Annotated in this window: 51 protein-coding genes (1 of these 51 cut by a window edge); 22 read left to right on the top strand and 29 right to left on the bottom strand. The window is 65.9% G+C overall.

The window, feature by feature from the left end:
* The 3 genes from BT183_RS14950 to BT183_RS14940 all read left to right on the top strand — a co-directional run.
* Nucleotides 1-1,239, top strand: the 3' portion of a protein-coding gene (locus BT183_RS14950; RefSeq protein ID WP_072345026.1) for a Do family serine endopeptidase. Its footprint begins 321 nt before the window's first position; only the last 1,239 of its 1,560 coding nucleotides appear in the window; the start codon falls outside the window, past its left edge; it ends in the stop codon at nucleotides 1,237-1,239.
* Between the two features lie 164 nt (nucleotides 1,240-1,403).
* Entirely contained in the window at nucleotides 1,404-2,075 is a 672-nt protein-coding gene (locus tag BT183_RS14945) for a response regulator transcription factor (protein WP_072345023.1), read from the top strand.
* Nucleotides 2,068-3,483, top strand: coding sequence for a sensor histidine kinase (locus BT183_RS14940; protein ID WP_072345020.1), 1,416 nt, complete (start codon nucleotides 2,068-2,070; stop codon nucleotides 3,481-3,483). Before BT183_RS14945 ends, BT183_RS14940 begins: the two co-directional genes overlap by 8 nt.
* Nucleotides 3,484-3,544: 61 nt before the next feature.
* On the opposite strand, the gene BT183_RS14935 is transcribed toward BT183_RS14940, so the two are convergent.
* Nucleotides 3,545-4,600 (bottom strand): Ldh family oxidoreductase, encoded by a 1,056-nt coding sequence (locus BT183_RS14935; protein WP_072345016.1) that lies wholly within the window; start codon nucleotides 4,598-4,600, stop codon nucleotides 3,545-3,547.
* Nucleotides 4,601-4,761: 161 nt separating this feature from the next.
* Here BT183_RS14935 and BT183_RS14930 point away from each other — a divergent pair, with 161 nt between their 5' ends.
* Nucleotides 4,762-7,569 carry a bifunctional [glutamine synthetase] adenylyltransferase/[glutamine synthetase]-adenylyl-L-tyrosine phosphorylase gene (locus BT183_RS14930; protein WP_177282574.1) on the top strand — a complete coding sequence of 936 codons (2,808 nt, stop codon included), beginning with the start codon at nucleotides 4,762-4,764 and terminating at the stop codon, nucleotides 7,567-7,569.
* A gap of 2 nt (nucleotides 7,570-7,571) precedes the next feature.
* Here the strand turns inward: BT183_RS14930 and BT183_RS14925 are convergent, their stop codons facing one another.
* Entirely contained in the window at nucleotides 7,572-9,083 is a 1,512-nt protein-coding gene (locus BT183_RS14925; protein WP_072345011.1) for a sensor histidine kinase, read from the bottom strand.
* A gap of 178 nt (nucleotides 9,084-9,261) precedes the next feature.
* Nucleotides 9,262-11,901, bottom strand: coding sequence for an aminopeptidase N (gene pepN / locus BT183_RS14920; protein WP_072346227.1), 2,640 nt, complete (start codon nucleotides 11,899-11,901; stop codon nucleotides 9,262-9,264).
* Between the two features lie 252 nt (nucleotides 11,902-12,153).
* Here pepN and BT183_RS14915 point away from each other — a divergent pair, with 252 nt between their 5' ends.
* The 4 genes from BT183_RS14915 to BT183_RS14900 all read left to right on the top strand — a co-directional run bounded on the left by BT183_RS14915 (nucleotide 12,154) and on the right by BT183_RS14900 (nucleotide 17,889).
* Nucleotides 12,154-14,013: an ABC transporter ATP-binding protein gene (locus tag BT183_RS14915; protein ID WP_084603579.1), complete on the top strand. Its 1,860-nt coding sequence runs from the start codon at nucleotides 12,154-12,156 to the stop codon at nucleotides 14,011-14,013.
* Between the two features lie 188 nt (nucleotides 14,014-14,201).
* Nucleotides 14,202-16,085, top strand: a complete 1,884-nt coding sequence (locus tag BT183_RS14910; RefSeq protein ID WP_072345006.1) for an ABC transporter ATP-binding protein — start codon at nucleotides 14,202-14,204, stop codon at nucleotides 16,083-16,085.
* Nucleotides 16,086-16,165: 80 nt separating this feature from the next.
* A complete protein-coding gene (locus tag BT183_RS14905; RefSeq protein ID WP_072346225.1) occupies nucleotides 16,166-16,855 on the top strand; it encodes a D-lyxose/D-mannose family sugar isomerase in 690 nt (229 codons plus the stop codon).
* A gap of 116 nt (nucleotides 16,856-16,971) precedes the next feature.
* Nucleotides 16,972-17,889, top strand: coding sequence for a DMT family transporter (locus tag BT183_RS14900; RefSeq protein ID WP_072345004.1), 918 nt, complete (start codon nucleotides 16,972-16,974; stop codon nucleotides 17,887-17,889).
* Here BT183_RS14900 and BT183_RS14895 read toward each other — a convergent pair.
* From BT183_RS14895 to BT183_RS14880, 4 genes are read right to left on the bottom strand one after another with little or no spacing between them, the layout of a single operon-like run.
* Complete coding sequence (locus tag BT183_RS14895; RefSeq protein ID WP_072345001.1) at nucleotides 17,861-18,727, bottom strand: metal ABC transporter permease; 867 nt, start codon at nucleotides 18,725-18,727, stop codon at nucleotides 17,861-17,863. The genes BT183_RS14900 and BT183_RS14895 overlap by 29 nt on opposite strands.
* The gene (locus BT183_RS14890) at nucleotides 18,724-19,578 is read right to left on the bottom strand and encodes a metal ABC transporter permease (protein WP_072344999.1); all 855 of its coding nucleotides are present in this window, start codon (nucleotides 19,576-19,578) and stop codon (nucleotides 18,724-18,726) included. The genes BT183_RS14895 and BT183_RS14890 overlap by 4 nt, the downstream gene beginning before the upstream one ends.
* On the bottom strand, nucleotides 19,575-20,492 hold the full coding sequence (locus BT183_RS14885; protein WP_072344996.1) for a manganese/iron ABC transporter ATP-binding protein: 918 nt from the start codon (nucleotides 20,490-20,492) through the stop codon (nucleotides 19,575-19,577). The genes BT183_RS14890 and BT183_RS14885 overlap by 4 nt, the downstream gene beginning before the upstream one ends.
* Nucleotides 20,489-21,385 (bottom strand): metal ABC transporter substrate-binding protein, encoded by an 897-nt coding sequence (locus BT183_RS14880; RefSeq protein ID WP_072344993.1) that lies wholly within the window; start codon nucleotides 21,383-21,385, stop codon nucleotides 20,489-20,491. The genes BT183_RS14885 and BT183_RS14880 overlap by 4 nt, the downstream gene beginning before the upstream one ends.
* 258 nt (nucleotides 21,386-21,643) lie before the next feature.
* Between BT183_RS14880 and BT183_RS14875 the strand changes: the two genes are divergently transcribed.
* Entirely contained in the window at nucleotides 21,644-21,853 is a 210-nt protein-coding gene (locus tag BT183_RS14875) for a cold-shock protein (protein ID WP_072344991.1), read from the top strand.
* A gap of 113 nt (nucleotides 21,854-21,966) precedes the next feature.
* On the opposite strand, the gene BT183_RS14870 is transcribed toward BT183_RS14875, so the two are convergent.
* Complete coding sequence (locus tag BT183_RS14870; RefSeq protein ID WP_072344988.1) at nucleotides 21,967-22,599, bottom strand: outer membrane protein; 633 nt, start codon at nucleotides 22,597-22,599, stop codon at nucleotides 21,967-21,969.
* A gap of 361 nt (nucleotides 22,600-22,960) precedes the next feature.
* On the opposite strand from BT183_RS14870, the gene BT183_RS14865 reads away from it, so the two are divergent.
* Nucleotides 22,961-24,109, top strand: a complete 1,149-nt coding sequence (locus BT183_RS14865) for a serine hydrolase domain-containing protein (protein WP_072344985.1) — start codon at nucleotides 22,961-22,963, stop codon at nucleotides 24,107-24,109.
* A 24-nt stretch (nucleotides 24,110-24,133) separates the two neighbouring features.
* Here BT183_RS14865 and BT183_RS14860 read toward each other — a convergent pair whose 3' ends face one another.
* Entirely contained in the window at nucleotides 24,134-24,667 is a 534-nt protein-coding gene (locus BT183_RS14860; protein ID WP_072344983.1) for a LacI family DNA-binding transcriptional regulator, read from the bottom strand.
* Between the two features lie 158 nt (nucleotides 24,668-24,825).
* On the bottom strand, nucleotides 24,826-25,698 hold the full coding sequence (locus BT183_RS14855; RefSeq protein WP_072344980.1) for a DMT family transporter: 873 nt from the start codon (nucleotides 25,696-25,698) through the stop codon (nucleotides 24,826-24,828).
* Between the two features lie 26 nt (nucleotides 25,699-25,724).
* On the opposite strand from BT183_RS14855, the gene BT183_RS14850 reads away from it, so the two are divergent.
* Entirely contained in the window at nucleotides 25,725-26,411 is a 687-nt protein-coding gene (locus tag BT183_RS14850) for a PIG-L deacetylase family protein (protein ID WP_072344978.1), read from the top strand.
* Between the two features lie 18 nt (nucleotides 26,412-26,429).
* Here BT183_RS14850 and BT183_RS14845 read toward each other — a convergent pair whose 3' ends face one another.
* From BT183_RS14845 to BT183_RS14825, 5 genes are all read right to left on the bottom strand, one after another.
* Nucleotides 26,430-28,370 carry a glycoside hydrolase family 36 protein gene (locus tag BT183_RS14845; protein ID WP_072344975.1) on the bottom strand — a complete coding sequence of 647 codons (1,941 nt, stop codon included), beginning with the start codon at nucleotides 28,368-28,370 and terminating at the stop codon, nucleotides 26,430-26,432.
* Complete coding sequence (locus BT183_RS14840) at nucleotides 28,367-29,419, bottom strand: zinc-binding dehydrogenase (protein WP_072344972.1); 1,053 nt, start codon at nucleotides 29,417-29,419, stop codon at nucleotides 28,367-28,369. The genes BT183_RS14845 and BT183_RS14840 overlap by 4 nt, the downstream gene beginning before the upstream one ends.
* 173 nt (nucleotides 29,420-29,592) lie before the next feature.
* On the bottom strand, nucleotides 29,593-30,597 hold the full coding sequence (locus BT183_RS14835) for an ABC transporter ATP-binding protein (RefSeq protein WP_072344969.1): 1,005 nt from the start codon (nucleotides 30,595-30,597) through the stop codon (nucleotides 29,593-29,595).
* Nucleotides 30,597-31,604 carry an ABC transporter ATP-binding protein gene (locus BT183_RS14830; RefSeq protein WP_072344967.1) on the bottom strand — a complete coding sequence of 336 codons (1,008 nt, stop codon included), beginning with the start codon at nucleotides 31,602-31,604 and terminating at the stop codon, nucleotides 30,597-30,599. The genes BT183_RS14835 and BT183_RS14830 overlap by 1 nt, the downstream gene beginning before the upstream one ends.
* A gap of 325 nt (nucleotides 31,605-31,929) precedes the next feature.
* Nucleotides 31,930-32,682, bottom strand: coding sequence for a GntR family transcriptional regulator (locus BT183_RS14825; protein ID WP_143145834.1), 753 nt, complete (start codon nucleotides 32,680-32,682; stop codon nucleotides 31,930-31,932).
* 171 nt (nucleotides 32,683-32,853) lie between these two features.
* Here BT183_RS14825 and BT183_RS14820 point away from each other — a divergent pair, with 171 nt between their 5' ends.
* The 3 genes from BT183_RS14820 (at nucleotide 32,854) to BT183_RS14810 (ending at nucleotide 36,330) form a co-directional block, all read left to right on the top strand.
* Nucleotides 32,854-34,407, top strand: a complete 1,554-nt coding sequence (locus tag BT183_RS14820; RefSeq protein ID WP_244545354.1) for an ABC transporter substrate-binding protein — start codon at nucleotides 32,854-32,856, stop codon at nucleotides 34,405-34,407.
* Nucleotides 34,408-34,481: 74 nt separating this feature from the next.
* Complete coding sequence (locus BT183_RS14815) at nucleotides 34,482-35,429, top strand: ABC transporter permease (RefSeq protein WP_177282572.1); 948 nt, start codon at nucleotides 34,482-34,484, stop codon at nucleotides 35,427-35,429.
* A complete protein-coding gene (locus tag BT183_RS14810) occupies nucleotides 35,419-36,330 on the top strand; it encodes an ABC transporter permease (RefSeq protein ID WP_244545353.1) in 912 nt (303 codons plus the stop codon). Before BT183_RS14815 ends, BT183_RS14810 begins: the two co-directional genes overlap by 11 nt.
* Nucleotides 36,331-36,541: 211 nt before the next feature.
* Here the strand turns inward: BT183_RS14810 and BT183_RS14805 are convergent, their stop codons facing one another.
* From BT183_RS14805 to BT183_RS14795, 3 genes are all read right to left on the bottom strand, one after another.
* Complete coding sequence (locus BT183_RS14805) at nucleotides 36,542-37,717, bottom strand: mandelate racemase/muconate lactonizing enzyme family protein (protein WP_072344959.1); 1,176 nt, start codon at nucleotides 37,715-37,717, stop codon at nucleotides 36,542-36,544.
* Between the two features lie 119 nt (nucleotides 37,718-37,836).
* Nucleotides 37,837-39,324: a M81 family metallopeptidase gene (locus BT183_RS14800; protein ID WP_072344957.1), complete on the bottom strand. Its 1,488-nt coding sequence runs from the start codon at nucleotides 39,322-39,324 to the stop codon at nucleotides 37,837-37,839.
* A 28-nt stretch (nucleotides 39,325-39,352) separates the two neighbouring features.
* A complete protein-coding gene (locus BT183_RS14795; protein WP_072344954.1) occupies nucleotides 39,353-40,387 on the bottom strand; it encodes a succinylglutamate desuccinylase/aspartoacylase family protein in 1,035 nt (344 codons plus the stop codon).
* A 95-nt stretch (nucleotides 40,388-40,482) separates the two neighbouring features.
* Between BT183_RS14795 and BT183_RS14790 the strand changes: the two genes are divergently transcribed.
* Both BT183_RS14790 and dusA read left to right on the top strand, forming a co-directional pair.
* Nucleotides 40,483-41,661, top strand: coding sequence for a mandelate racemase/muconate lactonizing enzyme family protein (locus BT183_RS14790; protein ID WP_072344951.1), 1,179 nt, complete (start codon nucleotides 40,483-40,485; stop codon nucleotides 41,659-41,661).
* Between the two features lie 70 nt (nucleotides 41,662-41,731).
* Nucleotides 41,732-42,796: a tRNA dihydrouridine(20/20a) synthase DusA gene (dusA, locus tag BT183_RS14785; protein ID WP_072344948.1), complete on the top strand. Its 1,065-nt coding sequence runs from the start codon at nucleotides 41,732-41,734 to the stop codon at nucleotides 42,794-42,796.
* Here the strand turns inward: dusA and BT183_RS14780 are convergent.
* Complete coding sequence (locus BT183_RS14780) at nucleotides 42,757-43,443, bottom strand: retropepsin-like aspartic protease family protein (protein ID WP_177282570.1); 687 nt, start codon at nucleotides 43,441-43,443, stop codon at nucleotides 42,757-42,759. The genes dusA and BT183_RS14780 overlap by 40 nt on opposite strands.
* Before the next feature lie 83 nt (nucleotides 43,444-43,526).
* On the bottom strand, nucleotides 43,527-44,357 hold the full coding sequence (locus tag BT183_RS14775) for an adenosylcobinamide-GDP ribazoletransferase (RefSeq protein WP_084603577.1): 831 nt from the start codon (nucleotides 44,355-44,357) through the stop codon (nucleotides 43,527-43,529).
* 63 nt (nucleotides 44,358-44,420) lie between these two features.
* Here BT183_RS14775 and cobT point away from each other — a divergent pair, with 63 nt between their 5' ends.
* Nucleotides 44,421-45,455 (top strand): nicotinate-nucleotide--dimethylbenzimidazole phosphoribosyltransferase, encoded by a 1,035-nt coding sequence (gene cobT, locus BT183_RS14770; RefSeq protein WP_072344941.1) that lies wholly within the window; start codon nucleotides 44,421-44,423, stop codon nucleotides 45,453-45,455.
* Between the two features lie 29 nt (nucleotides 45,456-45,484).
* On the opposite strand, the gene BT183_RS21180 is transcribed toward cobT, so the two are convergent.
* The gene (locus tag BT183_RS21180) at nucleotides 45,485-47,014 is read right to left on the bottom strand and encodes a sensor histidine kinase (RefSeq protein ID WP_072344938.1); all 1,530 of its coding nucleotides are present in this window, start codon (nucleotides 47,012-47,014) and stop codon (nucleotides 45,485-45,487) included.
* A 12-nt stretch (nucleotides 47,015-47,026) separates the two neighbouring features.
* Between BT183_RS21180 and BT183_RS14760 the strand changes: the two genes are divergently transcribed.
* Both BT183_RS14760 and BT183_RS14755 read left to right on the top strand, forming a co-directional pair.
* Entirely contained in the window at nucleotides 47,027-47,707 is a 681-nt protein-coding gene (locus BT183_RS14760) for a thermonuclease family protein (protein ID WP_084603576.1), read from the top strand.
* A 96-nt stretch (nucleotides 47,708-47,803) separates the two neighbouring features.
* Nucleotides 47,804-48,283 (top strand): Lrp/AsnC family transcriptional regulator, encoded by a 480-nt coding sequence (locus tag BT183_RS14755; RefSeq protein WP_072344932.1) that lies wholly within the window; start codon nucleotides 47,804-47,806, stop codon nucleotides 48,281-48,283.
* A gap of 23 nt (nucleotides 48,284-48,306) precedes the next feature.
* On the opposite strand, the gene BT183_RS14750 is transcribed toward BT183_RS14755, so the two are convergent.
* Both BT183_RS14750 and BT183_RS14745 read right to left on the bottom strand, forming a co-directional pair.
* Nucleotides 48,307-48,789, bottom strand: a complete 483-nt coding sequence (locus BT183_RS14750; protein ID WP_072344929.1) for an SRPBCC domain-containing protein — start codon at nucleotides 48,787-48,789, stop codon at nucleotides 48,307-48,309.
* A gap of 24 nt (nucleotides 48,790-48,813) precedes the next feature.
* On the bottom strand, nucleotides 48,814-49,173 hold the full coding sequence (locus tag BT183_RS14745) for an ArsR/SmtB family transcription factor (protein ID WP_072344926.1): 360 nt from the start codon (nucleotides 49,171-49,173) through the stop codon (nucleotides 48,814-48,816).
* 376 nt (nucleotides 49,174-49,549) lie between these two features.
* Here BT183_RS14745 and BT183_RS14740 point away from each other — a divergent pair, with 376 nt between their 5' ends.
* A complete protein-coding gene (locus BT183_RS14740) occupies nucleotides 49,550-49,876 on the top strand; it encodes a DUF2934 domain-containing protein (protein ID WP_072344923.1) in 327 nt (108 codons plus the stop codon).
* A gap of 4 nt (nucleotides 49,877-49,880) precedes the next feature.
* On the opposite strand, the gene treY is transcribed toward BT183_RS14740, so the two are convergent.
* From treY to BT183_RS14720, 4 genes are all read right to left on the bottom strand, one after another.
* Nucleotides 49,881-52,529, bottom strand: a complete 2,649-nt coding sequence (treY, locus tag BT183_RS14735) for a malto-oligosyltrehalose synthase (RefSeq protein WP_072344920.1) — start codon at nucleotides 52,527-52,529, stop codon at nucleotides 49,881-49,883.
* Complete coding sequence (locus tag BT183_RS14730) at nucleotides 52,526-52,801, bottom strand: hypothetical protein (protein ID WP_084603574.1); 276 nt, start codon at nucleotides 52,799-52,801, stop codon at nucleotides 52,526-52,528. Before BT183_RS14730 ends, treY begins: the two co-directional genes overlap by 4 nt.
* Nucleotides 52,788-53,483 (bottom strand): Crp/Fnr family transcriptional regulator, encoded by a 696-nt coding sequence (locus BT183_RS14725; RefSeq protein ID WP_072346215.1) that lies wholly within the window; start codon nucleotides 53,481-53,483, stop codon nucleotides 52,788-52,790. Before BT183_RS14725 ends, BT183_RS14730 begins: the two co-directional genes overlap by 14 nt.
* Nucleotides 53,484-53,621: 138 nt before the next feature.
* A complete protein-coding gene (locus BT183_RS14720) occupies nucleotides 53,622-54,053 on the bottom strand; it encodes a hypothetical protein (RefSeq protein ID WP_143145833.1) in 432 nt (143 codons plus the stop codon).
* Between the two features lie 178 nt (nucleotides 54,054-54,231).
* Here BT183_RS14720 and BT183_RS14715 point away from each other — a divergent pair, with 178 nt between their 5' ends.
* Together BT183_RS14715 and BT183_RS14710 are read left to right on the top strand one after the other, a co-directional pair.
* Nucleotides 54,232-54,921, top strand: a complete 690-nt coding sequence (locus BT183_RS14715) for an HdeA/HdeB family chaperone (RefSeq protein ID WP_143145832.1) — start codon at nucleotides 54,232-54,234, stop codon at nucleotides 54,919-54,921.
* Between the two features lie 183 nt (nucleotides 54,922-55,104).
* A complete protein-coding gene (locus tag BT183_RS14710; protein ID WP_084603572.1) occupies nucleotides 55,105-55,872 on the top strand; it encodes a Crp/Fnr family transcriptional regulator in 768 nt (255 codons plus the stop codon).
* A gap of 11 nt (nucleotides 55,873-55,883) precedes the next feature.
* Here BT183_RS14710 and BT183_RS14705 read toward each other — a convergent pair whose 3' ends face one another.
* Together BT183_RS14705 and BT183_RS20790 are read right to left on the bottom strand one after the other, a co-directional pair.
* Nucleotides 55,884-56,765 carry an N-acetylmuramic acid 6-phosphate etherase gene (locus tag BT183_RS14705; protein WP_072344911.1) on the bottom strand — a complete coding sequence of 294 codons (882 nt, stop codon included), beginning with the start codon at nucleotides 56,763-56,765 and terminating at the stop codon, nucleotides 55,884-55,886.
* A gap of 10 nt (nucleotides 56,766-56,775) precedes the next feature.
* Nucleotides 56,776-57,091, bottom strand: a 316-nt coding sequence (locus BT183_RS20790) for a hypothetical protein (RefSeq protein ID WP_210185491.1), incomplete at its 5' end; no start/stop codon positions are given.

Raw genomic sequence — 57,091 nt, 5'->3', positions numbered from 1 at the left:
CATCCGTTCCGCGACTTCTTCGACCAGTTCCGTTCCGGCCCGGGCGATCGCGGTGGCGATAACCGTGCCACCCCCCGCCAGCCGCGCCGCGTGATGGCGACCGGTTCGGGCTTCGCGATCTCGGCCGATGGCTACATCGTCACCAACAACCATGTGGTGGAAGACGCGACCAAGGTCACCGTCCGCTTCGACAATGGCGACGAAACCGAAGCCACCGTTGTGGGCACCGATGAGCGCACCGATCTTGCGGTCATCAAGATCGAGGGCTTTGACGACCTGCCGTTCGTCACCTTTGCCCAGGACGATGCGCGCGTCGGCGACTGGGTGCTCGCAGTGGGCAATCCCTTCGGCCTTGGCGGCACCGTGACCTCGGGTATCGTTTCGGCTCGCGGCCGCGACATCGCCGGCTCGACCTATGGCGACTTCCTGCAGATCGACGCGGCCGTCAACACCGGCAATTCGGGTGGCCCCGCCTTCAACCTCAAGGGTGAAGTGGTGGGCGTGAACACCGCCATCTTCTCGCCCAATGGCGGTAATGTCGGCATTGCCTTCGCCATCCCGGCCAACACCGTGCAGCAGATTGCCAACCAGCTGATCCAGGACGGTTCGGTGACCCGTGGTTTCCTCGGCGTCTCGATCCAGGACGTGACCCGCGACATTGCGGACAGCCTCGGCCTCGCCAATACCCGCGGCGCTCTCGTGGCGCAGCCGAGCGAGGGCGGACCGGCCGAACGCGCCGGCGTGCAGTCGGGGGACGTGGTCCTCTCGGTCGACGGTGCCCGGATCGACAATGCGTTGGCCCTGTCGCGGACCATCGCAGCCAAGGCCCCGGGCTCGACTGTCGAGCTCGTGGTGTGGCGCGACGGCGCCGAGCAGACCATCAGCGTCAAGCTCGACACCCTGACCGAAGAAGAGGCGGCTGCGCCGGCTCAGGAAGAGGAAGTGACGCCCGAGGAGCCCGCAGGTCCGGTGACCTCGAGCGTCGGCATCACGCTCGTTCCCGATGCCGATAGCAGCGGTCTGCTGATCCAGGATATCGAGCAGGGCACCATCGCCTCCGAGAAGGGCTTTGCGGTGGGTGACGTGATCGTCGAGGTCGACAACAAGGCCGTCTCCACGCCCGAGGCGTTCGAGGATGCCATCGCCGGGGTGCGTGACAGCGGTCGTGCAACCGCGCTCGTCAAGACGCTGCGCAATGGCGCCACCCGCTTCATCGGCCTGCCGCTCGATCGCGACTGAGCCGGAACTTATGGTCCGGGGCCGCGTGCCCCGAACCGCAACTGATCAGCCGGCCCGCCTTCAGGCTGGCCGGCTTTTCATTCGCGTGAGGGCATGCTTTGTCTCTCGCGCGGCTTGCAGTTTTCCCGCACGGCACCGTGTCACTCCAGCGTTGCGAGGCGCGCATGAAGATCCTGCTCATCGAGGATGATCGCGAAGCGGCCAGCTATCTGATGCAGGCGCTCGACGAGGCCGGCCATGTCACCCACCATGCCGCCGATGGCGAGACCGGTTATGCCATGGCCTCCGACATGGACTATGACGTGCTCATCGTCGACCGCATGCTGCCCCGGCGCGACGGGCTTTCCATCATCGAATCGCTGCGCGCAGAAGGCGACCGGACGCCGGTGCTGATCCTTTCGGCGCTCGGGGAGGTGGATGATCGCGTCACGGGCCTCAGGGCCGGCGGGGACGACTATCTCGTCAAGCCCTATGCCTTCACTGAACTTCTGGCCCGCATCGAGGTGCTGGCGCGCCGCTCGAGCCCATCTGAAGCGGCGACCAGCTACGAAGTGGGCGGCCTGACCCTCGACCGGTTGTCGCGGAAGGTGGAGCGCGATGGCGAGGCGATCATGCTGCAGCCGCGCGAATTCCGCCTGCTCGAATATCTGATGAAGAACGCCGGCAAGGTGGTCACCCGCACCATGCTGCTCGAAAATGTCTGGGATTATCACTTCGATCCCCAGACCAACGTCATCGACGTGCACATGTCCCGGTTGCGCGCCAAGATCGACAAGGGACACGACCGCCCCCTCCTGCACACCGTGCGCGGGGCAGGGTACATGGTCCGTGACTAGGCTGGCCCAGCTCTGGCGCACCACCACGGTGCGCCTCACGGCGATGTTCGTGCTGATCTTCGTGGTCTTCGCCATCCTGCTCCTGGGGCTCATTACCTATCAGTCGAGCATCCAGATCCAGCGCCAGCAGGCCAACGATCTCGATCGCGAGATCGCAGCGCTCCAGCGGGTCGAGCGCGATCAGGGTTTTCGCGGCCTGCTCTTTGCCATCCAGCGCATGGCGAGCCAGCCGGGCCCCGGCATCTATTATGTGGGCGATGATGCCGGACGCCTCCTCATCGGCAATGTCACAGACCTGCCCATCGACATCCTCCAGACACCCGGCACCTACACCTTCGACTATGATCGACCGGCTGTCGGCACCGACGACAATGGCGAGCCCGTCGATGCCGCTGGCACCGCCGTGGTGCGCTCGGTGCGGCTGGGCAGTGGTCTCGTGCTGGTGGTGGGACGCGACGTGGTGGAGCGCCGCGGCTTCACCGCCATCATCTTCCAGAGCTTCCTTTTCGGGGTGCTGGGCATAATCGTGTTCTCGATCATCGCCGGTGTGGTCACGGCGCTGCGCGTGCTCAAGCGCATCGATGCGATCAATTCGACCTCCACCAAGATCATGTCGGGCAATCTGTCCGAACGCGTGCCCATCACGCGCCGCAATGACGAGTTCGACGGGCTCGCCACCAGCCTCAATGCGATGCTCGACCGCATCGAGCAATTGATGCAGGGGCTGAAGGAAGTGACCGACAATGTCGCGCACGACCTCAAGACCCCGCTCAACCGGCTGCGCAACCAGGCCGAAGCCGCCCTGCGCGAGGGCAGCGAACCGCACATGCAGCGGCAGGCGCTCGAGGCGATCATCGGCGAAAGCGACCGGCTGATCCGTACCTTCAATGCCTTGCTGATGATCGCGCGCGCGGAAGCCGGCACGCCTTCGGGCGCTTTCGGGGAGGTCGATCTCACGGCCGTCGTCTCGGATGTCGCCGAGCTCTACGGCCCTGTCGCCGAGGAGCAGGGCGCCGAGCTTGTGCTTGAAACGACAGGCGAGGTGAGGCTGCGCGGCAATCGCGAACTGCTGGGGCAGGCGCTCGTCAACCTCATCGAGAACGCGCTGAAATACGGCCGCCCGGCCGATGGCGTGGCCGGCCGCATCGTGCTCAGGCTCACTGAGGACGGCGTCAATGCCCGCATCGCGGTTGCCGACAATGGTCCCGGCATTCCCGAAGGCGATCGCGAACGGGTGCTTGAGCGGTTCGTGAGGCTCGAAAAGGCGCGCACTGAACCGGGTTCGGGCTTGGGCCTTTCGCTTGTCGCCGCCGTGGCGCGCCTGCATCGCGGTGCATTGCGCATCGAGGACAACGAACCGGGCGTTCGGGCCGTGGTGACCCTGCCGCTTGAAGCCGGGAGCGCTTGAAGCCAGACCGCTTGCAGGGGACGCTGCACCGGTCTTGTCCTCCGGATCAATCCTTCTGGGTTCAGTCCATCACCTCAGGCAGAACCACGCCTCGCTTGCCCAGCGCATCGCGCAGCGCGACGATGGCGGTATCGGCCATCTCGATACCGCGCTCTGCCGTCTGCCGCCGGCGTTCGGCCGTGCCCTGGCCGGGGAAACGCACCGCATCGAAGCCAGCCATCGGGCGCGCCGACGTGATCATATGGGCCAGTCGGTCGACGCGGCCGGTGAACATTTCGAGCGGCATGAAGGCGGCGATGTCGATGGCGATGAAGGTGTGGCCGACATCGGCGGGCCGGTTGCGATCGTAATTGGGGTTGCCGACATCGGTGCCGAAATTGGCGCCGCCCAGAACGCCGGCCAGCACTTCGACCAGCAGCGCCAGCGCCGAGCCCTTGGCGCCCGCGAAGGGAATGAGAGCGCCCTTCACCGCCAGATCGGGATCGGTGGTGGGATTGCCCTCGATATCGACCGCCCAGCCTTCAGGGATCGGCTTGCGCTCCCGTTCGGCCACCCGGATCTTGCCGAAGGCGCCAACGCTGGTCGCCATGTCGATGGCAAAGGGCGTCTGGCCTTCGGCAACCGGTGTCGCCGCCGCGATGGGATTGGTGCAGATGACCGCCTTGGATCCACCATAGGTCGCCATGACCGGCGCGCCATTGCTGACGGTGAGCCCGATGCAGCCGGCCTCCGTCGCACCATCGAGGAAGAAGGCCGCACGCCCGTAATGGTTTGATCGCCTGACCGAGGCGATGCCGATGCCGGCAATCTTGGCGCATTTGACCGCTTCGGCCATGCCGCGCACCCCGACGACGGCACCCAGCCCGTTGTCGCCATCGACAAGCGCAACGCCGGACCGGGGATTGCTGACGGTGATGTTGGGTCGCGGGTTCATCCGCCCCCTCTCGATGGCATCGAGATACATGCCGACCCGCACCGTGCCATGCGAGATCACCCCCGCCATGTCTGCCGCCAGCTGCCACTGTGCACAGAGCGCCGCATCCTCGGCCGACATGCCGACCGCCTCGAAGGCTGCGGCGATGGCTTGGCGAAGGGCGTCGGCATTGATGCGGGGCATGGCGAACTCTCGACCGGAACGTGACCTCGGATGCGCCAATGGTTCCGCAATCGCAGCCATATGAAAAGCGCGAATGCGGAATGATTGGTAACGTTCATCATGAAATCGCGGTCAACTGCGCCGCGCTTGCCGCCCGCCCTGGGCAAGGCTATGCCCTTGCCATGCAGATCTCCTTCGAAACCCTCCGCGCCCAGGCTCCCTATATCGCCGAACTGGCTGATCGCCACTCGGACTGGATCGGACCAGCCTTGGCCGATGCCGATGCCGCGCTCGCAACTGTTCTGACCGGGCTGGGCGAGGCCGGACGCACCTTGGAGGATGAGGCGTCCCTCGCTGTCGCCATGCGCACCGCCAAGGGGCGGATCGCGCTTCTGGCGGCGGCTGCGGAAGTCACCGGGAGCTGGACAACAGCGCAGTCGACCGCGGCACTTGCCGACCTCGCCGATGCGGCCCTCGATGCCGGGCTCGATCTGCTGATGCGGCTCGCGGCTGCCCGCGGACATCTGGCCCCCGGCGTCGAGGCCAGCAGCGCAAGCAGCGGCCTTGCGATTTTCGCCCTCGGCAAGCATGGCGGAAGGGAGCTCAACTACTCCTCCGATATCGACATCGTCGCCTTTTTCGATGCCGATCGCAGCGTGCTCGCCGATCCCATGGACGCCACGAAAATCTACTCCCGCATCGTCCAGCGGCTTGCCGCCTTGATGCAGGATCGCGGCGCCGATGGCTATGTGTTTCGCACCGATCTACGGCTTCGGCCCGATCCGGGCTCGACGCCTGTGGCGCTGTCGCTCGATGCGGCGCTCGCCTATTACGAAAGCCGCGGGCAGAACTGGGAGCGCGCGGCTTGGATCAAGGCGCGTCCCTGCGCCGGCGACCGGAGCGTGGGCGAAGCCTTCCTGCGCGAACTCGCACCCTATGTCTGGCGCCGGCATCTCGATTTCGCGACGATCGCCGACATCCAAGCGATGAAGCGCCAGATCAACATCGTCAAGAATGTCGGGGCGGCACGTGTCGCAGGGCATAACGTCAAGCTCGGGCGGGGCGGCATCCGCGAGATCGAATTCTTCACCCAGACGCAGCAGTTGATCGCCGGCGGGCGGGACCAATCGCTGCGCGTGCGCTCCACCAGCGAGGCGCTCCTTGCCCTCGCAAAAGCCGGATGGATCGGGCAGGCCGCCGCCTACGACTTGATCGCTACTTACTGGTTCGAGAGGGCCGTCGAAAACCGGCTGCAGATGCTGCGCGACGAACAGACCCACCAGATGCCGGAGGCGCCGGAGGCGATCGCGACCATCGCCCTGCTCATGGGCTTTGCCGACACCTCCGAGTTCGAAGCCCAATACGTCGCTGCCCTCGCGCGCGTTCAGGACTACTATTCCGAGCTCTTTACCGAAGGCGAGAGCCTCGGCGCGGAAGGCGGCAGCCTCGTCTTCACCGGCTCCGACGATGATCCTGAGACCATCGAGACCTTGGCCGGTATGGGCTTTGCCGAGCCGGCCAAGGCCTCGGCGACGGTGCGTAAATGGCACTATGGAAGCTATCCCGCCACGCGCTTTGCCGCGGCGCGCGCCCATCTGACCGAACTTCTGCCCTCGCTGCTCAAGACGATCGCGACGGCTCGAAACGCCGATGCGGCGCTGGCGCGCTTCGATCATTTCCTCTCTCGCCTGCCATCGGGCGTCCAGCTCTTCGCCCTTTTGCGCAACCACGCGCATCTGCGGGCGCTGCTCGTTTCGCTGATGGCGTCTGCGCCGCGCATGGCCGAAGCCGTCATCCACCGCGCCCATGTGATGGACGGGCTCATCGACCCGGCCTTTGCCGATGACGTCAACCGCCCTGCCGTCCTCGTCGCCAAGGTCGACGCGTTTTTGTCCGAAGCCCGGGACTATCAGGATGTCATCGACCGCGCCCGTATCATCGGGCAGGAGCAGAAATTCCTGATCTCGGCCGGCCTTTTGTCGGGCTCGATCACCGCGGGGCGCGCGGCCGAGCAATATACGGGTCTGGCGGAAACACTCGTCGGCCGGCTGTTTTCCGCCGTGAAGCGTGAATTCGCGCTGCGTCACGGCCATGTGCCCGGCGCCCGATCCGGCCTGCTGGCCTTCGGCAAGATGGCGAGTCGCGAGATGACGGTGGCATCCGACCTCGACTTCATCCTGCTCTACGACGTGGCGGGGGATGTCGAAGAGTCAGACGGCGACCGGCCTTTGGCGGTGAGCCAGTATTTTGCCCGCCTCACGCAGCGGCTCGTGGCGGCGCTCAATGCCCCGACGGCCGAAGGGGTGCTCTACGAGGTCGATATGCGGCTGAGGCCGTCAGGCAATGCCGGGCCGTTGGCCACAAGCCTCAAGGGGTTTGCCGCCTACCACCGGGACAATGCCTGGACCTGGGAGCATATGGCGCTGTCGCGGGCGCGCGTCATCCACGCCGAGGCAGGGCTCGAGGCCGACATCGCGGCCGTGATCGAGACCACACTCTCCGAGCCCCGCGACCCGGCAAAGACCATCGAGGACATCGTCTCGATGCGCGCGCTGATGGCGCGTGAGCGACCGCCGCGCCATCCCTTTGACCTCAAGCTCGCGACCGGCGGCCTCGTCGATCTCGAGTTCATCGCCCAATCGGGGCAGCTGGTTGCGGGGCGCGTCATCGCAGCGCCGCAGGTCGAACCGGCCCGGGTATTGCGGCGCATGGGCGAGACGGGCCTCGTGCCCCAGGGCGAGCGCCTCGCCGAAATCCACGGGGTCTATTCCACCATTCTCGAGGTGATGAGCGCGGCTCTTGCCGATCCCTTCAAGGATGAGGGGTGGACCGATGCGTTCCGCGAGCGCCTGGCCCAGATCACCGCCTATCCCAGCTTCGAGCGGCTTTCCGATGATCTGGTGGCCATGCAGGGCGAAGTCGCAACCGCCGCCGAGAGCTGGTACGCCCGCGCCCGCGCCCTGCCGCCGGGCTATGGGCCGGTCGGCTGAGACTATTCCGCGGCTTCGGCCGTAAGCGCGGCTGCGGGCGCCAGCGGCAGCGATATGGCGACCGTCGTGCCAAGGCCAGGCCGGCTGTCGATGGCCATGTGGCCGCCGCTCAATTCCGCGATGGCGCGCGAGATGGCGATCCCTAGCCCCACGGCGCTCTGCTGGCGGGTGAGGGCGGCGTCGCCAAAGGCGAAGGGCTGGCGGATCATTTCGAGCCGCGCATCGTCCATGCCGATGCCTGTATCGGTGACTTCGAGCACGATGCCGTCTTCGGCGGCATGAGCCGCGATCGTCACCTTGCCGCCCGCAGGGGTAAAGCGCAGCGCGTTGTCGAGGATATTGGCCAGCATGCGCTCGATGGCGAAGGGATCGCCGATGATCTGCGCCCGGCTCGGCATGCCGCCTTCCAGCACGACGCCCGCCCTTGCCGCGCCGAGCCGGTGGCGCCGGACCAGTCCCTGCACAAGCGCGTCGATCGGCACGGCCTCCTGTCGCAGGGCCTTGCGACCGCCTTCGAGCTCGGCGAGTTCGAGAATGGCGCCGAAATAGCCCAGCAGCCGTTCGCCCGATGCCCTGATGCCGTCGACATAGCTCAGATACCGGTCATCCCCCAGCGGCCCGTAAGTCTGGTGCGCCATCATCTCGGCAAAGCCGATGATGTGGTTGAGCGGGGTACGGATGTCGTGGGAGAGATGGGCGAGGAAGGCGGTCTTGGACCGGCTCGCCGCCTCGGCGCGCAGCTTTTCTTCATGGAAGCGGCGGGCAAGGATCCGCTGTTCCTCGCGCAGGCTTGCCAGCAATTCGGTGTTGGGCGCTTCGTTGTGATCGCTGACGAGCGTGATGAACCCGCCGCCGGGCAGGGGGCGTTCGTCGATCAGGAGCGTGGTGCCATCGGCGCGCCTCAGTTCGAGCAACCGGCAGGCCTCGGACTCTGTCAGCGTGCGAACCGGCCCGATTTCGCCCAAGCGGCGCAGCGTGCTCGAATAGGGGGTGCCAGGCCGGCTGCTCTCGCTGCCCAGCCTCAGGCGGGCCGTGTAGCTGGCATTGCAGGCCTGCAACCGCCCGTCATCGCCCCACCACGCCATGCCAAAGGGCAGGTCGGCCACCGAGCCCTCGGCCGTTGCAGCGGAGCGGGCCTGGGACTCTTGGGTTTCGCGCCGGCGCAGGGTCATGGCGATGGCGAGGAATGCCATTCCAAAGGCGACGCCGCCGCGGCTGGCGACGCCCAGCATTCCGTGTCGGTCGTCGGCATCGGGGGTGACGGCGCCGGCGGCCACGACGCTGGCGACGAGTGTACCCTGGGGGCTCGGGCTCGAATGGCTGAGAATGCGGATCGCGTCCTGCGCGGTAAAGAGCGTCGCGGCGAGCAGCGCCGTGACCGTTACGGCGCGTGTGACCGGGGACAGGCCGCCCCCGCCGCCGAGAAGGCTGCGCATGCTGCCCGCGACAATGGCCGGAATTCTGGCAAGGGCGAATCCCTTTGCCTCGACGCCGGATGTCTCCGCCGACCGCATCCAATTCTCCTCGATAGATCGTGATTCCGACTGCGCTTGGTGCGCAGGCTCACAATGAATCCTCGCGAATCGCCTGTCCAGAGGCCGTCCCCACCCGATCGTCCGGGTGGGGAGGTTTTCGCGAGTCCCCTGAGTCACTTAGGGTGGGGAAGAAAAATTCTACCCCGTTAGCACCTCGTTAACCCTGCAAAGTCCGCGTCAGGATGTCGGCCGTGTTGCGGCTGAGCCCGCCCTTTTCGGCCAGATCCCGCAGGGCTGCTTCGGCTGCGGCGCGGCGGCTGGGCTCGAGATTGCGCCAGATGCGGAAGCCCGTCAGAACCCGTGCGGCCACCTGCGGATTGCGCTGGTCGACGTCTGAAACGAAGTCGCACACGAAGCGGAAACCGAGCCCATCGGGGCGGGCGAACTGCACCAGGTTGTTCATGGCGAACGCCCCGACCAGCGCGCGCAGGCGGTTGGGGTTGTTGCGCGGGAAGTCGGGGTCCGACAGGATCGCCTTGATCCGGTCGAGCGTCTCGTCATGGGTGGGAAGTGCGTTGAGCGTCAACCACTTGTCGAAAACGAGCGGATCGCCGGTGAACATCGTGCGGAAGTCCCCGAGCAGCCCCGGTGCATCCGCCGTCCAGCGCGATACGGCGGCAGACAGCGCCGCTAGCCGGTCGGTCATGTTCTGGGCGGCATGATACTGCGCGCTCGCAAGGCCGGGGCCGACCGGCGCCCCGCCCTTGACCAGAAGGGCCAGGGCGGCGTTGCGCAGGGCCCGCTGGCCAGCCTGCGTCGCGTCGGGCGAGAAGGGCGCTGTGGAGGCCTTGGCGTGATACAGCGCCTCGAGATCGGGTCCGATCCGGCTCACGATATCGGTGATCAGCCGCTCGCGCGTGGCTTCGATGGCTGCCGGATCGACATCCTGCCCCTTGCTGCGGGCCACTTCGTTGAGGGCCGGCAGGGTGAGCGCCAACGCCTTGAAGGCGTCATCGAGGGTGTCGGACTGCGCGGTATCGGCAAGGGCGGCGGCGAGCGGGGTGATCTGCTGGTCGACCCAGGGCCGGCCGGCAAGGTCGGCCAGCATCAGGCCCATGGCGACATCCTGCAGCGCCTGCCAGCGGTTGAAGGGGTCGGCATCGTGGCGGGCGAGAAAGAGCAGGTCGGCTTCCGGCCGCGCGGATGTAAGGCGCACGGGGGCCGAAAAGCCGCGGAACAGCGAGGCGACCGGCTTCGCGCCGAGCCCGGTGAAGCTGAGGGTAGCGCTGTCGCCTTCGAGCACGATCAGGTCGCCCTCTACCCGGCCTCCTGCAACCGACTGCCAGGCCATGTCCCCGCCATTGGGGCCGACAAGGCCGAAGCGGATCGGCATGACCATCGGGACCTTGTCGGGCTGGCCGGGGGTGGGATCGGTCTTCTGGCTGATCGTCAGCTGGTAAGTGCCTGACGATTCGTCATAATTTTCGGAGACCGAGACTGCTGGCGTTCCTGCCTGGGTGTACCAGCGGCCGAAATCGGCAAGGTCCACGTCGTTGGCATCCTCGAACGACTTGAGAAAGGCTTCGATGGTGGTCGCATCGCCATCATGGCGCTCGAAATAGAGGTCCATGCCCTTTCGAAAGCGGTCCTCACCAAGAAGAGTGGCGAGCATGCGCACGATTTCGGCGCCCTTCTCGTAGACCGTGGCAGTATAGAAGTTGTTGATCTCGCGATACTGGTCGGGCCGCGCAGGATGAGCCAGCGGTCCACCATCTTCTGGAAACTGTGCCGACCGTAACGTGCGAACATCCTGAATGCGCTTGACTGCGCGGGAGCGTTCGTCGGAGGTGAATTCCTGATCACGATAGACGGTCAGGCCTTCCTTGAGGCAGAGCTGGAACCAGTCGCGGCAGGTTATGCGGTTGCCGGTCCAGTTGTGAAAGTATTCATGCGCTATGACGCGCTCGACATTGTCGTAATCGGCATCCGTTGCGGTCTCCGGTCGGGCAAAAACCAGCTTGTCGTTGAATATGTTGAGGCCCTTATTCTCCATGGCGCCGAAATTGAAATCGGAGACGGCGACGATGTTGAAGATATCGAGGTCGTATTCGCGTCCGAAGCGGCGCTCGTCCCAGGCCATGGAGCGCTTCAGCGCATCCATGGCGTAGCGGCACTGATCCTCTTTACCGTGACTGCAATAGATCGCGAGATCGACTTTTCGTCCTGAAGATGTCGTGAAGCTGTCGGTAATGCGTCCGAGGTCCCCCGCGACCATGGCGAAGAGATAGGCAGGCTTCGGATGAGGATCTTCCCAGATGGCATAATGCATGCCATCGCTCTCTTCGCCCGATTCAATCAAATTGCCATTGGCGAGCAGTACAGGAGCGAGCGCCTGATCGGCGCGCATCGTAACCGTAAATCGCGCAAGGACATCGGGGCGATCGAGGTAATATGTGATGCGACGAAAGCCTTCAGGCTCGCATTGTGTGCACCAGACGCCATTGGAGCGATAGAGCCCCATGAGGCGCGTATTCTTCTCAGGGTCGAGGAAGACCTCGGTCTCGAGCGCGAAGCGGCGGTTGGGCGGCTCGTGAATGACCAGCCGGTCGGGCGTTGCTTCATAGGCGGTGAGCGCCAGCGGCAGGCCATCGATGGCGATGGAGCGCAGCACAAGCTCGTTGCCATCGAGGATAAGTGGGGTGCCCGGAGGCGTATCGGGCGCCGGAACCACCGTGAGCAGCACACGAATTCGCACGGAATCCTGTTTGAATAGGGCCTCCAGATCGACTTTTTCGATGGAGTAGTGTGGCGGGGCATAGTCCCTTAGAAAAATAATCCGCTCGTCTTCCGTCCGCATGCCTGTCTCCATCCGCCGCCATATGGCTGGCAGTCTTGATACGATCGGGAGCGGCGCGCAACACCCCTCATCGTGGCTCCGTCATCTCCCGTGTGCCTGCTCAAGAGGCTCGCCACGGTCACTGCCAATTTCGGCAGCAATTGGAGCTGTCACGATGATGTGGCATCATGAGCCACAACAATTGTCTTGACCTCGACCCCGGTTGAGGTTGTAGCCATCCCGCCTCCTGACCGAATGCCGAAGAGGCCTTCCATGTTCCGCCCGCTGATGGACTGGTTCGAGCGCAGGCTCGACCCCTATAGCTCTGCCGACCCGGCCCAGCCGCCAAAGGGCCTGCTCGCCTTCTGCCTGCATTACAGCCATGGCGCCAAGCGCTGGCTGGCGCTGATGGCCGTGCTGGGTGCGGCCATCGCCATTCTCGAGGTGATGCTGTTTGGCTTCATGGGCTCGATCGTCGACTGGCTCGGCGCGGCCAACCCCGACACCTTCCTCGCCGACGAGGGGTGGACGCTGTTCGGGATGGCGGTGGTGCTGCTCGTGCTGATCCCCGGGCTGCAGGTGATCGACGCGCTCATCATCCACCAGACGCTGCTGGGCAATTTCCCGCAGCGCATCCGCTGGATGGCGCATCGCTACCTGATCCGGCAGTCGATGAGCTATTTCCAGGACGAGTTTGCCGGCCGCATCGGCGCAAAGCTGATGCAGACCGCCCTGGCGGTGCGCGAAGTGGTGATGAAGATCCTCGACGTCACGGTATTCGTGGTCGTCTACTTCATCGGCGCGGTCGTGCTCGCCTTCATGAGCGACCCCTGGCTGGCACTGCCCTTCGTCGTGTGGATCGGCTGCTATGTGCTGCTGCTGCGCTACTTTATCCCGCGGCTGGGCAAGGTCTCGCAGGCCCAGGCCGATGCCCGCTCGCTGATGACCGGCCGCATCGTCGACAGCTACACCAATATCGCCACGGTCAAGCTCTTCTCGCATTCGCGGCGCGAGGAAGCCTATGCGCGTGAGGCGATGGACGGGTTTTTGACCACCGTGCATTCGCAGATGCGCATGGTGACGCTCTTGCAGGCGACAATCACCTTCATGAACTGCTCGCTGCTGTTCGCGGTGTTCTTTGTGGGCATCTGGCAGTGGATGAACGGCACCATGAGCCCCGGCGCCATTGCGGTGGCTGCGGCGCTGGTGCTGCGCTTCCAGGGCATGAGCCAGTGGGTGATGTGGGAAATGTCGGCGCTGTTTGAAAATATCGGGGTCGTGCGCGACGGGATCACCTCGATCTCGCTGCCGCGCGTCGTTTCCGATCCGGCGGGCGCAAAGCCGCTGCCGTCCGTGCGCGGCGATATCCGCTTCGAGCGGGTCTCGTTCCACTATGGCAAGGACAAGGGCGTCATCGAGGGGCTGGACCTGCATATCCGGCCCGGCGAGAAGATCGGGCTCGTCGGCCGGTCGGGCGCCGGCAAGTCGACCATCGTCAATCTGCTGCTGCGCTTTTACGACCGCGAGGCCGGGCTCATCAGCATCGATGGCATCGACATCGCGACGGTGACCCAGGATTCGCTTCGCGCCAATATCGGGGTGGTGACGCAGGATACCTCGCTGCTGCACCGCTCGGTGCGCGAGAACATCGCCTATGGGCGCCCCGATGCCACCGAGGCCGAAATCCTCGAGGCGGCACGACTGGCCGAGGCCGATGACTTCATAGGCGGGCTCGTCGACGCGCAGGGGCGCAAGGGGCTCGAGGCGCATGTGGGCGAGCGCGGCGTGAAACTCTCGGGCGGGCAGCGCCAGCGCATCGCCATTGCCCGGGTGCTGCTCAAGAACGCGCCGATCCTCGTGCTCGACGAAGCGACGTCGGCGCTCGACAGCGAGGTGGAAGCCGCCATCCAGGGGCAGTTGCAGCTCTTGATGCACAACAAGACGGTGATCGCGATTGCGCACCGGCTCTCGACCATCGCGGCGATGGACCGGCTGATTGTGCTCGACAAGGGCGAAGTGGTGGAGCAGGGCACCCATGCCGAATTGCTGGCGCTGGGCGGGCATTACGCCCGGCTCTGGCAGCGGCAGTCGGGCGGCTTTCTTGATCTCGACGCGGCCGAAGCGGCGCAGTGATCCGCCCAAGGCCTTCAAGCCTGCGTTGACGGCAGAATGGCGCTGGAACCTTCGGGCTCCGGCGCCTGTTCGGGCAGCATCGTCGTCGTCCGGCAGGAGGCGACCGGCGCCGTCTGCAGACAGGGTGTTTGTGGCTGCACGCGGCGGGAATCGGTCTAGACTTGCCACCCCTCCGCCAGGTTTGCCCTATGTCCCCCATCGACCGCCTCAATGCCCTGTTCGAGGGCTGGATCAATCCCTTCAGGACGCCGGAAAATCCGCAGCCGCCGGCCGATGCGCTGAAATTCTTCTGGCATTTCCTGCGCCAGGCCAAGCTGCCTTTCTTCGTGATGCTGCTGCTGGGCGGTGCGGTGGCGCTGGTCGAGGCGGCGCTGTTCTATTTCGTCGGGCGGCTGGTGGACCTGCTCGATGCCTCAAATCAGGCCGATGGCTGGGACGGGCTGATCGCCGCCCATGGGCCCGAGCTGGCCTTCATGCTGGTGGTGGTGCTGGGCATCAGGCTGGTGGTGACCTGGGCGTCGGCGCTGATCGAGGAGCAGACGGTCAATGTCGGCTTCTACAACATGGTGCGCTGGCAATCTTATGTGCATGTATCGCGCCAGAGCCTGTCGTTCTTCCAGAACGACTTCGCCGGTTCGGTGGCCACCAAGGTGTCGCAGAGCGGCGGTGCGGTGGGCGATTTCCTCGTCTCGCTGATCCAGGTGGTGTGGTTCATCGCCATCTATACGCTCACCACCATCGTGCTCGTGGCCCAGCTCGACTGGCGGCTGGGGCTGGTGGTGGCGGTGTGGATCGTGATCTTTGCCGTGCTCGCGCGCTATTTCGTGCCGCGCATGCGCAAGTTCTCGGCGGCAACGGCCGAGGCCGGGTCGGCGCTGGCCGGGCGGATCGTCGACAGCTATTCCAACATCCAGACATTGAAGCTCTTCGGCACCGCCGACGAGGACAACCGCTATGTGAAGAACGGCTTCGAGCGCTTCCTCGCCGCCGTCTCGCGCATGACGGCGATGGTGACGGCGGTGCGCGTCGCCATGGCACTGCTTTCGGGGGTGATGATCACCACCATCGCCGTGCTCGCCATCCATCTCTGGACCGAGGCGCTGATCACCGTGGGCGGGGTGGCCTTTACGCTCGGGCTCGTGCTGCGGCTCTATACGCTCTTGGGCCGCATGATGACCCAGCTCAACGGGCTGATGCGCAATTTCGGCACGGCGCAGAATTCGGCCGATCTCGTGGGCCAGCCCTTGAAGCTGGTCGATGCCTCCGATGCCAAAGCGCTGGCGGTGAGCGAGGGCGGTATCGCGTTCGAAGGCGTGTCATTCCATTACGGCAAGGGTTCGGGGGTGATCGAGGACCTCAACCTCACAATCCGCCCCGGCGAGCGGGTGGGGCTGGTGGGGCGCTCGGGGGCGGGCAAATCGACCATCGTCTCGCTCTTGCTGCGCTTTTACGATGTCGAGCGCGGGCGCATCACCATCGACGGGCAGGATATCGCCGGGGTGACGCAGGAATCCCTGCGCGCGGCTATCGGCGTTGTGACGCAGGACACCTCGCTGCTGCATCGCTCGGTGCGCGCCAACATTGCCTATGGGCGCCCCGATGCCACGGACGAGGAGGTGGCGGCTGCCGCCGAGATGGCCGAAGCCGACGAGTTCATCGCCAGGCTTTCGGACTTCAAGGGCCGTACCGGCTATGAGGCGCATGTGGGCGAGCGCGGGGTCAAGCTCTCGGGCGGGCAGCGCCAGCGCGTGGCGATCGCCCGCGTGCTCTTGAAGAACGCGCCGATCCTCGTGCTCGACGAGGCGACTTCGGCCCTCGACAGCGAGGTGGAGGCGGCGATCCAGGGCCAGCTCGACCAGCTGATGCAGGGCAAGACGGTGATCGCGATTGCGCACCGGCTCTCGACCATCGCGGCGATGGACCGGCTGATCGTGCTCGACAAGGGCCGGGTCGTCGAGGAGGGGACCCATGCCCAGCTGCTCGAGCGTAATGGCACCTATGCCAGCCTCTGGGCCCGGCAATCGGGCGGGTTCCTTGCCGGCGGCTCGGGCGATGGGCAGCAGGAGGATTAGGCTTTCGCACCGGCGGGCGGGGCGCTAGAGAGCAGGGATCAAACCCGCGCCGCCCGGAGACCCAGATGAGCCAGCCCTCGATCAAGCGCAGCCGCGTCAACCAGATCATGCGCGAAAGCGACGCCTTCATCCGCTCCTTCGGCTATGTGCTGCCGCCCTTTGCCTATTGGAGCCCGGCCGAATTCCGCGCCCGCAAGGACGACGCGCAGATGATCATAAAGGCCAATCTGGGCTGGGATATTTCCGATTACGGCCTGGGTGAGTTCGACAAGACGGGGCTGTTTCTCTTTACCGTGCGCAACGGTAATGCCGCCGATCTCGATAAGGGCCGGGGCATGCTCTATGCCGAAAAGGCGATGATCTCGCGCGAGAACCAGTATTCCCCGATGCACCGGCACAACCTCAAGGCAGAGGACATCATCAATCGCGGTGGCGGCACGCTGGTGATCGAGCTGTTCGGGGATACGGACGGGCAGTGCGATCGAAACAAGGGCACGGTGGTCTATACCGACGGCATCCGCCGCGAGCTACCGCCCGGCGCCCATCTCAAGCTTCTGCCCGGCGAGAGCGTGACGCTGATGCCCAACGAGCACTGGCACGCCTTCTGGGGCGAGGGCGGGGATGTGTTCATCGGCGAGGTCTCGACCGTCAATGACGACCGCACCGACAACGTGTTCGAAGACCCGCGCATTGCCCGCTTCGGGGGGATCGAGGAAGACGAGGAGCCGCTGCACCTGCTGGTGTCGGACTACGAGGCGTGGCTGAAATAGCCCCGGCCCAATGGCACCCATGCAGCCTCGGCGGTTGACAGGACAGCGGGGTTGACGCAACGGTCGGGGCCTACGGGCCGCGACCTTCCGCCTGCGGCCGATTTCGAACGGCTTTCATGTCCGCCATCATTGCTCCGCGCCAGGAACGCGTTCTCCTCGGCATCGGCCTCGTCATTCTCGCCTTCAGCTTTTTCTCGCTGATCGACACCTGCGCCAAATGGATGGTGCTGGCCGGCATTCCGAGCCTGCAGGTGGCGTTCATCCGCTATGCAGCGCAGCTGATCATCATCTCGGCCATGGTGTTTCCGAGCGCCGGCACCGCCCTGCTGGTGACGCGCAGGCCGGTGATCCAGGTGATGCGCGGGCTGGCGCTGATGGGCGCGACGATCCTTAATTTCTTCGCGGTCGCCTATCTGCCGCTGGCGGTGACCTCGGCGATCCAGTTCACCATGCCGCTGATGCTCTGCGCGCTCTCGGTGCCGCTTCTGGGCGAGACGGTGGGCTGGCGGCGCTGGCTGGCCATTCTCGTGGGGCTCGGGGGCGTGATGATCATCGTGCAGCCGGGCACCGAAGCGTTCCATCCCGCCTCGATCCTCGTGCTGGGTGCGGCGCTCTCGACCGCCTTCTACCAGATCCTTACCCGCAAGCTGGCGGGGGTGGACGGGGTTTCGACCCAGCAGTTCTACGCCGCGCTGGTCGCGAGCCTCTGCATCATGCCCTTCGTGCTGGGCGGCTGGGTCTGGCCATCGGAGCCCAGCGTCTGGCTGGCGTTCTTTGCGATCGGGGTCGTGGCGCTGATCGGGCACCAGATCTTCACCATCGCGCACCGGTTCGCGCCGGCCTCGACGCTGGCGCCGTTCTCTTACTTTCACATCTTCCCGATGTCGCTGCTGAGCTGGCTGGTGTTTGGCCAGCCGCCCGACGTCACCATCTATCTCGGCGCACCCATCGTGATCGCGAGCGGGCTCTATATCTGGCTGCGCGAGCGCCAGCTGGCCCGCCCGGTCACGGTGCCGGTCGATCCGAAGGTGTGAGGGCCGGTCGCCTCAAGAGCCCGCCGCGCGGCGAGAACAGCAGCGCCAAGAGGAAGACACCGGTCTGGATCAGCACGATGGTGGGGCCGGTGGCCGCATCGATGTGGAAGCTTAGCAGCGTGCCGAAAACGCTCGACCCCACCGCAACCGCCACCGCGATCATCACCATGGTGCGAAAGCGCCCCGTGAGGAGGAAGCCGGTGGCGCCGGGCGCAACCAGCATCGCCACCACGAGGATGATGCCGACGGCCTTCAGCGCGGCGACGATGGTGAGCGCCAGAAGCGCCAGGAGCCCGTAATGCAGAAGTGAAACCGGCAGGCCGATGGCGCGGGCGTGCTGGGGATCAAAGCAATAGAGCAGCAGGTCGCGACCCTTGGCGAGCACGACGATGAGCGCAAAGCCGGTGATGAGCGCGGTTTCGATGAGGTCAGCCTGGGTCAGGCCCAGCATGTTGCCAAAGAGCACATGGGTGAGGTGCTGGTCGGTCTCGATGCGGGTGAAGAGCACGAGCCCGACCGCGAACATGCCGGAAAAGACGATGCCCATGACGGTATCTTCCTTCACCCGGCTGTTGGCCTTGAGATAGCCCGTGGCGATGGCCGAAAAGAGCCCGGCGGCGAACGCGCCGACCGAGAGCGGCAGGCCGACCACGAAGGCCAGAACGATGCCCGGCAGCACGGCATGCGAGATGGCATCGCCCATCAGCGACCAGCCCTTGAGCACGAGATAGCTCGAGAGCACAGCCGAAACGGCGCCCACCATCACCGCCACCATCAGCGCGCGCTGCATGAAGGGGAAGGAGAGGGGCAGGGCGAAGAAGTCGATGATGGCGCTCATGCGGCGTCTCCCGTGCTGGCGGCGCGGCGGCGCGCGGCCAGCCGTCCATGCTTGGGGGCAAAGAGGAAGGCGAGGAGGAAGATCAGCGTCTGGAGGGTGACGATGACCCCGCCCGTCGCGCCATCGAGAAAGAACGACAGATAGGCGCCGATGGCGGCGGTGAGCGCGCCGAGCGCGATCGAGAGGATGAGCAGCACCCCGAATCGGTCGGTGAGGAGATAGGCCGTAGCCCCCGGCGTCACCACCATGGCGATGACGAGGATGGCCCCGACGGTCTGGAGCGCGGCAACGGTGGCGGCGGCGAGGAGGGTGAAGAACACCACCTGCATCAGGCGCGGATCGATGCCGACGCTGCGCGCATGGCTCTCGTCGAAGAACACCAGCATCATGTCCTTCCACTTCGCGCCGAGGACGGCGAAGGTGACGGCCGAGATGATGACGATCTGGAGCACGTCGTCGTCGCTGATGGCGAGGATGTTGCCGAGCACGATGCTCTGGATGTTCACGGAGACGGGGTTGAGCGAGACCATGAACAGCCCGAGCGCGAAAAAGCTCGTGAAGACGATGCCGATGATGGCGTCTTCCCTCAGCCGCGAGCGCTGGCGCACGATGACCATGGCGAGCGCGGCGAGAAGGCCCGAAAAGAACGCGCCGATGGAATAGGGCAGGCCGAGCATATAGGCCCCTGCCACCCCGGGAACCACGGCATGGCCCAAGGCATCGCCCACGAGCGACCAGCCCTTGAGCATGAGATAGGCCGAGAGGAAGGCGCAGAGCGCACCCACAAGCGCGCTGACCCAGATGGCCTTGACCATGTAGTCATAAGAAAAAGGGGCGAGGAGCTCGATCATCTGCCCTCGCCCCCGGTCTTGTCCGTCGCAGCGCCGTTGCGCCCGGCCTCGCCGTAAAACACCACCGGCCGCTCGTCGTCGGTGAGCACGGTGACGCGACGGGCATCGTCATCGTCGTGAAGGTCGGTGCCCCCGAGATGGAAGTGGCGGAGCACGCCGGAAAAGGCCTTTTCGAGATTGGCCTGGGTGAAGGTCTTGGCGGTGGGGCCGGCGGCGATGACGGTGCGGTTGACCAGCACCACCTGGTCGCAGAAATCGGGAATGCTGCCGAGATTATGGGTGGAGACCAGCATGAGGTGACCAGCCGCCCGCAATTCGCCCATCAGCGCGATGATGGCCTGTTCGGTGGTGACATCGACGCCGGTAAAGGGCTCGTCGAGCAGGATGATCTTCGCCTGCTGGGCCAGCGCGCGGGCGAGGAAGACGCGCTTTTTCTGCCCCCCGCTCAATTCCCCGATCTGGCGCTTGCGAAAGCTCGTCATCCCGACCTTTTCGAGCGCGGCATCGACGGCCTGCCGGTCTTTTGCCGAGGCGAGGCGGAAAAAGCCCATATGGCCGTAGCGGCCCATCATCACCACGTCCTCGACGAGGACGGGGAAGTTCCAGTCGACCTCCTCGGCCTGCGGGACATAGGCAACCAGATTGTTGCGCAGCGCTTCGGCGACGGGTTTGCCGGCGATGGTGACCTTGCCCTGCCGCGGGGTGACGAAGCCCATGATGGCCTTGAACAGCGTCGACTTGCCGCTGCCATTCACCCCGACCAGCCCGCAGATGCTGCCCCCGCCGATGCGGAAGCTGGCATCGCGCAGCGCCACGGTGCCATTGGGATAGGCGACGGTGACGTTTTCGACCGCGATCGAGGGCAGGGCGGAGAGGTTCCACGCCTCGTGCGGAACGTCGGGGGAAAGGCTCATCGCCCATACCCCCTGGCGATCGTGTCGACGGTCACTTCGAGCAGCCTGAGGAAGGTGGGGACGGGGCCATCGGCGGTGGAAAGGGAATCCACGTACAGCACCCCGCCATAGGCAGCCCCGGTTTCCTGCGCCACCTGCCGCGCCGGCGCGTCGGAGACGGTGCTTTCGGAAAAGACGACCGGGATGGCGTTGGCGCGCACCGCATCGATCACCGCGCGCACCTGCTGGGGCGTGCCCTGCTGGTCGGCATTGATGGGCCAGAGATAGAGCTCCTTCATGCCATAGTCGCGGGCGAGATAGCTGAAGGCGCCCTCGGAGGTAACGAGCCAGCGCTCGGCCTCGGGGATGGTTTCGAGCCGGGCGCGCAGGGGGGCGTCGATGGCCCGGATCTCTTCCGAATAAGCCGCCGCATTGGCATCATAGGTGGCGGCATTGGCCGGATCGTACTGCACGAGGGCGGCGCGGATGTTCTCGACATAGATGAGCGCATTGGCCGGGCTCATCCAGGCATGCGGGTTGGGGCGCCCGTCATAGGGCCCGCCCGAGATCGAGACCGGCGCGATGCCATCCGAGACCACCACCTGCGGCACGTCGCGGACATTTTCGAAGAAGCGCTCGAACCAGCGTTCGAGATTGAGCCCGTTCCACAACACGAGATCGGCGCGCTGCGCCTTGACGATATCCTGCGGGGTGGGCTGGTAATCGTGGATTTCGGCACCCGGCCGGGTGATCGCCTCGACATCGGCGGCGTCTCCCGCGACATTGCGGGCGATGTCGGCAATCACCGTGAAGGTGGTCACCACCTGCACCTTGTTCTGGGCCAGTGCGGGGAGGGGCGCAAGCGTTGCCAGCCCCAGGAGGAGGCCGGAGAGCCATGCGGGACAGGAGGGCATCACGTCACCATCGGCGTTATTTGCGAATGGTTCCTAATTGCGTTAAATCCGCGCTCCTGTCAATGTCCGGCCACTTGTCAAAATGCCGGACCGCCAGTAAATTTATGGCCATCGAGATTTGGCGGCATTCGGCCGTATCGCCTCCGACATCGGGCCAGGCGCGCGTTCAAAGACTCCAATCATCGACTGGCCGGACCCATGTTCTCAGGCGAGGGTAGTGGGTCCAGATGTGAGACGACTAGGCAGGGAATTCCTCCGATGCAGACGGGCACCGTCAAATTCTACAATGATCAGAAGGGTTATGGTTTCATCCAGCCGGACAATGGCGGCAAGGACGTGTTCGTGCACGCCACCGCGCTGCAGCGCGCCGGCCTGCGCGGGCTGAACGAAGGCCAGAAGGTCTCGTTCGACACCGCCGAAGATCGCCGCACCGGCAAGGTCGCGGTCGACACCATCGCCGAGGTCTGATCGGGGCCGGGTGCCCCGGTCCATGCCGGCTGCGCGCCCAGCATTGTAGCTGAAATGAAAGAGGCCGGACCGCTGACGCGATCCGGCCTCTTTCTTTGACGATGAACCGCTTCTTAGAAGCTGAAGTTCAGGCCGGCCTTGACGATGTGGGTGTCGAAGCTGACGTCGGTGTCGCCCGAAGCGAACTCGTAGGTCTGGCTGCCCAGCGAGGAATAGGCGTATTCGCCGAACACGCTGACATTGTCGGTCAGCGCCACTTCCGCGCCCACACCGGCGGTCCAGCCGAGATGGGTGTTGGAAATGTCCTCGACGCCGTCCGTGGCGGTGACGCCGGCATAGGCAATACCGCCCAGGGCATAGACCAGCACCGCGTCCGTGGCCGCAACGCCGGCGCGGATGGTGGTCGAGCCATACCAGTCGGCCGTGCCGCCGGCGATCAGGTCTTCATCGGTGCTGAGATTGGCAACCGACAGATCGGTCTGCAGGCCGAGGACAAACACGTCCATCTGCTGGCGGAAACCGATCTGGCCACCGGCCAGCCAGCCCGAGGCGTCGAAGTCGGCGCCTTCGATGTCCGTGGTACCCCAACCATAGCCGGCATGGATACCGGCATAGAAGCCCGACCAGTCCGACGCCGGCATGGCAACCGGAACGACCGGAGCCGGGGTGTAGGGAATGGACAGGTCGGCGGCAAGGGCCGGGGACGCAATGAACAGGGCCGAAGCCGCAACGATCAGATGTTTCATAACACTCGTACCAAGTTGGTTGGACACTGGCTGGGTAACGCGCGACTGTGGCAGAGGATGAGCAGGCGCGACGAGATTGCCCCCACTGTGTGATTTCTGCGACAGTTGGAGCGAACGGGGATATCTGAGCGATCTTTAAAAATGTAAGAAATACAGAAGGTTGCGAGGCGAGAGGGCTGTGGGCTGTAGGTTCCGAGAGGGTCGTTTCTGGCGCCTTGGCCGCCCTCAGTGTGCCGAACTGCGACAGATTGCGGCGGCGCAGGGTAACCGAATTCCTAACACCGGGCAGGAATGTGCCCATTGATGGCAACAATGTGCACGTGAGGCGCGAATCTTTGCCCGATCTGACCGGAGCAGGGCGATGAAACGGATCCTCGCGGGTGTGCTTCTGGCTTTCGTCGCCGGCTTGGCAGGCATTCTTGCCTACGCGCCCTACATGCCACAGATGATTTTGGAGGGGGCGCCGGACCTCATCTGGTCTGGCCGTTCAACATTTGCGGAAGTGGGCGGGGCGCCCGATGCGGATCGGTTGCGGATCGCGGTGCGCCCCGGATCCTATGGCGCAGAGCTGCTGGAGCTCTTCGAAGACAGCGATGGGGTTGCGCTTTTGGCGGCGCGCGATGGCCGGCTCGAAATCGAGCATTATGCCGATGGCGTTACCGCCGAAACGCGGCTCAACTCCTACTCGATGGTGAAGAGCCTCGTGGCCGCGCTCGTGTTCAAAGCGATCGCCGACGGGCGCATCTCCGGCCGCGAGGCACGCCTGGGCGAGTTTCTGCCCGAGGCCCCGGGCCTCTCGCAGGTTACGCTGGACCGCTTGCTGACGATGCGGGCCGGCATCCAGTTCGAGATCGGCCGGGACAGTTTCGGCGTTGCTGCGGGCATCAAGGATACCGATACCCTGCCCAATCCGCTGGGCCCGCTCGCCCGGCTGCATTATCAGGGGCTCATGCCCCAACTGGCAGGGCTTTCCGTGTCGGACGGAGGGCCAGAGGTCTGGACCTATCAGAACATCAACACGGCGCTTCTGGGCGCGGTGTTGGAGCGCATCTATGGCGCGCCGCTCGAAACCATACTGGCCAAAGAGATCTGGCAGCCGGCCGGAGCCACCAGCGCGTTTTGGCGCCGGCCGGCCTCAACTGAAATGGTCTCAGCCTATTGCTGTCTTTATGCGACGGCGCGCGACTGGATACGCATCGGCACCTTCATCGCTGCCAATGGTACGCCAGCCGACCCCTTTCTTCCGGACGCCGACTGGCGCACACTGCTCGGGCTCGACATCGATCCGACCCTGCGCGCCAAGGGGCATTATGGGTTCGGGATGTTTCAGGATGTGCTCGATCGGCCCGGCGAGACCCTCAACGGCGGGCTGACCTATTTCGGTGGCCAGAGCGGCCAGATCCTGTCGATAATGCCCGAGCGTGGGCTGGTCATCTACCGCGCCGGCCGGCGACACCAGCGGCTCCATTCGACCCATTATGCCGTCTGGAACCGACTTTCGGCGCGATGAGGCCTTCGCGCCGAATGGCAGTGCTTACGTCGCTTTCTGGCTTTCGAGGAACTCGATGACCATGGCATCGAGCCAGCTGTAGCTTGTGGCTTCGGCCTTGAGCCGACCGTGGGCGACGAAGGGGAAATCGCGCGCCTTGAGATAGGCGACCCGCTCATCCTCCTCCCCGATACGGGTAAGGACGATGCCGTCGGCCTGGCCGGCTTCCACGACGTGGCGCAGCACCTGCAACTCGGTCTGACCCGGCTGGGCGGCGGCGAGAAAGAGATCGACGCCATCGGCGACGAGGCCTTCGCCCAGCCCCATGACGAAATCGCCGAAATAGCTGTCGACGAAATTGGGGCCTCGGATCGGCAGGGCCATGCACACGAAACCCGAGCGCCCCGAAACGAGCTGGCGCGCGGCGCGGTTGGGCACGTAGCCCAGTTCCTGCGCCGCCTTGACGACGCGCTCGCGGGTCTTTTCGGCGATCTGCTCATGGCCGGCAAGCGCGCGCGAGACGGTCGTGATCGACACGTCGAGCCGGCTGGCCAACTCCTTGAGCGTCTTGGCGCGCATCGATCCTCCAAACGACCCGATTCCATCGCAAACGTTGGCGATGAAGATCTATTCCTTTGCAAACGTTTTAAATTCTAGCGCGAGCGCGTATAGGAGTCAAATGCCCTGCGTGAAGCGCAGGGCTGCCATGCTGGATGGAGATGAAAAGCGTGCCGGGATCAGGGTTTGTCGGCAATGACAGGCACGTCGCGCACCTTTTCGCGCACCAGCGTCAGGAGCCCCGAGGCTGCCAGAATCGCCAGCCCGATCAGCGCCAGGAGGTTCGGAACCTCGTTGTAAAAGCTCGCCCCGATGACCACGGCCCAGGCGATCTGGCTGTATTGCACCGGCGCGACCTGGTTGGCCGGCGCCTGCCTGAGGGCCGCGATGAGGGTCACCTGGCCGATCGACCCGATGGCGCCGGCGGCGAGCATGGTCAGGAGTTCCTGCCAGCTCGGCCAGCTGAAGGTGGGCAGCATGGCGAAGAAGTTGAACACCAGCGCATAGGCCAGCATCATGCCCAGAAGCGAGGTGCGCTTTTCGTCCGCCGCCACGGTGCGCAGGATGATCACCGTCATGGCCCCGAGGAACGCGACGCCAAGCGCCGCGACATGGCCCAGCTCCAGCGCCTTGAAGCCGGGCTGCACCACCAGCACCGTGCCGCAGAGCCCGGTGATGACGGCCAGCCAGCGATAGGGCCCGATCTTTTCGCCCAGCAGCACCATCGAGGCGAGCGTGGTCAGAAGCGGGGCGAGGAAAATGAGCGCATAGGTTTCGGCGAGCGGAATATGGGTGAAGGCGTAGATGCCCAGCACCCCGGCCAGAAGCGAGCAGGTGGCGCGCAAATTGACGGCGTAAGGGTGCTTCATGCGCCAGAAATGCCGCCAGCGCTCGCCCTTGGGCTTGGTGAAGAAGATGACGGCGCTGGCCGCAAGGGCCGTGAAAAAGCCGATCTCGAAAACGCTCGGGCCTCCGGCAAGCGATTTGACGATGGCATCGCCCCACGAAAAGGTGGCGTAGGTGACGAATGCGAGGATGACGCCGTGGTTCACGACAGGAGGTTCCGTTGGGCAGTGGGTTGAGGGTTCTGGCGCTCGGGGCCCATCCCGACGACGTCGAAATCTACATGTTCGGCGCGCTCTCCGCATGGTCCGTGGCGGGGGCGACGGTGACGATCGCGATTGCCACCGATGGCGCCAAGGGCGGAACGGGCGATCCCGCCGAAATGAGCCGGACGCGCAAGCGCGAGGCGGCCGAAGCCGCGGCGCTGCTGGGCGTTGCGCCGCGCTTTCTCGATTTTCCCGATGGCGCGCTGGTGCCCGATGCGGGGCTGGTGGGTGGGCTCAAGGGGCTGATCGGCGAGGTTCTGCCCGATATCATCGTGACCCATGCGGGCAACGACTATCACGGGGACCACCGCGCGCTTTCGGAGGCGGTGGGCATCGCGGCGTCCTTTACCGCGCCGGTCATCCATGCCGACAATCTGCGCGGGGTGGGGTTCGCGCCGACCCACTATGTCGACATCACCGCCCATGCCGAGATGAAGGCGCGCGCCATCCGCGCCCATGCTTCGCAAGATCCAGAGCGCTTCGTGGTGGCCACGGGCCTCCTCAACCGCTTCCGGGCAGCACAGGCCAATGGCGGGGAGACCGAACAGGCCGAGGCCTATCGGTTCGAGCCGATCTTTCCCTTTGTCGACATCAGGGCGCTGCTGCCGCCCGCCCCGCAGGTGCGGCCCGTGCGCAATCGCAACATCGCGACCTGACGGAGGGGCGTTGCGCACTCACCGGGCCGTCACGGTAACGAGGCGGGACTGGTAGGGCAAAAACGCGATGTGCCAGCCTTCGGCGGTCGCGATCGGGGCCGGCCCCTCGCCATCGCAGGTGGCGGCGAGATGGCCCGAGAGCCCTGTGGTTTCTTGGCACAAAATCCGCGTCGTGGGCCGGTCTGAGGTGTTGAAGAGGTTGATGCGCACCGTGCCATCGCCGGCCCGGACGCGCTGCACCAGCACCGGATCGCCCTCGGCGATGGCGCGCGGGCTGCCATCGGGCGCGTGGCCGGGCCGGTAGCGCAGGCTCGCGCGGCCCAGTTCCGGGAAATCGCAGGCGAAGGGTTCGCCATCGTCGGCCAGCTCGGCGAGGAGCGCGCGGCGGGCCGAGGGGACTTCGTCAAGCTGGTCGCTGGTCATCAGCACGCCGCCCGAAAGCCCGGCATAGCGGGCGAGCGAATGCACCTGCGCATCGGAGAGCTGGTGGAAGCGATCGCGCAAAAGGATGCAGTCGGGATCGGCCTGCCACAGAATGCCATTGGCGAAATTGCGGCTGGCCTGGTCGCGCAGCAGCGATTCGGCGGAATAATGCCCGTGCCAGGTGACCCCGATATCGCGCCCGATGCGCAGCGCATCACAGAGCCCGACCGGAGCCCAGAGGGGTGATCCGCAGAGGAGCCATTGGGCTTCGCCGATCTCCTCTCGGATGAGGCGCGCCATGGTCATCCAGATCTGCATGCGGGAGAGGCCGTCGCGATGCCAGCGCGCCGCCTCGGGGCCATACATGGCGCCTAAATGCATGAAATCGGTCTTGAAATAGGCGCAGCCCCACTCCTTCGCCCAGATGCGGAAGACCGAGCGGATATAGGCTTCTGCCTCGGGATGGGTGACGTCGAGGACGTAATATTCCTCGCTGCGCTTGTGCCAGCGAAACTCGCCATAAAAGGTCATCGGGGCCAGCGGCGCGCCGGTCGCGCGGCTTTTCACCACCCAGTCGGGATGCTCGCGATAGAGCTTCGAGCGATTGCCCACCATGAAGGGGGCGATCCAGAGGCCGGGGGTGAAGCCTTCGGCGGCGATATCGGAGAGCAACTGGGGCAGCCCTTCGAGCCCCGGCTTGAAATCGAGCCAGTCTCCCATTTCGGGGGTGAAGCCATCATCGATCAAGAAAATGTCGAAGGGCGTCTGGGTCTCGTCGCGGAAGCGGCGCGCGGCGCCGAGATGCTCGCGCAGCACCGGCTCGCTGAGCGAGGCGTAGAGATTGTACCAGGAGCACCAGCCGGTGAGGCGCCGGGCGGGGAGGCGCGGAGGCAGGGGCGAGGCCTCGGCAACCTGCCGGGCCCAGTCGCGCAGCGTAGCCTCGATATCGGCGCCGCCGGCAAAGAGCACGAGGGTCTCGGCAGCGACTTTGCCCTCATGCGGCACGCCATCGATGAGGGTTTCGATATCGAGCCCGAGCGGGCCATCGGCGAAGGAAAAGCGCAGGCGCGACTGGAAGCGGTCGTGACGGAGAAAGCCGAGAACGGCAGTTTGAGCCTGTCCCCGCGGCACCAGCGCCGTCATCGCATAGGCTTCGAGCAGAGTGGGATCGGGCGGAGTGAGGCTGCGGACGGCGTCGGGCTCGACGAAATAGGAGCCATCCCAGCTCATATAGCCATTGCGCAGATAGCGCTGCACATTGGCGATGCGGGTGAACCTGAGCCCGATGGCCGAAGGGGCCAGCGTTCCGGCAAAGCCCTCGACGCGCATGTCGAGCCGGGTGCGGCCTTGCTCGGAGGTGATCGAGAGCACGAAACGCAGGCCATCGCTGCGCTGCCAGACGCAATCGGCGCCGGTGAGCGAAGGCGGCGTGGCGGAAAACACGGCGCCATCGAGCAGCGGCACGAGACCCTCGATCAGGATGCCGGCGCCGGCGAGGGTGAGGGTCTCGCGATCGAAGGCGAAGGGGGTGGTCATCTGCGGGCCTCGAAATCCAGCACGGCCTGCATGAGGCCGGGTTCGCCAGCATCGAGCCGCGCGAACAGGGCAGGGGCCTCGGCAAAGGGCACGCTGTGCGAAATCAGCGGCAGCAGGTTGAGGCGCCCCTCATGCTGAAGGCGGACCGCGGTCTGCCACAGCCGGAGCTTGTTCCAGCGATGGCTGATGGCGGGGGCGACGCCCGAGATCTGGGACGAGACGAGCTCGATGCGGTTGTGGTGGAATTCCTCGCCCAACATCAGCCCTCGCGCCTCGCCCTGGAAAAAGCCCATGGCGACGACGCGGCTCGCATAAGCCACGGTGCGCATAGCTTCGGCCAGCGCGCGGGGGGCGCCGGAGACCTCGATGCAGATATCGGCGCCGCGCCCGCCGGTCTCGCTCTTGACGATCTCGGCGATGGAGCCGGCGGTGGGGTCGAGCACGCGATCGGCACCGAGTGTCAGCGCCAGATCGCGGCGCGCGGCGACGGGATCGACCCCGATAACGGTGGCGCCAGAGGCGCGGGCGCCCTGCAAAACGATCTGGCCCGGCACGCCGAGCCCGAAGACCACGACGAGATCGCCCATGCGGATCTGCGCATCATGCACGCCATTGAGCGCCACGGCGCCGATATGGGAGAAGATGCCGATGAGCGGATCGGCGCCTCCGGGCATGAGGCGGGCGATGGCGTCGGTCTCGCTCATCACATGGGCGGTGCGATGGCCCCAGGTGCCGAAAACGCGCTGGCCGGGGCGGAGGCGGGTGACCTCGCGGCCGGTCTCGACGATCTCGCCCACTTCCTCATAGCCCAGATTGCGCACCGGCCACTCCCAGCTGGGCTTTTCGGCATCGCGGAAAAGCCGCATGCCGACATCCCATTGCCGCTGCATGAACGGGCTGGTGCCGCGATACTGGGTCAGCTCGGTGCCGGCGCTGATGCCCGAATGGAGCGTGGCGATGCGCACCTCGTCGGGTCCGAGCGGGGCGGTCTCGTAGGGCTCGAAGACCAGCTCTTTGGGTGCGGCAAGGGCCAGGGCTTTCTCGGTCATCTTCGATCCTCCAACGAACGGCGGCTGTTTACGCCTTTGGGGCGTGGCCAGCCACGAAGATCGACCTGCAAAAAGGGACTATTTTTTGCAGAGCGCGCGAGGAGCCCCTAGTGCAGCGCCTGTGGCGCCACCCCCACCCGGCCTCCCCCGTATAGGGGGGAGGCGAAGCGGGGTCAGGATGCGGCCGGCTTGGCGAAATGGCAGTTGGCCGTATGGCCCGGGCTCACGGTGACCGGAGGAGGGGCGGTGGTGGAGCAGACGGGTTGGGCGATGGGGCAGCGGGTGTGGAAGCGGCAGCCGCTGGGCGGATTGGCGGCCGAGGGCACGTCTCCCTTGATGGTGAAGAAGGATTTCCGCCCCTTGTCGGCGGTGGGCACCGAGCCCAGCAGCGCCTGCGTGTAGGGGTGAGCCGGCGCGTTGAAGATCGCGCCCTTGGGGCCGATCTCGACGATCTGGCCCAGATACATCACCGCCACCCGGTCGGAGATGTGCCGCACGACGCCGAGGTCATGCGAGATAAACAGATAGGTCAGCCCCAGATCGTGCTTCAGATCCTGCAACAGGTTGAGGATCTGCGCCTGAACGGACACGTCGAGCGCCGACACCGCCTCGTCGCAGACGATGAAGGCCGGATCGAGCGACAGCGCGCGCGCGATGCAGAGCCGCTGCCGCTGGCCGCCTGAAAATTCATGCGGAAAGCGCGCCGCGTGATGGGTGGCGAGCCCGACCCGGTCGAGAAGCTGCCGCAGGCGCTTTTCGCGTGAGACGGTGTCGCCCACATCATGGATCACCAGCGGCTCGACGATCAGTTCACCGGCTGTCATGCGCGGGTTGAGGGCGCCGAAGGGGTCTTGGAAAACGATCTGCATGTCGCGCCTCAGCGCCCGCAACTCGCCGGCCCCCATCGCCCGCACGTCGCGGCCATCGAAGCGCACGACGCCCTCCGAGGGCTCGATGAGTCGCAGGATCAGCCGGCCGGTGGTGGTCTTGCCGCAGCCGCTTTCGCCCACGAGCCCGAGCGTCTCACCCTTGCCGATCGAAAAGCTGACATCGTCGACGGCGCGCAGGATGCGCTGGTTACCGCCGAAGAGGCCGCGGCGCCCGAGTGTGAAGTGCCGGGCCAGATGTTCGACTTCGAGCAGGGGGCGGGGCGGGCGGGTCTCTGCAACAGCGTCCATTACGGCACCTGCCTGAACTGGTAGCCGGTATTGCGGATGCAGGCGGCGCGATGGTTGTCCCCGAGATCGACAAGCGGCGGTTCGGCAGTGCTGCAGGGCGGGCGGGCATAGGCGCAACGCGGCTCGAACCGGCACCCCGGCGGTGGCGCGAAGGCCGGCGGCACCATGCCCTCGATCGCCTTGAGGCGCACCTCGTCGCGATCGACGGGCGGGATCGAGGCGAGGAGCCCCTCGGTATAGGGATGGCGGGGCGCATCGAACACCACATTGGCGCGCGCATCCTCCATCACGCGCCCCAGATACATGATCATGACGCGATCGGTGAAGGCCGAGACTACGCGCAAATCATGGCTGATCAGGATGATGCCCATGCCATATTCCGATTGCAGATCGGCCATCAGGTCGAGGATCTGCGCCTGGATGGTGACGTCGAGCGCGGTGGTCGGTTCGTCGGCGATCAGCAGCTTGGGCCGGCAGATCAGCGACATGGCGATCATCACGCGCTGCCGCATGCCGCCCGAAAGCCGGTGCGGATAATCGTCGACGCGGGTTTCGGGAGAGGGAATGCCCACCCGGCGCAGCGCCTCGATGGCGCGGTCGCGCGCCTCGCGGCGGCCGATGCCGGTATGGCGGCGCACCGTTTCCATCAGCTGGTCACCGATGGTCAGGACGGGGTTGAGCGCGGTCATAGGCTCCTGGAAGATCATGCCCATGGCCGACCCGCGCAGGTTCTCGAGGTGGCCCTCGTCGGCGGTAAGAATATCCTCGCCCATGAGCCGCAGGCGATCGGCCGTCAATGTCCCGCCGAAGGGCAGGAGCCGCATGATGGCCAGCGCCGTCATCGACTTGCCCGATCCCGATTCCCCCACGATGCCGAGCGTCTCGCCGGCCCTGAGCGTAAAGCTCATGCCCCCCACGATCTCGGTCGTCCCGAAGGAAACCCTCAGGTTTTCGACCTCGAGCAGCGGGGCGGCAGGCGGGACGGCGGTAGGTTTGGGCAGCGGCATCGGGTGGGGCGGACCTTCCTATCTGTGCGATCCGGCGAAAGCCGGAGGCGGTTCGGCAGCGTCTAGGTCAGCGATGATTGTATACTATTATACGATTTGCAAGGGTTGATGCGGGGTGGCGGGTGCAGCGCCCTCGTCCTTCGAGGCTTTGCTGCGCAAAGCACCTCAGGATGAGGGCGAGAGAGTGGAGCGCGCGGGACTATGCACAATGAGGGCGAAAGAGCGCAGTGGTACCGCAGGCCTCATCCTGAGGAGCCTCGCAGAGGCGTCTCGAAGGACGAGGCCGGGCGCCCGCATTGGGAGCGCGCCGGCAATCTCCCGATCCTCACCCCGCCTTGTTGCGCCGCTCCAGCATGCGCAACTGCTCCACGAGATGCTCGTAGTCGACCGCGCGGGAATATTCGAGGATGTGGATTTCCATCAGCCGGTCGAAGGCTTCGCGGTCGCCTGATTTCAGCGCGGCCACCACCTCGTCATGCTCCTCGACGATGCTCATCACCCCCTTTTTCATGGTCGAGAGACCGAAGATGATGGTGAGCTGGCGCGAGAGCGGCTCGAGCGTGCGCACCAGCACCTCATTGCCCGAAAGGGTGCAGAGGCAGAGGTGGAATTCGGTATCGAGGCTGGCGACGCGGAACCCGTCATCGGCTTCGCCGGCCGCATGCATGTCGGCCAGCACCTTCTCGAGCGGGGCGAGCACGCCGGGGTCGGATTTGAGCTTTTCCATCACCTCGGCGCCGGCCAGCTTTTCGAGGGCGAGGCGCACCTTGAGGATCTTTTCGAGCCGGTCGATGTCGACGCTCATCAGGCTCATGCCCCGATAGCGTTCGGAAACCACGACGCCCTGGCTCTCGAGCAGCCGCAAGGCCTCGCGCACCGGAATGCGGCTGACATTGAGCGAGCGGGCAACCTCCGCTTCCACGATCCGGTCGCCGGGAAGGAAGATGCCCTTGGCGGTCGCTTCCACGATGGCATCGACCACCTGGTCCACGAGGCTCTTGGCGCTGAGCGGGGCGAGCCCGGCGAGACGGGTGCCTGTTTGGGTGCTGGTTAAAGTCCGGCCTGGGGCGGTCGGCATTGCGTTCAATGTCCTTGACAACGAGGTTCAGCTAACATCGTATACGATTATAAGATTATACGATCTTGGCGTACCAGTTTGTATAACGGCTGTGTCGCAGGGCCACAAGCCACCGCTGCCCGGCCGGAGCCTAGCAAGGGAGCAAGAGGGACCATGGACATGCATCACCGAGTGACTGCTCTTATCCGACTAATCGCCGTATCGGGCGTAGCCACCGTTGCCGCAATGGCACCGGCCGGCGCCGCCTTGGCCCAGCAGATGGGTGGGGAGCTCATCGTCGTTCAGGGCTCCAATCCGCCCAGCCTCGACGCGATGAACACCTCGTCCGGCGCGTCGCGCAATATTAACATGAACGTCTACGAGACGCTCTACGGCTTCAACGAGAATGTGGAGCCCATCCCCATCCTCGCCGAGGGCGTCGATATCTCGGAAGACGGGCTGACCTATGTCTTCACGCTGCGCCAGGGCGTCAAGTTCCACAATGGCGACGAGATGATGGCCAGCGACGTCAAGGCGTCGATGGAACGCTACCGCAAGGTCGGCGCCACCGGCACACTGCTCGAGCCGGTCGCCAACATCGAGGTGACGGGCGACTACGAAGTCACCTTCACCATGAAGGCGCCGACCCCGACCTTCCTCGAAGCCTTCTCCTCGCCCCGCGCGCCCGCCGTCATCATTCCCGAGGAAGATGGCGCCGCCGAGCCGGGCAAGACCAGCCTCGTGGGCACGGGCCCCTACAAGATCACCGAATACGTGCCCGACAGCCACGTCACCATCGAGAAATTCGCCGATTATTCCCAGGACATGGACCATGAGGGCATGGACGGGTTCGGCGGCAAGAAGACCGCCTATCTCGACACGGTGACCTTCCGCATCATTCCCGAGCCGGGTGCGCAGGTTGCCGCGCTCGAAGCGGGCGAAGTGCATATCCTCGAAGCCATTCCCGCCCCGGCCGCTCGCCGGCTCGAAGGCAATGCGGACATCGAGATCCAGGAAAACCTGCAATGGGCGTTCGGCACGCTCATCCTCAACGTCAACGAAGCGCCCACCGACAACGTCAAGTTCCGCGAGGCGGTTCAGGTGGCGCTCAACATGGAAGAGATCGTGGGCATCGCCGCCGAAGGCGTGTTCGAGCTCAACCATGGCTGGACCTACCCGAACTCGATCTACAATGTCGGGGATATCGGGGCCAATTACTACAACCAGGGCGATGTCGAGCGGGCGAAGGCTCTTCTGGCCGAGGCCGGCTATAATGGCGAGGAGTTCTCCATCCTCACCGACAACTCGATCCCGTTCCATGGTCGCTCGGCCGTGGTGATCGCCGAGCAGCTCAAGGCCGCCGGCATCAATGCCGTGATCAACCAGGTCGACTGGCCGACGGCGCTCAACCTGCGCATGCAGGATACCGGCTGGAACGGCTGGACCCTCACCATGGGCATCGAGCCTTATCTCGGGCCCGCGGCCATCGTCTCGACGCTGACCGGCGCGCGCCCGCACTTCGTCAAGAACGATCCGGTGCTCGACGGGCTCTATCAGGAGCTGATCGCCGGCGCGACGCCCGAGGCCCGCAAGGAAACCTTCGCCAAGATCCAGGAGCAGCTCTACACCTATTTCGGCATCATCAAGCTCGGCGATACCGGACAGCTCCAGGCGACGCGTTCCAACGTCAAGGGCTTCAAGACCTTCCGCTTCCCGCGCGTCTACGACGTGTGGCTGGAAAACTGACCCTCTGATAGCGTTCATCCGGCGGGACCTTCGGGTTCCGCCGGCTTTATTGAAAAGCGCGAGGCTCGATCCCCTTGGCCCTCTTCCTCGTCAGACGGCTCCTGAGCGCCATACCCGTGCTGCTCGTTGTCTCGCTCATGACCTTCCTCATCATGTGGCTGGTGCCCGGCGACGTGTCGGCCGAAATCGGCGGCACCGACGCAACCGCCGAGCAGATCGCGCAGATCCGGGCCCAGCTGGGCATCGATCGCCCGATCCTCGAACGTGCGCTCTCCTGGTATGGCAATCTCTTCCAGGGCGATCTGGGCTATTCCTATCTTCTGGGGCGCTCGGTGGTCGATGCGGTGCTCGAGCGCCTGCCGGTCACCCTCTCGCTCACTGCCCTTGCGCTGGTCTTTGCCACCATCATCGGCACGCTTCTGGGCATCCTCGCCGCCGTGCGCCACAACAGCTGGCTCGACCAGACCGCGATGGTCGCCGCGCTGGTGGGCCTTTCGATCCCCGATTTCTGGTTCGGCATCGTGCTCATCATCCTCTTCGGGGTGTCGCTGGGCTGGCTGCCGACCGGCGGCTTCGTGCCCATCACCGAGGATGTCTGGGGCTGGGCGCGCACCATGGCGCTGCCTGCCTTTACCCTCGCCATCACCCAGATGGGGGTGATCGCCCGCATGACGCGCTCCTCCATGCTCGACGTGCTCAACCAGGATTACATCCGCACCGCCCGCGCCAAGGGCATGCGCGGGCCTACCGTGATCTTCAAGCACGCGCTCCGCAATGCGATGGTGCCGATCATCACTGTGGTCGGGGTCACCACCGGGGTCTTGCTGTCGGGCGCGGTGGTCATCGAGCAGGTGTTCTCGCTGCCCGGCGTCGGGCGGCTGATCATCGGGTCGATCCAGCGGCGCGATTTCCCCGTCATCCAGGGCGGGCTTTTGGTCACCGCCTGCGTCTTCGTTTTCGTCAACATCGTGGTGGACATGCTCTACGGCGTCTTTGATCCAAGGGTGCGCGATGACCGCTGAGATCGAGACCCTTCCCGAGGATGGCGGATCGCTGCGCCGGCAGATGCGCAAAGCGCGCTGGCGCGCCTTCGGGGTGTTCCTCAAACGCCTCGTGGCGCACCGCTCCTTCCTCATCGGCGCGATCATCCTCGTGCTGTTCTCGGCCGTGGCGCTGTTTGCCGACCTGCTCGCGCCCTATGCGCCCAACCGCAACAATTACCGCTTCATCCTGATGCCGCCCTCGGCCGAATTCTGGTTCGGCACGGATGGTTATGGCCGGGATATATTGAGCCGGGTGATCTATGGCACGCGGGTGTCGCTGTTCATCGGCGTCACCGTGGTGCTCTTCACCGGCATTCTGGGGACGCTGCTGGGCACGCTGGCGAGCTATGTCAGCTGGCTCGATGCGCTGATCATGCGCGGGCTCGACGGGCTGATGGCCTTTCCCGGCGTACTGCTGGCCATCGCGCTCGCCTCGGCGCTCGGCCCCTCCGAGATCACCGTCATCATAGCGCTGACGGTCACCTTCACGCCGCGCACCGCCCGCGTGGTGCGGGCCGGGGTGCTGGTCGTCAAGGGCATGCAATATGTCGAGGCGGCTCAGGCGGTGGGCGCGGGCCACGCGCGCATAATCTTCCGCTATATCCTCGCCAACGCTCTTTCCCCGCTGATCGTGCAGCTGACCTTCGTCTTTGCCGTGTCGATCATCGCCGAAGCCATCCTCTCCTTCCTCGGCGTCGGCCCGCCGCCTCCGGCACCGTCCTTGGGCAACATCATCGCCGACGGGCGCACCTATATCCAGGAAGCCTGGTGGATCGCCGTCTTCCCCGGCCTCGCAATCGCCTTTGCCGTGCTCGGCCTCAACCTCATGGGCGACGGCCTGCGCGACATCATCGACCCGCGCCAGCGCAATCATCGGTAGGGCCCCTTCACCTCCCCTCGACGGGGGAGGTGAAATGGGTGGAGCTGCGGACGCTGTGTTGTAGGATAGACCCGCACCCCCTCCCAGCCTCCCCCGTGAAGGGGGAGGTGCAGGGCGGTGCGCGTGGAGAGGTCAAGCCCCGATCCAGCCTCCCGCTTCACCTCACCCTAGAGGGGGAGGTGCAGTGTGGCGCAGGTGGAGAGGGAGCAGGTCAGATCGCCGGAGTGCGGTAGAGGACCTGGCCTTTGACGCTGATCTCGGTGTCGACGAGATAGGGCTTGAGGCGCACGAGATCGACATCGATGCCGAGGCCCGGGGCCTCGGGGGCGCGGATTTCGCCATTGGCGTCGCGCAGGATCGGGTTGGTGGCGATGGCCTGCGCCAAGGCGCTCGGATCGGCGGGATATTCGCAGATGCGATCCCTGGCAACGCCGGCATAGGGCTGCAGCGAGGCCGACAGCGCCAGATGCGTCGTGAAGGTGTGGTTGACATAGGTGATGCCGCGGGCGCCGGCGAGATCGGCCACGATCTTGGCCGGGCCGATGCCGCCGATGCGGCCGCAATCGATCTGCACGAAGCCGACCTTGCCGATATCCATCACATGGCGGGCCATGGCGAGGTTGTGCGCCGCCTCGCCGCCGGCGGTGCGCACGCTGGAACCCCGCGCGCCGAGCGCCGCATAGGCCTCGTAGGATGAGCCATAGAAAGGCTCCTCGAACCAGTGCGCCTTGACCTTTTCGAGGGCCGGCAAGCGGGCAGCGGCGGCGTCGACGTCTTCGGCGAAGATCTGCCCGACATCGACCATGAGCCAGCCATCGGTGCCCAGCCCCTCGCGGGCGGCGACGAACTGGTCGGCATCATCCTGCGCGGAGGTGGTGCCGATGGGGCCCCAGCCGAACTTGGCGGCCGAAAAGCCGTCGGACCGGGCCTTTTTCGCGCGCTCGAGCGTCTCCTGCGGGGTATCGCCGAAGAGCAGCGAGGCATAGGGGATCTTGGCTTCGGAGCGCTGGTAGCCGAGCAGCTTCCATACGGGTTCGCTGCGTGCCTTGCCCAGAATGTCCCACAGCGCCATCTCGATGCCGGAGAGAGTGTGCTGGGCTTGAAGCAGGTCCATGCTGTCGCGCGCCACGAGCCGCGAGATGGCGTCGATATCCTCGGGGCCATCAAGAGCGTGGCCCAGCACCGAGGCCGAGACGGGCCGGCAGGCGCCGTGGCTCATGGGGCAGACGAAGGCCGCGATGGTGGGCAGTGGCGCCGCCTCGCATTCACCCCAGCCGACATAGCCGCCCGCCGAGACCCGGACCACGAGCGCATCCTGGCTGCCATCGGCGGCAGTGGTGACCTCGGGCATGGCGAAATAGAAAAAGTCTACGGCGTCGATTTTCATGGGGGTCTCTTTGCAGGTGCGAGGGATCGCATCTCACTCTGACGGCGCACCGGCAGATCCGGGGCGCGGGCGCAAACGGGATTCCGGCGTTCGCCGGAACGACGGTCGAGGCTTTGGCACTAGCCCCAGTAGATCACCGGGGCAGGGGTGAAGGTGACATCGGGGTCGAGGGGATACATCGGGCGCGCGCAGATGGTGTGGCCGAGGCTCTTGAGGTCGGCGGAGGTGGCACCCGGCGCATCTATGTTGAAGTTCTTTTCGGCCCAGGCTTCGAACATGTGGTGCTCGGTGTGGGGCGACTTGACGACGATGAGGTCGTAATCGGGCGGGTTGCAGCCATTGGCGTAATACATGGCGCGATCGAAGAGGCTGATCGACTTCGAAAAGACGACGATGGTGAAATTGCCGAAGGTGAGGACGGCGGTGGGGCCGGCATCGAGCGGGGTCTTCATGGTCTCGAGCCGCGCCTGCCCATCCGAGAGGAGCTTGACCCGCGCGGTTACCGGCATCGGGGTGTAGCGGCCCGTGTCGATGGCGCCGCCCAGCGTAACCGAGATGGTGGCCCCCACGCCCGCTTTGTGGGCGGCGGCGGCAGCGGCGGGATCGACGATCTGGGCCAGCACCTTGCCTTTGTAGCTGGCCTTTTCGAGCGCGGCGATGATGGCGTTGGAATCGCCCGTGGCGCCCGAGGAGGTGGCATCGGCGGCATCGGTAAAGATCAGCGGACCCTTCATCGTCTTGGCCTGGGCGATGGCGCGATCGAGCCCGATGAGCTTGCCCTGCATCCGGAAGCGCTGGGGCCAGAATTCCTCGGCCAGCCGCACTGCCTCGCGCTGGGCGGTCTCGGCATCGCCGTCGGTCTGGACGATGACCTGGGTGCAGAGCTCGGGCACATCGGTGAAGGGATTGCCGATCATGATGCCGGCGGCCACCGCCGTGCCGTCGCGCTCGATGCGCTGGCATTCGCGGATCAAATCGCCATAACAGCCGATTGCGGTGATCAGTTCATCGCCCCGCACCAGGGCCGGGACGACGACGCGGGCCAGCACCGGGCGGATGCCCTCATCGAGAATGCGCAGCAGGAGCTTTGCCGCGCGCATGCCGGTGTCGGCGAAATCGACATGCGGGTAGGTGTGGTAGATGGTGATGCCGTTGACCTGCCGGATCATCCTGTCGGTGAGGATGCCATGCAGGTCGAGCGAGATGACGATAGGCTTGTCGGGCCCGGCCATGCGGCGGATCTCGGTGAGGAGCCAGCCCTCCGGGTCGAGCTCGCCTTCGGCCCCCATGGCCCCATGCAGCGAGGCATAGATGGCATCGGCGCCATCGATATGGGGGGCGATCTCGGCAATCATCTTTTCGGACAGCGTCTTCCAGCCCTCGGCCGAGAGGATGCCGGCGCTGCCGGCCCGCGCCGCGATGGTGGGGATGAGGGTGATGTCCTCACGCGCGTCGAACACCGAGAAGGCGCCGCCCAGCTCGGTATTGAGCCCGCGATGCCGGTAGAAGGCATCGCCGGTATAGACGAGGAAATTCTCGAAGCCCGAGGGCAGGGGATTGAAGGAGGAAATCTCCTGCTTCATGTCCAGCATCAGGATCTTGGGCATGGCTAGGGCTCCGCGCGAAAAAGAGGGGTCAGGACCAGTCGTCCGAATAGTCTTCCATCACCACCGAGACGGAATCGCCGCGGGTGACGCGGCCGGGCCCTGCCCCCATCCACAGCACGCCGCTTTTGGCGTAGCGCAGCTCGATGGGCGGGGTGTCGACATCCTCGACGAAATGCAGCCAGCCAGCGATCTCACCCGCCTCGACATCCTGCCCCACATCGTGGGTGGGCTCGAAGAGGCCGGTGCGGGGTGCAAACACATAGGCTGACGGATCGCGCACCTGCATGTGGCGGGTCGTGGTCGAGCCATCGCGCTGGACGGTGTCGGGTTCGCCCTCGATGACGCCCATATGCTTCAGGATATTGTCGATGCCGCGCCGGCCGATGCGCACGCCCTCGATATTGACGCGGCCCCAGCCGCCAAGCTCGGTGCCGAGCGAAATGATGCCGCGCCGCTCGACGCAGGAGGTGAAGGTGGCCCCTTCGTCCACCCCGGCAAAGACGGTGTTGAAAGGGGCGCCGAACGCGGCCGCGGCGGCCATGGTCTTGTCGCGCATCACCGGGTCGGCGAGGTAGTGCATGTTGGTCGAGGGTGCCGAATCGGCCGAGTGGCCGGCCGTGTGCATGTCGACCGAAATGTCGGCCATAGGCAGGATGACGCTGTCGAGGAAATGCGCCAGCATCTGCGAGAAGGTGCCGCGCGGATTGCCCGGAAAGCAGCGGTTGATGTCCCAGCCATCGATGGGGGAGAGGCGGGTATCGGTCTGCACGGCCGGCATGTTGACCGCCGGCATCATGATCACGCGGCCCTGCACGCGGGCGGGATCGAGGCTTGCGGCAAGGCGCGAAATGGCGATCTGCCCCTCATACTCGTCGCCATGCACGCCCCCGGTGAGCAGAACCGTGGGTCCCGTGCCGTTCTTGACCACGATGATCGGAATTTCGATCGTGCCCCAGCCGGATGTGTTGCGCGAGAGCGGCGCGCGGCAATAGCCGGCCTGCCGCCCGTTCTTGTCGAAATCGATCGGACACCGGATCCGGCTCGTATTGTCCTGCACAGCCACCCGCGAAACTCCCTCACAGCGCTTGAATCGTATGATTGTATACTATATCGCTTGGTGTCAATATCGCCATTGAGCCGAGGCCTAAGGAGTTGACGATGCCGGTTACGCCCCCCCGAGCGCTTGGCCCGATCCGGATCGAGAAGATCGTCGCGGCGCCCCTGTTCGGCGAGAGCCCCAAGGGGGGGTGGTCTAACGAGATCCGCGCCGAGGATTCGATCCATGCGCTGATCGCGGTGCACACCGATGCGGGCATCATCGGCTATGGCAGCTGCTTCACCGACGGACGGCTGGTGGAGGCGGGCGTCAAGGTGCTCGAGCCGTTCTTTCTGGGCGAGAATGCGCTGGAGCCCGAGCGCGTCAGCGAGAAGATGCACCAGAACACCTTCTGGATGGGGCGCGGCGGCACGCTGACCCACACCATCTCGGGCATCGACATCGCGCTGTGGGACATTCTGGGCAAGGCCACCGGGCTCTCGATCGGGCGGCTCGCCGGCGGGCGGCACCAGGAGCGGGTGATGCCCTATTGCTCGCTCTTAATGGAAGAGCCGGGGCTGATGGCCGAGGAGATCGTCCGCTATCGCGAGCAGGGCTTCCGCGCCTTCAAGATCGGCTGGGGTCCGTTCGGGCGGCGCGACGATTTCAGGCTCGACGAGGCCATCGTGGCGGCCGCCAAGGGCGCGCTGCCTCAAGGCGGCAAGCTGATGGTGGATGCAGGCGCCAGCGACGCCTATTGGCCCAACGGGCTCAAATGGGCGCTGCGCACCGCCGACATGCTTGCGGCCCATGATGTGGCGTGGTTCGAGGAAGCGGTAAAGCCCGACGCGCTCGAGGATTTCATCACCCTGCGCAAATCGAGCCGGCTGCCGATCGCGGGCGGCGAGGTGCTGACGCGGCGGCAGGGCTTCATCCCGTTCCTGACGCAGGGCGCGTTCGACATCGTGCAGCCCGACGTGACCAAAGTGGGCGGGCTTTCCGAGCAGCGGCGCATCGCCTGGCTCGCGCAGGATTTCGGCGTGCGCTATGTCGGCCATGGCTGGAATACGGCGCTCGGCATTGCCGCGGACCTGCAGCTGGCCACCGCGCTGCCCAATGTCGACCTCGTCGAATATATCGGGGGCAGCGCCTATGTGGACCAGATCATGGCCACCCCGTTCTCGCTCGATGCAGACGGCATGCTGGCCATTCCGGATCGGCCGGGCCTGGGCGTCGAGCTCGACCCCGATGCGGTGGCGCGGTTCTCGCCGGTGGCGAAATCGCTGTTCTCGCGGGAGTGACCCCTGCCGGCACGGGCAAGTGAGCGTGCCGCAGGTTCCGGTTTTGCCGAGGATGGTATAGGGGAGGCGCATGCAGCCCCATATCGCCCCAGACGGCGCCCCCTCGCGCCACAGCCGCCTCGCCCGCTCCCGCCGGTTCTCCGTCGCCCCGATGATGGACTGGACGGATCGGCACTGCCGGTTCCTGCACCGGGTTTTGTCGCGCGAGGCGCTGCTCTTTACCGAGATGGTGACGAGCCCGGCGGTGATCCATGGTGACCGCGAGCGGCTTCTGGGCTTCGATTCGGCCGAGCATCCGGTGGCGCTTCAACTGGGGGGCTCTGACCCCGAGGAACTCGCCGAGGCGGCGCGGATCGGCGCGGATTTCGGCTATGACGAGATCAATCTCAATGTCGGTTGCCCGTCCGACCGGGTGCAGTCGGGCCGGTTCGGGGCGTGCCTGATGGCAGAGCCCGAGCTCGTGGCGCGCTGCGTTACGACCATGAAGGCCGGCGTGGCGGTGCCGGTGACGGTCAAGTGCCGGCTGGGCATCGACGAACAGGATATCGAGGCGCCGCTCGACCGGTTCGCCGACCTGATGGTCGGGGCGGGGGTGGACGCGCTTTACGTGCATGCCCGCAAGGCCTGGCTCAAGGGCCTTTCGCCCAAGGAAAACCGCACCATTCCGCCGCTCGACCATGGACGGGTGTATCGGCTGGCGGCGCGACTGGCCCCGCTGCCGGTGATGATCAATGGCGGCATCGAGACGATTGCGCAGGCAGAGGGGCATGTGCGCCACTGCTCGGGCGTGATGCTGGGCCGTGCCGCCTATCACGACCCCATGCTGCTGGCCGAGGTGGATGGCGCGCTGTTCGGTTCATCCGGGCCCGCCCCGACGCTCGAAGCGGTGATAGCGGCGATGGCCGACTATGCCGAGGCCCAGCGCGGGCAGGGCGTGCGCCTCAACCAGATCAGCCGGCACATGCTGGGCCTCGCCAATGGCCGGCCCGGCGCACGAAAATTTCGGCAGATGCTGAGCGTCGAGGCGGCGCGCCGCGATGCCTGCCCGCAATTGCTGCGCGATGCGCTGGCTGTGCTGGGACCGGCTGTGCCGGCTCAGCCCTCGAGCTCGAGCGCGTTGGAGCTGACCGAGTAGCGCCTGAGCGTCTCAAGGAAGCTCATGCCCAGAAGGCTGGTCTGCAACGCGCCATCCTCGGCTACGAAGGCACGGACGCGGTTTCGGGCGATGCCGCCCACATCGACGCGTTCGAGAACAATGCTGGCCGCCCGGCCGGTGCCGTTGGCGGTCGAGACCGGGACGTTGTAGCGCAGCGCATCGACATCGATGCCTGCGGCCTCGGCATCGGCATGGGTCAGCACCACGGCGCTTGCCCCAGTATCGAACAGCAGCGTCATCGGCGCGCCGTTGACCGAGGCATCCACGAGGAAATGCCCGTCGCGCCCGGCCCGGAAGGTGACGTTGCCGGTCGTCTGGTCGATGATGGCGCGGCCCGGCATCAGCTCGCCGAAAACGCGCGCGGCGGCGCCCTGCAGGTCATCGCGATAGGAATAGCCGACGAGCACGACGGTGAAGATGCCGCCCCAGGCGAGGAGGTTGCCCACCATCTCGCCCAGCCGCTGGCGACGGCCGAAGGCGCCGCCCGCAAAGACGATGAGCAGGATGACAAGGGGAATGAGCGCGCCGGTCTGCTGTTCGGTCAACCCGACATAGCTGCCGGCATCCGAACTGATGACGAACGCCAGCCCGACCGCAACGAGCAGCGCCACACCGATGAAAAGCACTGCGTTGAACTCCGGCCTCACACTGTGATTCCAACATAAAGGCATGGTTGGGCGGCTTTTCAAGCGCAGGCGCGCAACGGTGATCAGGCGAACAGCAGGAAGGCGGTAAAGATCGCCAGTTCTGCCAGCGCCTGTGCCGCCCCCACGAGATCGCCGGTCTGCCCGCCGACGAGGCGATGGCAGGCCAATCCCCAGGCGAATACGGCGCCTGCTGCGAAGACCACGCTGACGATCAGCGGAATGAGGCCGAGCGCCGGGCCGACCAGCAGAAAGCCGATGCCGAGGGCGAAGATGAGGCCGATGAGGAGCGGCGTGCGGCGCGGCTGGCCGGCGCTCGCAGAAGCCCCGTCGCGGCGCAGCGGCGGCAGGGCATGGGCGAGGAAGAGCCCGATCGAGCGCGCAAGCACGCCCGCCCCGAGCCAGAGCGCGGCCGATTCGAGCGCGTTGCCCGAGGCGATGGTGCCCAGCGCGACGAGCTTGAGCACGAGGAGGAGGCAGAGGGCCGCGACCCCGAAGGTGCCGTGCCGGCTGTCGCGCATGATCTCGAGGCGCCGCTCCACCGTCATGCCGCCAAAGAGCCCGTCGGCGGCGTCAGCCAGCGCATCCTCGCTCATCGCGCCCGACAAGAGCAGGTGCAGCCCGATGGCGAGGCCTGCCGCAAAAAGGGGGGGCAGGCCGAGAAGCGCCAGCATGAGGAGCAGAAGGGCCGGGACAAGCCCGATCAGGAGGCTGGCAAAGGGCAGCCCGAGCGCAATGCGGTTGAGGTCGGGCGGCAGGTGGGGGCTGTCCCCGGTCGGCAGGCGGGAGAAAAAGCGCAGCGCCATGATGACGTCGTCGCGCAGGCCGAGTGCCGTTTCTCCCAGCGTCCTGTCGTCGCGGGGCGGCTCGCCACGGGTTGGTACGTCGTCGTTCAATTGCTTTTCGTCCGCGTCCGGTCCATGACGCGACTGCTCCTAGCACAAGGTCGAGCCCCTGACATGAATGCCAGCTCCACTTCTCCCCTGCCGGCGCCCTATGCCGATATCTTCGAGCTCATCGCCTTCGGTCCCGAGGGCAATGCGGAGGCCGAGGCGGCGGTTCGCCGGCGCGATGCGCTCCTGACCAAGCCGCAGGGCTCGCTGGGGCGGCTCGAGGACATCGTCGCCTTCCTCGCCCGCTGGCAGGGCAAGCCGACCCCGACGCTCGACAACCCGATGGTTGCGGTGTTTGCCGGCAATCACGGGGTGACGGCGCAGGGCGTTTCGGCCTATCCCGCCGATGTCACCGCGCAGATGGTGAAGAACTTCACCGATGGCGGGGCAGCGATCTCGCGGATCTGCATCCAGCACGAGCTCAACCTCAGGGTGTTCGAGCTGGCGCTGGAACTGCCGACCGGCGACATCACGGTGGAGCCGGCGATGGACGATCGCATGTGCGCGGCCACCATCGCCTATGGCATGGAAGCGATTGCCGGGCGGCCCGATCTCGTCTGCATCGGCGAGATGGGGATCGGTAACACCACGGTTGCGGCGGCGCTGCTTGCGGGGCTTTTCGGCGGCACTGGGGCGGACTGGGTGGGGCGCGGCACGGGCGTCGACGACGCCGGGCTCGCGCGCAAGGCAGAGGCTGTCGACCGGGCGCTGGCGCTGCATCGGGCCGGGCTCACCGATCCGCTCTCGACCCTTGCACGGCTCGGCGGTCGCGAGCTGGCTGCCATGCTGGGCGCCATCATCGCGGCGCGCCACCACAAGATCCCGGTGATCATCGATGGCTTTGTTGCGACGGCCGCAGCGGCAGTCGCCCATGCCATCACGCCATCGGCGCTAGATCATTGCCTCTTCGGCCACCGCTCGGCAGAGTCCGGGCACGCGCGGGCGCTCGAGGCGATGGGCAAGGCGCCACTGCTCGATCTCGGCATGCGGCTGGGCGAGGGGACCGGAGCGGCACTGGCGGCTGTGATCGCCAAGACGGCACTCAACCTGCACACGAGCATGGCGACCTTCGATCAGGCCGGCGTAAGCGGCAGGGAGTAGGGCGGCGGAATGCCCCCGGAAGGGACCGTTCAGCGGGCCTCTGAATAGATCCGGAGGCCGCGTTCGGTCTCGACGACCGGCGCCAGCGCATCCATCACGCGGGCGCGGGGGAAGGTCGCGATCACCTCCGTGCCGAAGCGCACCTTGGAGAAGAGGTCGAAGCGACCCTGGTGCAGCTCCATGATCTTCTGGACGATGGGCAGGCCGAGCCCGGCGCCCTGTTCGGCGGTTTTCTGGGCCAGCGAGCCCTGGCCGAATGAAGAGAGCACGGTCTCGATCTCCGATTCGGGGATGCCGGGCCCGTTGTCGCGCACCGCGACCAGTTGGCCGCCATCACCGCTGCGGGTGACCACAAGCGAGACCTTGCCGTGCTGGGGCGTGAATTTGACGGCGTTGGACAGGAGGTTGAGGATGACCTGCCTGATGGCGCGTTCGTCGCCCCAGAGGCGCGGCAGGTTGTTGCCGTAAGACACTGTGAGTTCGATGCTCTTGGCGCGCGCCTTGAGCTCGATCATCCGCCGGCAATCTTCGGCGATGTCGACAAGCGACACGACTTCCTCGTTGAGCTCGTATTTGCCCGCCTCGATGCGTGAGAGATCGAGGAGCTCGTTGATCAGGTTGAGCAGATGCTGGCCGCTGGCATGGATATCGCCGGCATAATCCTTGTACTGCTTGACCTTGTGGGGGCCCAGCAGCTCGGACTTCAACACCTCCGAAAAGCCGATGATGGCGTTGAGCGGCGTGCGCAGCTCATGGCTCATGGTGGCGAGGAACTGGCTCTTGGCGATATTGGCCTGCTCGGCATGGCGGCGGGCCTCCTCGCTCATTTCCTGCGCTTCCTCGAGTTCGGCGATCAGCGCATCCTTTTCGGCCTGGTGCATCACCGTCTCAAGCTCGGAGGCGTGCAGCTGGCGGGCGAGGTAGACAAAGAAGATCTCGCCCCCGATGGCCAGCGCCGCCAGCGACAGGTTGAGCGTGCCCCCTAGCCCCGCAAGGGTGATGGCGACCGTCAGCGCCACCGGCATGGTCGCCATCATCGTGGCGGCGGGCAGGGTGCGGGTCGACACGGCATTGGCGGCAATGCCCACGAGCGCCATGGCAAAGAGCGCGACGGCGAGGTTCTGGTCGGGACCGGCAAGGCTCATCAGCGCGAGCATGGCCCAGGCGATGCCATAGGCGGTCTCGGCCGTGACGAAGCTGGTGGTCCAGCGCCAGGCGTTGAAGCGGCCCGGCTCGATGCGCTTGAACCGCCGGCAGAGGAGAACCACGGCGCAATTGGCGCCGATGACGAGCAGGGCCCAGACCCCGGCGAGCAGGGGCGGCACCCAGAGGCTCGAAAACGCCGCCAGGATGATGATCAGCACCGGCATGGCGAGCGCGCCCGAGATACGGGAGCGGGCGTATTCGTCGAGCAGTTCGAAATCGAAGGCGGCTCGCGTGCCTGAACTCGAGGTCAGGCGCTGCCGCGCCTCCGCGACGGCCTTGTGCGAACGCCTGCGCACCTCGCGGCCGGAGGGAAGGCGTGCCTCGGCAGCTTTTTTAGCCGTTTCGAGCGGCATGCGGCGGGACTCATGTTACGCGAGAACACGGCCGATACGCTGGCCGAGATACCAAGCCCGACCGTAGCTGCGGCGTGGTTAAGGGAGGGTGAAGCACTGGCCCGCAACTTCTACCGAAAGCCGGGCTTCCCGCGGCGAAACGGCCGGCGAAGCCTCATCCGCCGCTTGGCGCCGATCGCGGCTCTGGCTCTCGTCGCGCTCGCCGCTGCGGTGCTGGCGCCGCCGCCCGACCGGATCGAGGGGCTGGCGCGGGCGGCCGATGGCGATAGCCTCGCCATCGGAGGCGAGCGGGTGCGGCTTGTTGGTCTCGACGCGCCGGAGCGCGACCAGATGTGCAAGGACGGCGACGGCAGGGACTGGGCCTGCGGCGCCGAGGCCTTGCGCCGGCTGTCGGCGTTGGTTTCTGCCAGCACCACGCTCTGCGAAGGCGATGAGCGGGACCGCTATGGACGGCTGCTCGCGACCTGCACCGTGGAGGGGCGGGATATCGGCCTCGTTCTCGTCGCCGAAGGGCTGGCGCTCGATTCGGGGCCTTATGGGGATGCGGAACGGGCGGCGCGGGCCGACCGGAAAGGCATCTGGGGCGGGGAATTCGTGACGCCGCGGCGCTGGCGCGACGAGGGACCGGAGGCCATGGCGGCTGAAAGCTGGCTCGATCGGCTCATCGGCTTTTTCGGCCAGTTGACACGGTGATACACAATCCGTTGAATGCGCTCGCGGTACTATTTTGCGCCGTTGGGGCGGTTTGGAGCCCTCCTGCGCAAACTGATTTCATAAGGCCACGGACAATTGGACAAGATCGACAGAAAAATCCTCGCGCTGCTCCAGAAGGATGCGACCATCCCGGTGGCTGAGATCGGGCGCAAGGTCGGGCTCTCAACCACGCCCTGCTGGCGACGCATCCAGAAGATGGAAGAAGACGGGGTGATCAAAGGCAGGGTCGCGATCCTCGACCCCACCAAAATCAATGCAGGCGTCACCGTCTTCGTCTCGGTCAAGACAAATGAGCACAATGAAGTCTGGATGCGCAAGTTCGCCGCGGCCGTCGAAGAGTTCTCGGAAGTCGTCGAATTCTATCGCATGAGCGGCGACGTCGATTACCTGTTGCGCGTGGTTGTGCCCGATATTGCCGCCTATGACGCGTTTTACAAGAAGCTCATTTCCAAGATCGCGCTCACCGATGTGAGCTCGTCCTTTGCCATGGGGCAGATCAAGTACACCACGGCCCTGCCGCTCGAATTCGCGATTCTCTCGGACGAGGAAAAGTAGCGGGCGCGGACGGCTGCTGCGGGTCAGGCCGGCGTTTCGGCTGCGATCGCATCGAGACGCTGGAAGCCGGCCTCCATCCCTTCGGTCATGCCGCTAAAGAGCGCGCCCTCGCGGGCCTTTCCGCTTGCATAGGTGATGGTCTGGATCATCTCGGTGCCGCCCGCGACGGGCTCGAGGGCGATTTCGACCAGCGCCGGGCCGCCCGTCCAGTCCTCGTCGAAGAGTTCCGAGCTCGCGAGGCGGTACGGCCGCTCAAGCGCCGTGAAGGTGCCGGTAAGGCCCATGGTCGCGCCGCTCTCCTCCTTGCGCCATTCATAGCGATAGGTGCCGCCGATGCGCGCATCGACGGTGCAGACCGGCATGGTCCAGCCCGGTGGGCCAAGCAGCCAGCGGCGCAGCAGCGCTGGAACGGTCCAGCAATCATAGATGAGTTGCGGCGGGGCGTTGAAGCTGCGCCGGATGATGATGGCACGATCGCCATCGGGCGTTGCGGTCAGGGCGGACATTGGCAAGGCTCCTTTTCGAAGACGTCAGTTCTGGCTGTCGCCCGGTCGCGGGCCCGCCTGCAATTGGGAGAGAAGGCCGTCGAGGCGCTTGAAATTTGCGTCCCACACGGCGCGGTAGCGTTCGAGCCAGCCGGTGGCCTCGGCGAGCGCTTCGCCCTCGATCCGCGCCGGCCGCCGCTGCGCATCCCGGCCGCGCGAGATGAGGCCGGCCCGCTCGAGCACCTTGAGATGCTTGGATATCGCCGGCTGGCTCATCGCGAAGGGCTCGGCCAGCTCGGCAACGGAAGCCTCGCCCTCCATCAGCCGCGCCAGAATGGCGCGCCGCGTCGGATCGGCAAGGGCGGCGAAGGTAAGGTCGAGGTCGGCGGTCACTGCATAACCCATCAGTTAATAAACCGATTAGTTATGCAATAACCTGCGTCTGTCAAGCCCCGTGATTTCTGCAATCAGGAGGGGGAGAGAAGGCGCGCCAACGGGCGGGACAGGGGCTCGGCTGCCACTTCGTTGGCCGGAGCGGGAAACCGGAAAAACCATCTCCGTTCCCCATGCCGCCGCGTCCGGTTGACGCGCGGCGCGCCTCTCTGAGTGTGAAATCTAGCCAGCGTCATCTGGTTGCAGGGAACCGCCATTCTTATGCGCTGTTGTGCTCGTGTGACGGGCATGGGCGCCGTGCGGCAGCCGCAGGGCCCGGATATTGACAAGGAGGGCGCGGAGCCCGCTAGCTTGGGCTCCGAACTCCACAGGAGGAAAGGACACCGCGATGGGGCAGGCCTCGGACGAGGATATTCGCAGACGCGCCTATGATCTCTGGGTGGCCGAAGGCCGTCCGCATGGCAGGGATCGCGACCATTGGGACCAGGCGGCACGGGAGCTGGACGCCACCCCGGCCGCTGAGCCCGCGACCGGGAAGGCCGCGTCGCGCAAGCCCAAGGCTGCGATCGGCACCATGCGGGCGACGGCCGAACCCGCCGCCGAGGCTGCGATGGAAGAAATCGCCTCCGAGGCGGCTAAGGGTACGGTAGAACCCGACGAGCCTGCTGCGGCAGCGGCGCCCAAGAGCCGCAAGCCGCGCGCACGCAAGGGCTGAACCCCTATCGGGCGGACAGCCCGACCAGCACCGGCAGATCGGCCGGAAGCGTCAAGGGCAGCGTGGGATCGGACGGTCCCGCGCCAATGATCGTCTGCCAGGTCGTGCCCTCGAACGCCTGAGGGGTCGAGAGCTTCAGCCCTTCGAGATCGCCACGCCATGGCCAGAGACCAGCCATGACGAGGAGGCTCGTCTCCTCGTGCCTGCGGATGAAGGCGAGGCAGCGCCCGGGCTCGCCGCCTTCCACTACGACAGGCTCGTAACTGCCCGAAACAAAGAGCGCGGGATGACGCTGACGGAGGCGCAGCAGGGTGCGGGTGAGCGCGTGCTTTCGGGCAGCGAAGCTCGCGCCGTCGCCGCTGCCCAGGCCTGCGAGCCGGGAAAAATCGACCGGAAGCCGATTGTCGGGATCAACGAGGCTCTGGTCGCCCGCTTCGGCCCCGCGATAAATGTCCGGCACGCCTGGCACGGTGAGCTTGAGGGCCGTGAGCAGCATTGCATTGGCAGCGCCCGGCTTCCCAATGCGGGCCAGGAGCCCGCGCGTCAATTCGAAAGCGCGATTGCCCGGCCGGTCATCGAGCAGATGACGGATGAGGGCGGCGAGGCGGTTTTCGTACTCGGCATTGGGCGCGGTCCAATGCGTGTGGCTCCTGGCCTCGCGCGCCGCCTTTCGCGTTGCTTCCACCAGCCGGTCGCAGAGCGTTTCGGGGAGACCGGTGGTCGGCTCGTCCATCGGCCAGACACCGATGAGCGATTGCAGCACATAGGCCAGCATTTCGTCGTCGATGACAGGGGCTCCGGCGGCGGCAAGGCTGGCGCGCATGTTGGCTAGGGTTTCCGACCAGTCCTCGAGAAGGCCGCTCAGAACCGCGATGCGGGCGCGCGCATCCTCGCCGCGCTTGCTGTCATGGGTGCTGGTGGCGAGCAGAGATTGCGGATGGTTGTTGGCGGTCGCGGCATTGAAGCGGTGGAACCAGCCGATACCGGTATGGAAACGGTCTGGCCGCGCCCCCACATCGTTGAGCGAGATCAGCCGCGCATGACGATAAAGCGCGGTATCTTCGAGCCCCTTGGCCATGGCGGGCCCGCTCAGCTGGCCGAAACGCCGGGCGATTTCGAGGCTGGCACCGTCGGCGATGTCACCAAGTGCCAGTGCCGCGACAAAGCGCAGCGCGGCAGGGTCGAGCGTCGGATAGAGCCGCTGCGCTTCGGCGCGCGCGGTGGCGATGGCGGCCCTGTCGAACGCAGAGACGCCTGACTGCCCCGGATAGATGCGATAGACCGGCATCGCCACGAGCAGGGCTTCGAGGGCCCGCTTGATCGCGCCGAGCGAGAGATCGGCATGGGCCGGCTGCTTCTGCCCGACACGGTGCATGAGCCGCGACAGCCGCAGGCATTCGGCCTGCATGTCGGCAGCCAGCATGTGATGCTTGGCCTCGACTTCGCGCTCAACGAAGGATGACGCATCGCCCGTGAAGGCTGCATGGGCGCGCGACAGCTGCGCCTCTCCGGCGGGGTCGGTGAGCAGCGCGATCATCCCGGCGGCGAACTCATAGCCCGTCGTTCCGGCCACCGGCCAATCGGCGGGCAGCGTCTCGTCGCCGCTGAGGATCTTTTCGACATAGATCGGCACGGGGCGGGGACAGGCAGCGGCAAGCTGGGCGAGATAGCCCGCCGGATCCGCCAGTCCGTCGACATGATCGACGCGCAGCGCATCGACCTGTCCGGCCGCGACGAGTTCGAAGACGAGCGCGTGGGCAGCGGCGAACACCTCCGGCCGGTCGATGCGGATGCCGCCCAGATCGTTGACGATGAAGAAGCGCCGATAGTTGAGCGCTTCGCCTGCTGCGCGGAAGGACACGAGCCGGAAATGCTGGCGCCCGAGAAGACGCGCCAGCGCGCCATCGGCCTTGCGGTCGGCGGCGATGTCGGCAAGCACGGCCTCGAGCGCTGCCAGGGTCGGACCATCGCGCAGCGCATCTGCGAGATCCCGCTTCGCGTACGGGGCCGTGGCCAATGGCTCGGCCGCAGTCTCTATGGAGCCGAAGGATCGTGCCAGCGCACCCAGCCCGGCGCGGTCGAGAAGGCCGGCATAGCTGGGGGGCGCGAGGGGGAGCTTGTGGGCCTCATGGGCCCAGGCGGCGATCTCGCCATGCCCGGCATCGAGCCTGAGCGTGATCGCGCCCGCAGCCAGTGCGCCCGCAAAACCATCGCCGAGCACGGGCACCATCACCGTGTCGCGCAGGGCGGGCTCGCCGCTCTCCCAATCCACGTCGAACCAGCGCGCGCCCTCACCACGCCGACCCCATTCGAGCAGGTCGAGCCACCTGGCATTGTCGCTGCCCCCGATGCCCATGTGGTTGGGCACGATATCAAGGAGAATGCGAAGGCCCGCCGCGTGAAAGACCTCGACCATGCGGTCAAAGCCTTCGCGGCCGCCCAGTTCCGGGTTGATGGTGGCATGATCGACCGTGTCATAGCCATGGGTCGAGCCCTTGCGGGCCGTGAGAATCGGCGAGAGATAGACGTGGCTCGCGCCGAGGCCGGCGATGTAGCCTGCCTGTTGAGTAGCATCGGCGAAGGTGAAATCCGCCGAGAGCTGCAGGCGATAGGTGGCGAGCAGCGCGGGCTGCCGGCTGGACTGAGTGGTCAATTCATGGCCTGTTCGATCTGAGCGACGACCCAGGGGGCCACGTCCTCAAGGGTGGGAAAGATGGGCGGATCGACGACGCGCAGGCTGCTGCACGGCCCGAAGCCGGCCTCGAGATACCAGCCGGGAATGGCGCCGGTGTCTTCTTCGGTGACCTCGATCAAGACGGCGGCCAGCGCGCCATCGCAGAAGACCAGGTAGCCGATGCGGCGTGATCCATCGTTGAGGATCTCGCGCGCCTCGAGGGCGATCTCCGGAGGATCAGCGGGGTTCATGATGCAGGTGCAGGTACCGGGGATCGAATTCTGCCAGGCGCACGAGCCGATCCCAGTCGAGGATCTGCACGTCCGGCGTTCGCCACACAACGACGCCGCTCTGCCTCAGTTCCTGCACGATGCGATTGACGTGCACCGGCGTGAGCCCGAGCGTATCGGCGAGGTCGGTCTGGGTCAGCGGCAGCTTGAAACGCAGCTCCGAGGCCTCGTTGACGGCCTCTAGCCTGAGGTAGAGTTCGCAGAGCAGATGCGCCAGCTGGCCGAGGGCCGGCATGCGGCCCATGCTGACGATCCACTGGCGATGCATCGAGCCATCCATCAGCGTACTCAGCCACAGCACGCGGGTGAGGTGGGGGAACTGCTCGGTGATCGCCTTGAGGCGCGCATGCGGCACCACGCCGAGGCGGCAGGTCGTGAGCGTCGCCACGCCGTGATCCATCACCTTGAGCGGAAAGCTGTGCAGGTCGACGAAATCGCCGGTGACATGAATGGCTGTGATCTGCCGCTTTCCATCGCCCAAGAGATTGTAGCGGCAGGTGACGCCATCGAGCACCAGCGTGCTGTCGGTGGGGCGGTCGCCTTCGCGCACAACGTCCTCGTGGGGGCCGAGAACACGTACGCGCGCGACCGCCTCTTCCAGAACCGCGCGCTCCTCAGCCGAGAGGCTGTCGCGGCGTTCCATCTTGAGAATGAAAGGGTTCAAGGTCTCGCTCCCGGGGGATGGGGCCAGAACCCGGGAGGCGAGCGGAAGGTTCCTGCGCCTGAAGCTTGCGCCGCAGTCGACCGGCCTTGCAGGGGGTTGCTATCGGGCGCGACCGGGTCAGGACGGGCTTGCGTGCGGCCGTGGCATCGGCCCGGAACTGAGTGGGCGCGCCGGTATCGCACCGGCCGAGGGGCGGGCCTGTCGCAGCACGGCGCGTGCCTTCTCAATTGAGACCATCGTGGTGTTGAGCGCGCGGGCCGTGTCGAGCAGGCGGCCCGACCCGGCCACATCCTCGGGCAGGCTCGCCATCTCGGCTGCCAGAAGGCTCTGCTGATGGGCCACGTTCTGCGCGAGGGTCTCGATCTCTTCCTCGATGCCGGGATTGTAGCGTCCGCTGGCGGCGGTACGGCTGGCAATTGCAGTCAGGCGCACTGCGGCGGCCTGCCACGCGCCGATCTGGCGGTTGATGGGCAGAACAAGGCGCAAAGCCTGACGGGTGACCCGCACCTCGTCACGCATGGCCCGCTTTCTTGGTGTCGCTTCGGTCATGACCATGTCCTCCAGGGGAGCCATTACTGTGCGAGTTGCGGCGAGGCGCGGCACTAACACTTGTTAAGCCCGTTGAATTCGGTGCTCTCGCCACGGCCGGAACTCTCGGCGCTTCCATGGATTGTTGTGGGCATCGGCGGCACGGCCGCGACGTCACGATGGCAGGAGGTTCACGACGATGCGCAGATCCATGATATCGGTCGCTCTGGCGGCTGGGGCCCTGTTGGGCGTTTCAGCCCCAGCATTGGCGCAGCAGGCGGCGGCGGGTTCACCCGCTGAACTGACCTGCGCGGATCTCGAGGGACTGACGCCGGCGCATGCCGCCGCGCTGGTCTATTACGTCGCCGGCTATGTGGAAGGCGAGCGTGTGGGTGATGCTGCGCCCGCGACCGGAAGTGCGGCCACGCCGGGCAATGCCATGGATACCTCCGCTCCGGCTATGCCCGAGGGCACGGCGCCGGCTGTGGGCGGGCTCACCCTTTCGGCCCAGGCCGTCCTCACCGCCTGCGATGCAAGCGCGGATGCGCTCCTCGCCGATCTCATCGCGGACCAGGGAACGGACGCTGAGGCTAGTGGGCAGACCGATGCGACCGGCACGGCTCCGGGCAATGGCATGGCAGCGCCCCCGGCAGGCGGGACATCGACGCCGGCCAACAGCATGGCCCCTGCCAACAGCATGGCCCCCGGCAATGAGGGCGCCCCGGCCAATTCGGCCGCCCCAGCCAATTCGGCCGCCCCGGCTGAGCCCGCGCCCACCAACACCACGGCACCTGCGCCGGCATCTACCCCGGCCAATGATGCCGCGCCGACGAACGCAATGGGCGCTCCTGCGGCTTCTACCCCTGCGCCTGCCAACAGCGCGCAGTGACCTGTTCGACCCTTCCCGGAAACACGCGGGAAGGGTCGGGCTACTAATCCATGTTAATTCGGCAAATTCTGAAATCCGCCATGGCTTTATCGGCCACGCGTGACTGACGACAGGACGCGGGAGAGCGTCAGTCTGCGGCGTGCTGCCTGAGAGGCCGCTGCATTTCTCTCTTTCTGGACAAAAGTGCTAGGCGACCTGACATCCGATTTCATCGCCGCGCCGTTCATGCGCAGGCTCAATGCGCTTGTCGGACTATCCGACGATGACAAAAGCGCCATCCTCGATTCGCTCACCGACGCGCGCACGGCGCGTCCGCGCGCCGATCTCCTGCGCGCCGATGACGTGATCGATGGGCTGAGCGTGGTGCTCGAAGGGTTCGCGTGCCGCTATAAGCTGCTTCCGGACGGGCGCCGCCAGATCGTCGCCTTCCTCGTGCCGGGCGATTTCTGCGACCTGCGCGTGCTGGTGGTGGAGCGGGCAGACCATGCGGTGGCTGCCCTTGCGCCAACCACCACGGCCTCGATCACCCGGGACAGGCTCCTTTCGCTCGTCAATACGCGCCCGCGGCTGTCGCGGGCCTTGTGGTGGTCGACGCTGGTCGAGGACGCGATCCTGCGCGAATGGCTGGTCAATGTGGGGCAGCGCGCCGCGATCGAACGCGTTTCGCATCTGCTCTGCGAACTCTATCTGCGCCTCGAAGCGGTAGGGCTCGCAGCCGATGGCCGGCTGGAACTGCCGGTCACCCAGTCCGAACTGGGCGATGCGCTGGGGCTTTCGACCGTGCACATCAATCGCACCCTTCGCGAATTGCGCGGGCAGGGGCTGCTCGAGACCAACGGCAAATCCTACTTCATTCGCGACCTGGCGCGGCTGGCGCGCGTCGGTATCTTCTCGCCCGACTATCTGAGGGTGGGCCGCGACCTGCTCGAGCCGCGCCCCGACCGCTACTGAGCCGGATCGGCTCAGCCCTGCATGGCGCGGCGCAGATTGCCGCCCGCGGCTGCGACGAGCGCCTCGGCGCCGGACCGATCAAGCCCCTTGGCGAGCATCACGGTTGCGAGCTTGATGCTGTCGCCCGATGCCGCGAAGGCCTTTTCGGCTTCGGCTTCGCTGGCGCCCGTGAGGCGTGCGACCATCAGGATGGCGCGATGGTGCAGCTTGATATTGGTGGCGCGCATCTCGACCATGAGGCCGGAATAGACATAGCCGAGCCGCACCATGACGCCGGTCGAGAGGCAGTTGAGCGCGGCCTTCTGGGCCGTGCCGGCCTTCATGCGCGTCGATCCGGCGATGAGTTCGGGGCCGGTATGAAGCAGAATCGGAATATCCGAAATCGGCACCATGGCCGCGCCGGGATTGCAGAAAATGCCGATCGCGAGGGCGCCGGTTTCGCGCGCCATCTCGAGCGCGGCGATGGCAAAGGGCGTGCGTCCGCTGGCCGCAACCGCGATCACCACGTCGTTTGCGGAGAGGCCGAGCCCTGCGAGCGCTTCGCGGGCGGCAGGCCCGTCGTCCTCGGCGCCTTCGGCGGCGTGGGTGAGCGCGGTTTCCCCGCCCGCCATCACCGGCACGGCGCGCTCATAGGGCCAGTTGAAGGTGGGCGGCAACTCGGCCGCGTCCTGCGTCGCGATGCGGCCAGACGTGCCGGCGCCGACATAGATCAGCCGGCCGCCCTGTTCGAGCCGCTCGGCCGACCTTTCGATGGCTTCCGCGATGCTGGCGGATGCCGCCTTGACAGCTGCGATGGCCGCGAACTGGCCTTCGACGATGCCATCGACCAGTTCGGCGGGCGACCAGTCCTCGATGCCGGAAAAGCGGGCGGATGCGGTTTCGGTGGTCGACATCGATGGCCTCTCAGGCAAGGGTATCAAACGCGATGCGCGCTGCCGCCAGCGCCGCATCGATCTGCGGATAGGTTGGAGGACCCGGCAGGTTGGCCGCGATCGCCGCCTTGATTGCCGGATGCAGCAGGACGACGCCCCCGACAATGGCGACGGGCTTCTGGCCGGCCCGCGCGATCAGCGCCTGTGCGAGCCTGGCAATCTCGGCGCCGGCCTCGCTCATCAGCTGAAGCGCCACCGGGTCGCCCTCATGGGCCGCCTCGGCCACGGGCTTGGCCAGCGTGCCGATCCTGCCGCGATCGGTGCCATAGATGAAGCCCTTGACCACA

The sequence above is a fragment of the Devosia enhydra genome (genome assembly GCF_900119845.1).
Lineage (GTDB): Bacteria > Pseudomonadota > Alphaproteobacteria > Rhizobiales > Devosiaceae > FPKU01.
Note: the sequence above shows the minus strand (reverse complement) of the source record. Positions and strands in the feature narration are given on the sequence as shown.

Coding starts and splice junctions, on each gene's coding strand:
- BT183_RS14945 (WP_072345023.1), top strand. CDS start 1,404: ATGAAGATCCTGCTCATCGAGGATGATCGCGAAGCGGCCAGCTATCTG.
- BT183_RS14935 (WP_072345016.1), bottom strand. CDS start 4,600: ATGCCCCGCATCAATGCCGACGCCCTTCGCCAAGCCATCGCCGCAGCC.
- BT183_RS14930 (WP_177282574.1), top strand. CDS start 4,762: ATGCAGATCTCCTTCGAAACCCTCCGCGCCCAGGCTCCCTATATCGCC.
- BT183_RS14925 (WP_072345011.1), bottom strand. CDS start 9,083: ATGCGGTCGGCGGAGACATCCGGCGTCGAGGCAAAGGGATTCGCCCTT.
- pepN (WP_072346227.1), bottom strand. CDS start 11,901: ATGCGGACGGAAGACGAGCGGATTATTTTTCTAAGGGACTATGCCCCG.
- BT183_RS14915 (WP_084603579.1), top strand. CDS start 12,154: ATGTTCCGCCCGCTGATGGACTGGTTCGAGCGCAGGCTCGACCCCTAT.
- BT183_RS14910 (WP_072345006.1), top strand. CDS start 14,202: ATGTCCCCCATCGACCGCCTCAATGCCCTGTTCGAGGGCTGGATCAAT.
- BT183_RS14900 (WP_072345004.1), top strand. CDS start 16,972: ATGTCCGCCATCATTGCTCCGCGCCAGGAACGCGTTCTCCTCGGCATC.
- BT183_RS14895 (WP_072345001.1), bottom strand. CDS start 18,727: ATGAGCGCCATCATCGACTTCTTCGCCCTGCCCCTCTCCTTCCCCTTC.
- BT183_RS14890 (WP_072344999.1), bottom strand. CDS start 19,578: ATGATCGAGCTCCTCGCCCCTTTTTCTTATGACTACATGGTCAAGGCC.
- BT183_RS14885 (WP_072344996.1), bottom strand. CDS start 20,492: ATGAGCCTTTCCCCCGACGTTCCGCACGAGGCGTGGAACCTCTCCGCC.
- BT183_RS14880 (WP_072344993.1), bottom strand. CDS start 21,385: ATGCCCTCCTGTCCCGCATGGCTCTCCGGCCTCCTCCTGGGGCTGGCA.
- BT183_RS14875 (WP_072344991.1), top strand. CDS start 21,644: ATGCAGACGGGCACCGTCAAATTCTACAATGATCAGAAGGGTTATGGT.
- BT183_RS14870 (WP_072344988.1), bottom strand. CDS start 22,599: ATGAAACATCTGATCGTTGCGGCTTCGGCCCTGTTCATTGCGTCCCCG.
- BT183_RS14865 (WP_072344985.1), top strand. CDS start 22,961: ATGAAACGGATCCTCGCGGGTGTGCTTCTGGCTTTCGTCGCCGGCTTG.
- BT183_RS14860 (WP_072344983.1), bottom strand. CDS start 24,667: ATGCGCGCCAAGACGCTCAAGGAGTTGGCCAGCCGGCTCGACGTGTCG.
- BT183_RS14845 (WP_072344975.1), bottom strand. CDS start 28,370: ATGACCACCCCCTTCGCCTTCGATCGCGAGACCCTCACCCTCGCCGGC.
- BT183_RS14840 (WP_072344972.1), bottom strand. CDS start 29,419: ATGACCGAGAAAGCCCTGGCCCTTGCCGCACCCAAAGAGCTGGTCTTC.
- BT183_RS14835 (WP_072344969.1), bottom strand. CDS start 30,597: ATGGACGCTGTTGCAGAGACCCGCCCGCCCCGCCCCCTGCTCGAAGTC.
- BT183_RS14830 (WP_072344967.1), bottom strand. CDS start 31,604: ATGCCGCTGCCCAAACCTACCGCCGTCCCGCCTGCCGCCCCGCTGCTC.
- BT183_RS14825 (WP_143145834.1), bottom strand. CDS start 32,682: ATGCCGACCGCCCCAGGCCGGACTTTAACCAGCACCCAAACAGGCACC.
- BT183_RS14810 (WP_244545353.1), top strand. CDS start 35,419: ATGACCGCTGAGATCGAGACCCTTCCCGAGGATGGCGGATCGCTGCGC.
- BT183_RS14805 (WP_072344959.1), bottom strand. CDS start 37,717: ATGAAAATCGACGCCGTAGACTTTTTCTATTTCGCCATGCCCGAGGTC.
- BT183_RS14800 (WP_072344957.1), bottom strand. CDS start 39,324: ATGCCCAAGATCCTGATGCTGGACATGAAGCAGGAGATTTCCTCCTTC.
- BT183_RS14790 (WP_072344951.1), top strand. CDS start 40,483: ATGCCGGTTACGCCCCCCCGAGCGCTTGGCCCGATCCGGATCGAGAAG.
- dusA (WP_072344948.1), top strand. CDS start 41,732: ATGCAGCCCCATATCGCCCCAGACGGCGCCCCCTCGCGCCACAGCCGC.
- cobT (WP_072344941.1), top strand. CDS start 44,421: ATGAATGCCAGCTCCACTTCTCCCCTGCCGGCGCCCTATGCCGATATC.
- BT183_RS21180 (WP_072344938.1), bottom strand. CDS start 47,014: ATGCCGCTCGAAACGGCTAAAAAAGCTGCCGAGGCACGCCTTCCCTCC.
- BT183_RS14760 (WP_084603576.1), top strand. CDS start 47,027: ATGTTACGCGAGAACACGGCCGATACGCTGGCCGAGATACCAAGCCCG.
- BT183_RS14750 (WP_072344929.1), bottom strand. CDS start 48,789: ATGTCCGCCCTGACCGCAACGCCCGATGGCGATCGTGCCATCATCATC.
- BT183_RS14745 (WP_072344926.1), bottom strand. CDS start 49,173: ATGGGTTATGCAGTGACCGCCGACCTCGACCTTACCTTCGCCGCCCTT.
- BT183_RS14740 (WP_072344923.1), top strand. CDS start 49,550: ATGGGGCAGGCCTCGGACGAGGATATTCGCAGACGCGCCTATGATCTC.
- BT183_RS14730 (WP_084603574.1), bottom strand. CDS start 52,801: ATGAACCCCGCTGATCCTCCGGAGATCGCCCTCGAGGCGCGCGAGATC.
- BT183_RS14725 (WP_072346215.1), bottom strand. CDS start 53,483: ATGGAACGCCGCGACAGCCTCTCGGCTGAGGAGCGCGCGGTTCTGGAA.
- BT183_RS14720 (WP_143145833.1), bottom strand. CDS start 54,053: ATGACCGAAGCGACACCAAGAAAGCGGGCCATGCGTGACGAGGTGCGG.
- BT183_RS14715 (WP_143145832.1), top strand. CDS start 54,232: ATGCGCAGATCCATGATATCGGTCGCTCTGGCGGCTGGGGCCCTGTTG.
- BT183_RS14705 (WP_072344911.1), bottom strand. CDS start 56,765: ATGTCGACCACCGAAACCGCATCCGCCCGCTTTTCCGGCATCGAGGAC.